Source organism: Shinella sp. G-2 (assembly GCF_050172695.1).
GTDB lineage: Bacteria > Pseudomonadota > Alphaproteobacteria > Rhizobiales > Rhizobiaceae > Shinella.
Window position 1 is genome coordinate 1 of sequence record NZ_JBBEYH010000028.1, and the last position, 57,353, is coordinate 57,353.

52 protein-coding genes (1 of these 52 running past the window's edge) are annotated in these 57,353 nt (G+C 65.0%); 33 read left to right on the plus strand and 19 right to left on the minus strand.

The annotated features are described in order from the left end of the window. Positions 1–45: 45 nt before the first annotated feature. From speB to V8U06_RS25380, 3 genes are all read right to left on the minus strand, one after another. The gene (gene speB, locus V8U06_RS25370; RefSeq protein WP_226922424.1) at positions 46–999 is read right to left on the minus strand and encodes an agmatinase; all 954 of its coding nucleotides are present in this window, start codon (positions 997–999) and stop codon (positions 46–48) included. 97 nt (positions 1,000–1,096) lie between these two features. Beyond that, positions 1,097–1,969, minus strand: a complete 873-nt coding sequence (locus tag V8U06_RS25375) for a universal stress protein (RefSeq protein ID WP_427143045.1) — start codon at positions 1,967–1,969, stop codon at positions 1,097–1,099. Further along, entirely contained in the window at positions 1,966–3,459 is a 1,494-nt protein-coding gene (locus V8U06_RS25380) for an APC family permease (RefSeq protein WP_226922422.1), read from the minus strand. Before V8U06_RS25380 ends, V8U06_RS25375 begins: the two co-directional genes overlap by 4 nt. 278 nt (positions 3,460–3,737) lie before the next feature. On the opposite strand from V8U06_RS25380, the gene V8U06_RS25385 reads away from it, so the two are divergent. Next, on the plus strand, positions 3,738–4,280 hold the full coding sequence (locus V8U06_RS25385; protein ID WP_226922421.1) for an Lrp/AsnC family transcriptional regulator: 543 nt from the start codon (positions 3,738–3,740) through the stop codon (positions 4,278–4,280). 20 nt (positions 4,281–4,300) lie between these two features. Continuing rightward, complete coding sequence (locus tag V8U06_RS25390) at positions 4,301–5,212, plus strand: carbon-nitrogen hydrolase family protein (protein ID WP_427143046.1); 912 nt, start codon at positions 4,301–4,303, stop codon at positions 5,210–5,212. A 15-nt stretch (positions 5,213–5,227) separates the two neighbouring features. Here the strand turns inward: V8U06_RS25390 and V8U06_RS25395 are convergent, their stop codons facing one another. From V8U06_RS25395 to V8U06_RS25415, 5 genes are read right to left on the minus strand one after another with little or no spacing between them, the layout of a single operon-like run. Next, positions 5,228–6,160, minus strand: a complete 933-nt coding sequence (locus V8U06_RS25395) for a phosphatidate cytidylyltransferase (RefSeq protein WP_427143047.1) — start codon at positions 6,158–6,160, stop codon at positions 5,228–5,230. Further along, on the minus strand, positions 6,157–6,813 hold the full coding sequence (locus tag V8U06_RS25400) for a lysophospholipid acyltransferase family protein (protein WP_427143048.1): 657 nt from the start codon (positions 6,811–6,813) through the stop codon (positions 6,157–6,159). Before V8U06_RS25400 ends, V8U06_RS25395 begins: the two co-directional genes overlap by 4 nt. Then, positions 6,810–7,241, minus strand: coding sequence for a hypothetical protein (locus V8U06_RS25405; RefSeq protein WP_427143049.1), 432 nt, complete (start codon positions 7,239–7,241; stop codon positions 6,810–6,812). The genes V8U06_RS25400 and V8U06_RS25405 overlap by 4 nt, the downstream gene beginning before the upstream one ends. Further along, the gene (locus tag V8U06_RS25410; RefSeq protein WP_427143050.1) at positions 7,238–8,572 is read right to left on the minus strand and encodes a phosphatase PAP2/dual specificity phosphatase family protein; all 1,335 of its coding nucleotides are present in this window, start codon (positions 8,570–8,572) and stop codon (positions 7,238–7,240) included. The genes V8U06_RS25405 and V8U06_RS25410 overlap by 4 nt, the downstream gene beginning before the upstream one ends. A 7-nt stretch (positions 8,573–8,579) precedes the next feature. After that, entirely contained in the window at positions 8,580–10,316 is a 1,737-nt protein-coding gene (locus V8U06_RS25415; RefSeq protein WP_427143051.1) for a bifunctional alpha/beta hydrolase/class I SAM-dependent methyltransferase, read from the minus strand. 122 nt (positions 10,317–10,438) lie between these two features. Here V8U06_RS25415 and V8U06_RS25420 point away from each other — a divergent pair, with 122 nt between their 5' ends. After that, a complete protein-coding gene (locus tag V8U06_RS25420) occupies positions 10,439–11,035 on the plus strand; it encodes a CDP-alcohol phosphatidyltransferase family protein (RefSeq protein WP_427143052.1) in 597 nt (198 codons plus the stop codon). On the opposite strand, the gene V8U06_RS25425 is transcribed toward V8U06_RS25420, so the two are convergent. The 8 genes from V8U06_RS25425 to V8U06_RS25460 form a co-directional block, all read right to left on the minus strand. Then, the gene (locus V8U06_RS25425) at positions 11,036–12,349 is read right to left on the minus strand and encodes a replication-associated recombination protein A (protein WP_427143053.1); all 1,314 of its coding nucleotides are present in this window, start codon (positions 12,347–12,349) and stop codon (positions 11,036–11,038) included. Positions 12,350–12,462: 113 nt separating this feature from the next. Next, a complete protein-coding gene (locus V8U06_RS25430; RefSeq protein ID WP_226922412.1) occupies positions 12,463–13,233 on the minus strand; it encodes an ABC transporter ATP-binding protein in 771 nt (256 codons plus the stop codon). Positions 13,234–13,241: 8 nt separating this feature from the next. Continuing rightward, positions 13,242–14,216, minus strand: a complete 975-nt coding sequence (locus tag V8U06_RS25435) for an ABC transporter substrate-binding protein (RefSeq protein WP_427143054.1) — start codon at positions 14,214–14,216, stop codon at positions 13,242–13,244. 32 nt (positions 14,217–14,248) lie between these two features. Then, on the minus strand, positions 14,249–15,100 hold the full coding sequence (locus V8U06_RS25440; protein ID WP_427143055.1) for an ABC transporter permease: 852 nt from the start codon (positions 15,098–15,100) through the stop codon (positions 14,249–14,251). A gap of 9 nt (positions 15,101–15,109) precedes the next feature. After that, the gene (locus V8U06_RS25445; RefSeq protein WP_226922409.1) at positions 15,110–16,462 is read right to left on the minus strand and encodes an LLM class flavin-dependent oxidoreductase; all 1,353 of its coding nucleotides are present in this window, start codon (positions 16,460–16,462) and stop codon (positions 15,110–15,112) included. A gap of 100 nt (positions 16,463–16,562) precedes the next feature. Further along, positions 16,563–17,102, minus strand: a complete 540-nt coding sequence (locus V8U06_RS25450; protein ID WP_226922408.1) for a flavin reductase family protein — start codon at positions 17,100–17,102, stop codon at positions 16,563–16,565. A gap of 159 nt (positions 17,103–17,261) precedes the next feature. Beyond that, the gene (locus V8U06_RS25455) at positions 17,262–17,651 is read right to left on the minus strand and encodes a RidA family protein (protein WP_427143056.1); all 390 of its coding nucleotides are present in this window, start codon (positions 17,649–17,651) and stop codon (positions 17,262–17,264) included. 62 nt (positions 17,652–17,713) lie between these two features. Beyond that, on the minus strand, positions 17,714–18,802 hold the full coding sequence (locus tag V8U06_RS25460) for a D-TA family PLP-dependent enzyme (protein WP_427143057.1): 1,089 nt from the start codon (positions 18,800–18,802) through the stop codon (positions 17,714–17,716). A gap of 98 nt (positions 18,803–18,900) precedes the next feature. Here V8U06_RS25460 and V8U06_RS25465 point away from each other — a divergent pair, with 98 nt between their 5' ends. The 5 genes from V8U06_RS25465 to V8U06_RS25485 all read left to right on the plus strand — a co-directional run bounded on the left by V8U06_RS25465 (position 18,901) and on the right by V8U06_RS25485 (position 23,832). After that, positions 18,901–19,527 (plus strand): hypothetical protein, encoded by a 627-nt coding sequence (locus tag V8U06_RS25465; RefSeq protein WP_427143058.1) that lies wholly within the window; start codon positions 18,901–18,903, stop codon positions 19,525–19,527. A gap of 219 nt (positions 19,528–19,746) precedes the next feature. Further along, positions 19,747–20,949 carry a plasmid partitioning protein RepA gene (gene repA / locus V8U06_RS25470; RefSeq protein WP_427143097.1) on the plus strand — a complete coding sequence of 401 codons (1,203 nt, stop codon included), beginning with the start codon at positions 19,747–19,749 and terminating at the stop codon, positions 20,947–20,949. Positions 20,950–20,951: 2 nt separating this feature from the next. Beyond that, complete coding sequence (gene repB / locus V8U06_RS25475; RefSeq protein ID WP_427143059.1) at positions 20,952–21,974, plus strand: plasmid partitioning protein RepB; 1,023 nt, start codon at positions 20,952–20,954, stop codon at positions 21,972–21,974. A gap of 156 nt (positions 21,975–22,130) precedes the next feature. After that, positions 22,131–23,453: a plasmid replication protein RepC gene (gene repC / locus V8U06_RS25480; protein ID WP_427143060.1), complete on the plus strand. Its 1,323-nt coding sequence runs from the start codon at positions 22,131–22,133 to the stop codon at positions 23,451–23,453. Positions 23,454–23,490: 37 nt separating this feature from the next. Beyond that, on the plus strand, positions 23,491–23,832 hold the full coding sequence (locus tag V8U06_RS25485) for a DUF6074 family protein (RefSeq protein WP_427143061.1): 342 nt from the start codon (positions 23,491–23,493) through the stop codon (positions 23,830–23,832). Between the two features lie 3 nt (positions 23,833–23,835). Here the strand turns inward: V8U06_RS25485 and V8U06_RS25490 are convergent, their stop codons facing one another. Continuing rightward, entirely contained in the window at positions 23,836–24,417 is a 582-nt protein-coding gene (locus V8U06_RS25490) for a LysE family translocator (protein WP_427143062.1), read from the minus strand. A gap of 135 nt (positions 24,418–24,552) precedes the next feature. Here V8U06_RS25490 and V8U06_RS25495 point away from each other — a divergent pair, with 135 nt between their 5' ends. The 6 genes from V8U06_RS25495 to V8U06_RS25520 all read left to right on the plus strand — a co-directional run bounded on the left by V8U06_RS25495 (position 24,553) and on the right by V8U06_RS25520 (position 31,560). After that, positions 24,553–25,053, plus strand: a complete 501-nt coding sequence (locus tag V8U06_RS25495) for a heme-degrading domain-containing protein (RefSeq protein ID WP_226922399.1) — start codon at positions 24,553–24,555, stop codon at positions 25,051–25,053. Between the two features lie 86 nt (positions 25,054–25,139). After that, positions 25,140–26,963 (plus strand): sensor histidine kinase, encoded by a 1,824-nt coding sequence (locus V8U06_RS25500; protein WP_427143063.1) that lies wholly within the window; start codon positions 25,140–25,142, stop codon positions 26,961–26,963. Beyond that, positions 26,960–28,315 (plus strand): sigma-54-dependent transcriptional regulator, encoded by a 1,356-nt coding sequence (locus tag V8U06_RS25505; RefSeq protein ID WP_427143064.1) that lies wholly within the window; start codon positions 26,960–26,962, stop codon positions 28,313–28,315. Before V8U06_RS25500 ends, V8U06_RS25505 begins: the two co-directional genes overlap by 4 nt. A gap of 195 nt (positions 28,316–28,510) precedes the next feature. Continuing rightward, entirely contained in the window at positions 28,511–29,494 is a 984-nt protein-coding gene (locus V8U06_RS25510) for a tripartite tricarboxylate transporter substrate-binding protein (protein WP_427143065.1), read from the plus strand. A gap of 89 nt (positions 29,495–29,583) precedes the next feature. Beyond that, positions 29,584–30,045, plus strand: a complete 462-nt coding sequence (locus tag V8U06_RS25515; protein WP_427143066.1) for a tripartite tricarboxylate transporter TctB family protein — start codon at positions 29,584–29,586, stop codon at positions 30,043–30,045. A 9-nt stretch (positions 30,046–30,054) separates the two neighbouring features. Beyond that, a complete protein-coding gene (locus tag V8U06_RS25520) occupies positions 30,055–31,560 on the plus strand; it encodes a tripartite tricarboxylate transporter permease (protein WP_427143067.1) in 1,506 nt (501 codons plus the stop codon). Between the two features lie 58 nt (positions 31,561–31,618). Here the strand turns inward: V8U06_RS25520 and V8U06_RS25525 are convergent, their stop codons facing one another. Continuing rightward, positions 31,619–32,380, minus strand: coding sequence for a DeoR/GlpR family DNA-binding transcription regulator (locus V8U06_RS25525; protein WP_427143068.1), 762 nt, complete (start codon positions 32,378–32,380; stop codon positions 31,619–31,621). A gap of 200 nt (positions 32,381–32,580) precedes the next feature. Here V8U06_RS25525 and V8U06_RS25530 point away from each other — a divergent pair, with 200 nt between their 5' ends. The 14 genes from V8U06_RS25530 (at position 32,581) to V8U06_RS25595 (ending at position 51,377) form a co-directional block, all read left to right on the plus strand. Further along, the gene (locus tag V8U06_RS25530; RefSeq protein WP_427143069.1) at positions 32,581–33,492 is read left to right on the plus strand and encodes a phosphotransferase; all 912 of its coding nucleotides are present in this window, start codon (positions 32,581–32,583) and stop codon (positions 33,490–33,492) included. Continuing rightward, on the plus strand, positions 33,489–35,930 hold the full coding sequence (locus V8U06_RS25535) for a GcvT family protein (RefSeq protein ID WP_427143070.1): 2,442 nt from the start codon (positions 33,489–33,491) through the stop codon (positions 35,928–35,930). The genes V8U06_RS25530 and V8U06_RS25535 overlap by 4 nt, the downstream gene beginning before the upstream one ends. Before the next feature lie 131 nt (positions 35,931–36,061). Next, positions 36,062–36,334, plus strand: coding sequence for a metal/formaldehyde-sensitive transcriptional repressor (locus tag V8U06_RS25540; protein WP_427143071.1), 273 nt, complete (start codon positions 36,062–36,064; stop codon positions 36,332–36,334). Positions 36,335–36,353: 19 nt separating this feature from the next. Beyond that, on the plus strand, positions 36,354–37,295 hold the full coding sequence (gene dmeF, locus V8U06_RS25545) for a CDF family Co(II)/Ni(II) efflux transporter DmeF (protein ID WP_427143072.1): 942 nt from the start codon (positions 36,354–36,356) through the stop codon (positions 37,293–37,295). A 256-nt stretch (positions 37,296–37,551) separates the two neighbouring features. Beyond that, positions 37,552–38,580: a substrate-binding domain-containing protein gene (locus V8U06_RS25550; protein ID WP_226922389.1), complete on the plus strand. Its 1,029-nt coding sequence runs from the start codon at positions 37,552–37,554 to the stop codon at positions 38,578–38,580. Positions 38,581–38,644: 64 nt separating this feature from the next. Continuing rightward, positions 38,645–40,171 carry a sugar ABC transporter ATP-binding protein gene (locus V8U06_RS25555; RefSeq protein ID WP_427143098.1) on the plus strand — a complete coding sequence of 509 codons (1,527 nt, stop codon included), beginning with the start codon at positions 38,645–38,647 and terminating at the stop codon, positions 40,169–40,171. Between the two features lie 22 nt (positions 40,172–40,193). Then, positions 40,194–41,183 carry an ABC transporter permease gene (locus V8U06_RS25560; RefSeq protein ID WP_226922388.1) on the plus strand — a complete coding sequence of 330 codons (990 nt, stop codon included), beginning with the start codon at positions 40,194–40,196 and terminating at the stop codon, positions 41,181–41,183. 1 nt (position 41,184) lies between these two features. Beyond that, the gene (locus tag V8U06_RS25565) at positions 41,185–42,192 is read left to right on the plus strand and encodes a sugar-binding transcriptional regulator (RefSeq protein WP_427143073.1); all 1,008 of its coding nucleotides are present in this window, start codon (positions 41,185–41,187) and stop codon (positions 42,190–42,192) included. Further along, positions 42,189–43,184, plus strand: coding sequence for an aldo/keto reductase (locus tag V8U06_RS25570; RefSeq protein WP_427143074.1), 996 nt, complete (start codon positions 42,189–42,191; stop codon positions 43,182–43,184). Before V8U06_RS25565 ends, V8U06_RS25570 begins: the two co-directional genes overlap by 4 nt. Before the next feature lie 12 nt (positions 43,185–43,196). Then, positions 43,197–44,945: a glycerol-3-phosphate dehydrogenase/oxidase gene (locus tag V8U06_RS25575; protein WP_427143075.1), complete on the plus strand. Its 1,749-nt coding sequence runs from the start codon at positions 43,197–43,199 to the stop codon at positions 44,943–44,945. Then, complete coding sequence (locus tag V8U06_RS25580; protein ID WP_226922384.1) at positions 44,918–45,760, plus strand: class I fructose-bisphosphate aldolase; 843 nt, start codon at positions 44,918–44,920, stop codon at positions 45,758–45,760. The genes V8U06_RS25575 and V8U06_RS25580 overlap by 28 nt, the downstream gene beginning before the upstream one ends. Positions 45,761–45,838: 78 nt before the next feature. Then, on the plus strand, positions 45,839–47,368 hold the full coding sequence (locus V8U06_RS25585; protein WP_427143076.1) for an FGGY-family carbohydrate kinase: 1,530 nt from the start codon (positions 45,839–45,841) through the stop codon (positions 47,366–47,368). Continuing rightward, entirely contained in the window at positions 47,365–48,990 is a 1,626-nt protein-coding gene (locus tag V8U06_RS25590; protein WP_427143077.1) for a GMC family oxidoreductase, read from the plus strand. Before V8U06_RS25585 ends, V8U06_RS25590 begins: the two co-directional genes overlap by 4 nt. Positions 48,991–49,364: 374 nt before the next feature. After that, complete coding sequence (locus V8U06_RS25595) at positions 49,365–51,377, plus strand: putative bifunctional diguanylate cyclase/phosphodiesterase (protein WP_427143078.1); 2,013 nt, start codon at positions 49,365–49,367, stop codon at positions 51,375–51,377. Between the two features lie 105 nt (positions 51,378–51,482). Here V8U06_RS25595 and V8U06_RS25600 read toward each other — a convergent pair whose 3' ends face one another. After that, complete coding sequence (locus V8U06_RS25600; protein WP_427143079.1) at positions 51,483–52,145, minus strand: GntR family transcriptional regulator; 663 nt, start codon at positions 52,143–52,145, stop codon at positions 51,483–51,485. A gap of 243 nt (positions 52,146–52,388) precedes the next feature. On the opposite strand from V8U06_RS25600, the gene V8U06_RS25605 reads away from it, so the two are divergent. The 5 genes in view from V8U06_RS25605 to V8U06_RS25625 are tightly spaced (at most 18 nt apart) and all read left to right on the plus strand, a layout consistent with a single transcriptional unit that may run on beyond the window. After that, positions 52,389–53,654 (plus strand): NRAMP family divalent metal transporter, encoded by a 1,266-nt coding sequence (locus V8U06_RS25605; protein WP_427143080.1) that lies wholly within the window; start codon positions 52,389–52,391, stop codon positions 53,652–53,654. Positions 53,655–53,672: 18 nt separating this feature from the next. Then, positions 53,673–54,440, plus strand: coding sequence for a LamB/YcsF family protein (locus tag V8U06_RS25610; protein WP_226922378.1), 768 nt, complete (start codon positions 53,673–53,675; stop codon positions 54,438–54,440). 9 nt (positions 54,441–54,449) lie between these two features. After that, entirely contained in the window at positions 54,450–55,259 is an 810-nt protein-coding gene (locus V8U06_RS25615; RefSeq protein WP_427143081.1) for a putative hydro-lyase, read from the plus strand. Between the two features lie 7 nt (positions 55,260–55,266). After that, positions 55,267–56,859: a 5-oxoprolinase/urea amidolyase family protein gene (locus V8U06_RS25620; RefSeq protein ID WP_427143082.1), complete on the plus strand. Its 1,593-nt coding sequence runs from the start codon at positions 55,267–55,269 to the stop codon at positions 56,857–56,859. A 10-nt stretch (positions 56,860–56,869) separates the two neighbouring features. Continuing rightward, a protein-coding gene (locus V8U06_RS25625; protein ID WP_427143083.1) for an acetyl/propionyl/methylcrotonyl-CoA carboxylase subunit alpha crosses the window boundary here: on the plus strand, positions 56,870–57,353 show its 5' end (the start). It continues 1,241 nt past the right edge of the window; the window shows 484 of its 1,725 coding nt (coding positions 1–484); its start codon is at positions 56,870–56,872; its stop codon lies beyond the right edge, outside the window.

Genomic DNA, 57,353 nt, shown 5'->3' on the forward strand with positions numbered 1-57,353 from the left:
TCGGACGAGATATTCGCCGGTCGTAAGACGGGTGTCTGCCATGTTTTATCGCCTTTGTACGCCCGGAAGGACGCAAAGCATTTCGAAGAGAAGGTTCGCCGCCGTGATCGCCGTGTTACCGGACGGATCGTAGGGCGGGGAGACTTCGACGAGGTCGCAGCCGACGAGGTTGAGGCCCCAGCAGCCGCGGATGATTTCCAGCGCCTGGATCGTGTTGAGGCCGGCGATCTCGGGTGTGCCGGTGCCGGGCGCGATCGACGGGTCGAGGCTGTCGATGTCGAAGGAGAGGTAGACCGGACGGTCGCCCATCTGCGCGCGGACCTCTTCCATCAGCGGCGTCAGCGACTTGTGCCAGCACTCTTCCACCTGCACGACGCGGAAGCCCTGCTCGCGCGGCCAGTCGAAATCGTCGGCGGCATAGCCGGTGCCGCGCACGCCGATCTGGATGCAGCGGTTGGTGTCGAGCACACCGGCCTCCACAGCGCGGCGGAAGGGCGTGCCGTGGGCGATCGGCTCACCAAACATGTGCTCGTTGATATCGGCATGGGCGTCGACATGGATCAGGCCGACGGGGCCGTACTTTTCGGCCATGGCGCGCAGGATCGGGTAGGACAGCGTGTGGTCGCCGCCGAGCGTCAGCGGCTTGCAGCCGTTCTTGATGATGTCGCGATAGGCGTCGGTGATGATATCGACGCATTTCGGCAGGTTGAACGTGTCGATGGCGACGTCGCCGATATCGGCCACCTGCATGCTGTCGAAAGGGGCTGCCCGGGTCGCCATATTATAAGGGCGGATCATGCAGCTTTCGGTGCGAATCTGGCGCGGCCCGAAGCGCGTGCCCGGCCGGTTCGAGGTGCCGATATCCATGGGAATGCCGACAAAGCAGGCATCGAGCCCGTCCGTGGTCGGCTGCGTCGGCAGGCGCATCATGGTGGCCGGGCCGCCGAAGCGGGGCATTTCGTTACCGCCGAGCGGCTGATTGAAGGTTCTGGTCGTCATCTGTTTTCCTCCGGCGGGGCGCTGTTTCACGTCTTTTGCCCCATCCTGAATGACACTCTAAGAGACTTGCCCGAGCGGCTGGAATACCCCTTTTCGATTATTCTTCCGCACGGGGCAGGATGAGGCAGGGGACCGGCGCGTTGTGCACGATCTTGCGGGCATTCGAGCCGAGAAAGACGCGCATCAGCGGCCCGAGCTTGCTGGAGCCGAGCACGAGGATCTCCCCTTCTTCCCACGCGAGCGACTCGAAGGCAGCTTTCCAGGTCGGTCCGTCGGCGATCTCGGCGGAGAGCCCTGCCTGTCCCGCAAGCAGGGTCGACTGCGCATCGCGCGCCTGCTCGCGCAGCACGTTGGAAACGAACTGCTCGGCGTCGTAGCCGGCGCCCGTCGGATACATCTGCTTGTCGCGCACCACGAAGGTCACGAGCCGCAGCGGCACCGAATATTCCGTCGCGAGGGCCGCGCTGCGAGCAACGATGCCGGGGGCGGAGGACGAACCGGAATAGGCGGCGCTGAGCCGGCGCACCCGGGTCTCGGGGCCGGGCGCATAGCCGTGCGGCGCCACGACGATGGGCAGATGCGCCGAGCGCAGCAGTTCCGTCGTCACGCCGCCCTCGCCGAAGCGACCGAGCGGAGCTTCGCGCGCCGAGCCGAGCACGAGGCAATCGGCGCCGAGATCGGAGGCGGCCTTGATCAGGCCCTCGCGGGCGGAAGATGCGGAGATGGCCAGGAATTCGGCCGTCACGTCGGCAGGCAGCAGGGCTTTCGCTTCGGCCTGCGCGGCGGCGGTGTGGCGGGCAAGGAAGCTGCCATATTCGCCGTCGACGCGCGCCGGCGAGGGGTGGCCCCAGGTATCGGGCGTCACCGTGCAGGCGACGAGCGAGGCCTTGCAGGAGCGGGCGAGCACGGCGCCGAGCGCCAGTGCCTCCTGCCCGCCCTGGTCGGCGGAAAGTCCGACCAGGATCTTCATTCTGCCGCCTCGCCAAGGCCGGCCGGCTTTTCAAGCCGCGAGTTGCGCGCGGAGTAGCCGAAGTAGACGAGCGCGGCGATAGCGACCCAGACGCCGGTGATGGCATAGACCATCCAGCTTAGCTTGAAGATGAGATAGAGGCAGGCGGTGATGGACAGCACCGGCAGGACCGGGCCGAAGGGAACGCGGTAGCCGCGCGGCATGTCGGGCTGGGTATAGCGCAGGATCAGCACGCCGGCCGAAACGACGCTGAAGGCGGTGAGCGTGCCCATGCTCGTCAGGTCCCAGAGCAGGCCCGAAGGCACGAAGGCGGCGATCAGCGAGACGAAGATCGCGACGATGATCGTGCAGGCGACCGGCGTCATGCTGCGCGGATCGACCTTGTGGAAGATCGACGGCAAGAGGCCGTCGCGCGAGACGGCGAAGAGGATGCGCGACTGGCCGTAGAGCACGATCAGCGTGACCGAGAAGATGGAGATGACGGCGCCGCCGGCGAGCAGGTTTGCCGGCCAGGCCGCGCCCGTCAGGTTCTGCAGGATGGTGGCAAGGCCCGCTTCCTGTCCGTCGAATGCGCTCGCCGGCTGCACGCCGAGCGCCGCAAGCGCGACCAGCACGTAGAAGCCGGTGACGATGACGAGGGCGGAGATGATGGCGAGCGGCAGGTTGCGGCGCGGATTGATCACTTCTTCGCCCGCCGTCGAGACGGCGTCGAGACCGACGAAGGTGAAGAAGATCGAGGCCGCTGCGGCCTGCACGCCGCCAAAGCCGCTTTCGTTGAAGAAGGGCGTGAAATTGGCGCTGTTGAAGGCGCTGCCGGCGATGACGATGAAGAGCGTCAACACAGCGAGCTTGATCATCACCATGATGGCATTGGCGCGGGCCGATTCCTTCGCGCCGCGCAGGAGCAGGATGCAGCAGAGCGCGACGAGGATGACGGCCGGCAGGTTGATAAGGCCCGAGCCCTCCTGGAAGAAGGCCATGGCGAAGGGATGGTCGCCGTCGACGATGGTGATCGGTCCCTTGATCATCCAGCCCGGCAGCACGATGCCCGTAATGTTGAAGAGCAGCTTTTCGACATATTCGGCCCAGCCGACGGCGACGGCCGCGGCCGATATGCCGTATTCCAGCACGAGGCAGGCGGCGACGAAGAAGGCGATGCCCTCGCCGAGCGTCGCATAGGCATAGGAATAGGAGGAGCCGGAAACCGGGATCATCGAGCTCATCTCGGCATAGCAGAGGGCCGAGAGCCCCGCCGCCACCGCGGCGATGACGAAGGATATGACCACGGCAGGCCCTGCGACGGGCACCTGTTCGCTCAGCACGAAGAAGATACCCGTGCCGATGGTCGCACCGACGCCGAACATGATCAACTGGAACAGTGTGATCGAGCGGCCGAGATGGCCGTGTCCGTCGCCAGCGCCGGACGTGTCCGCCACGAGCGACGCGACAGGCTTCTTGCGCATGATCTGTTCGAGAATAGATGACGCCATCGTTCCCCCTCCGATGTCTCCTCACATGGATGAACTGTAGCGCCGGGCGCGGCAAAGGTGCTGCCGTATTTTCATCGTCTTCCGGCACTTGCTGCTGCCTGCGGCGTCCTTCGCGACAGTTTTTGTCGAAGGCGCCGGAGGGGTGCCGGGCTGGCGACGACCTCGCCCGAAGGTCAGCTTGACAGGCTCCGGGCAACAGTATCCATATGGATTCAGGCCGTATGGCCACCCTCATGGGGAGGACGCATGGCATGGTCCATGCAGCAGGGGGCGAATGAATGAAGGATGAAGACGGGTCGATCCGGCTCGATCAGATCGACTTGCGCATTCTGGCATGTCTTCAGGCCAATGCGCGCGTGACGAACCAGGAACTGGCCGATGCCGTGGGGCTTTCACCGAGCCCGTGCCTTCAGCGCGTGAAGCGGCTGGAAAAGGCCGGCGTTATCGACAGCTATCATGCCAGCATCGATCTTGCGAAGGTCTGCCGCCATGTCGACGTCATCGCCGCGGTGACGCTGAACAGCCATGGGCTCGAGGATTTCGATATTTTCGAGAAGATGGTCGAGGACATGCGCTACGTGGTGGAATGCACCAAGGTCAGCGGCCCGATCGACTATCTCGTGCGCTTCGTCTGCCCCGACATCGCCTCCTACCAGATGCTGTCGGACGAGCTTTTGCGGCTCGGCCCCAAGATCGGCAATCTCTCCAGCTATATCGTGCTGAAATCCAGCAAGCGCTACAGGGGCGTCGCCTTCGACGATCTGGTATCCCCGTCGCCGCGCAGCGTGCCGGCGCGATCCGCTCCCCGCGCAGGCAAATAGGTCATCGAGAATTGGAAATCATGTCAGGCCCTCTTTCCGACGCCATCTCCATGCCGGTTTCCGCCGGCCGCCGGGACAATACCCGTTTCATGATATCGGGCGTGCAGATGTCCGTGCCGATCTCCGGCCGCAACATTCCGGCCATGACGATCCAGGTCGAGAAGACCATGGCGCTCTATCCGGGCACAGACATGATCGTCTTTTCCGAGCTTGCCATGCATGGCCCGCTGCATGCCTGCGCGGCGGAAGATCCGGCCGTGGACGAGGCCGTGTTCCAGGCGCTTGCGGCCAAGCATCGTGTCTGGATCATTCCCGGCAGCTACTTCGTGCATCGGGAGGGGCGGACCTACAACCACTCCATCGTCATCAATCCGGATGGCGAGATCGTCGGCCGCTACGACAAGATGTTCCCCTTCATGCCTTTCGAGGCGGGGGTGACGGGCGGCACCGACTTCCTGATCTTCGACGTGCCCGATGTCGGGCGCTTCGGCCTCTCCATCTGCTACGACATCTGGTTCCCGGAGACGACGCGCACGCTGACCTCCGCCGGTGTCGAGGTGCTGCTGCACCCCGTCCTCACCGGCACGACGGACCGCAAGGCCGAGCTTGCCATCGTGCCGGCGACGGCGGTGATGTTCTCCTGCTACGTCATCGACGTGAACGGGCTCGATGCCGGTGGCGTCGGCCGCTCACTCGTCGCCGACCCGACCGGCAATGTCGTGCACCAGTGCGGCCAGGTCGCGGAAATCTTCCCGATCAATATCGACCTCGGCCTCGTGCGGCAGGTTCGCGCGGAAGGCGCCAATGGCCTCGGCCAGGTGCTGAAATCGTTCCGCGACCGCAACGTCGCCTTCTCGACCTATGACAATGGCGGTGCGTCGGCCTATCTCGACAGCCTCGGGCCGCTGGTGCCGATGCCGAAGCGCCGGTAGTTCGCCCGAAGCGCGTCAGGTCCAGGCGTAGCGCACGATGTGAAAGAACACGGGCGCGGCGAAGACGAGGCTGTCGGCCCGGTCGAGCATGCCGCCATGACCCTCGATCATATGGCCCCAGTCCTTCACGCCGCGGTCGCGCTTGATGGCGGAAGCGACGAGGCCGCCGAAGAAGCCCATGATGCAGGCAAGGCCCGCCAGCACGCCGGCTTCGAGCGGCGAGAACGGCGTAAGCCAGGAAAGCCCCGCTCCCATCAGCGAAGCGCTGACGATGCCGCCGATCAGGCCCTCCCAGGTCTTGGAGGGCGAAATGGTCGGCGCGACCTTGTGGCGGCCGAAAAGCTTGCCGAAGATATATTGCAGGACGTCGCTGCCCTGCACGGTGGCGATGAGGAAGGCGATGAGCAGAAGGCCCCGCCCCTCATTGCCCGGTATGGGCAGGGTCACCAGCGCTGGCACATGGCTGATGCAGTAGACCGACAGCATGATGCCCCATTGCTGCTCGCTGACCCGCTCGAGAAAACGGGACGTATCGCCCCGGATCGCCGTCAAGGCCGGCATGGCAAGGAAGCAGTAGACGGGGATGAAGATCGAGTAGAGCCCGTACCAGTCGATCCAGATCAGGTAATACTGCACCGGGATGATGATCAGGAACATGCCGAGCAGCGTCCAGCGGTCGGCACGGCGCGTGTTGGTGAGCGTTACATATTCGCGCAGCGCTGCGAAGGAGACGAAGGCGAACAGCAGGATGACGCCGCCCTTGCCGAAGAGGAAGGCGAGGCTGATGCCCGCGACCATGATCCACCACGCCTTGATGCGGGCATTGAGGTTTTCCAGCGTCGCCGGCAGCGGTTTGGCGCTGCGCCAGGACAGCACGCCGGCAACGAGGCTTGCCGTGACGAGCACGGCGACGAGGCCGAGAAAGAGACGGGTCGTATCGTCGCTCATCCGGAGATTCCATCCTTTTGGGGCGCAAGCGAGAGAAGGGCGTTTCGGGCGCGGTCGAGAAAGACCTTGCGGTCCTCCCCCTCGCCGAGCGTGACGGGCGCGCCGAACACGACGCGGCAGAGCAGCGGCACGGGCAGAACCGCGCCCTTGGGCAACACGCGCGACATGTTTTCGATCCAGCAGGGCACGAGCTCCACGTCCGGCCGGGCGGCGGCGAGATTGTAGAGGCCGGAGCGGAAGCGTAGCAGCGGCTCCTCCGTCATGTTGCGCGTGCCCTCGGGAAAGAAGATCAGCGATTGGCGGGCATCGAGCGCGGCGAGCATGATCTGCAGGGGATCGGCGGTGCGCTCCACCCAGTTGCGCTCGACCAGCACGGTGCGCAGCAGGGTCCCGGCAATGAAACGGCGAACGGGGCCGGCATTCCAGTAGTCCGCCCCCGCGACGGCGGCCGTGCGACCGCGCTCGGTGGGGTGCAGGCAGGTCGAGACGAGGATGAAATCGCCATGGCTGGCATGGTTGGCGAAGTAGATGCGCTGCCGGCCGTTGGGCGCCGTGCCGGCCCAGATCGGCCGGACGCCGGTGACGGCGCGGGCAAGGCCGGCGAGAACGGCGCCGGATGTCGCCTGCAGCAGGGATTTTCCGACCCCCGTCATACACCGCCCCCATTGGCCGCGTCGAGCAGCAGAATGGCGTAGAGCGCGATGCCGATCACAAGCGAAAACCGCTGCAGGCGGAGAAGACGGCGGCATCCGGCGAGACGTTCCGCCAGGGGAGCGGTCCGCCCGTCGCGCGTGCGAAGGCCCATGCGGGCAAGCACGTCGTCGATGGCGGCAAGGCCTGCTTCTTCCGTGTCATGCGAGGCCGCGAGCCGGAACAGCGCGGCGTCGAACAGCAGATGCACCGAGAAAGCGAGCGGCAGGAGGCAGAAGGAAAGCAGCAGCCACCAGGCGAGCGGTCCGGTAAAGCCATGTGCGCCGGCCGTGGGCGGCGCGGCGGCGAGGATGGCGAGCGCGATGCCGCCACCGATGAGACTGTTTCGCCGCAGGCTGCGGGCGGCGTTGTCCGCGGAGAGACCCGTCATCGCGCGGCCTCCTCGATCGCGGCATAGGCCTCGAAGGGCAGATGCACCGACCGCCCGGCTGCCTTGATCTGGGCTTCGGCGGCGACCGCATTTTCGGCGAACCCCGCCCGCATCAGATAGCTGGCCGCGACGAGGGCGCTGCGCTGGAATCCGAGCGCGCAGCAGATCAGCACCGGCCCGTGGCGGCGGGCCTCTTCCACTGCATGAACGGCTTCCCGAAGACGCGGGGCCGGCACAGGGAGCAGGTCCATGGACGGAAAGGCGCGCCAGGCGAGCCCCGGCACGGCGAGCCCCGGCAGTTCCGCGCTCATGTCGATGATGGCGGCGTAGGTCGCAAGCTCGCCCGGCGACGGCATGCGGCCGAGGAAGACACCGTCCGCGATCTCCGCCGCTGCCGGCAGCCGGCGCGTCCACCAGCGCAGGTTCGCGCGCGCGCCGAGGCGATAGGGCAGCAGCAGCCAGCGGCTTGCCAGACTGATGCGGCCGTCCGTCCTCTTCTGGAAGACGCCGGGCCCCGCCCCTGCATAGCCGAGCGCGACGATGGCGAGCGCAAGCGCCGGCCAGAGGAGGGTGAGGCCCGCGCCGGAGGCGCGCGTCTCCAGGATGCAGAGGACGAGGAGGCCGCCTGCACCTGCCGCATAATAGGCGGCCAGTCGTCGTGCCCGCGCGTCATTCGTCAGGCGGAAACCGGCGAGCGGCACGACGCCGCTTGCCGGAAACAGCCAGAGGGCAAAAAAGCCCAGCAGAGCACCGGTCGGGATGTCGATGGCGTGGTGCTGCCAGGTCGTCAGCACCGAGAGGCCGATCAGCAGGCTCCAGCCATGCCAGAGCATGCGTGTCTTTCCGGCCAGCCGGCCGCGCCAGTGGTCCCAGATGATCACGAGGAGGGCGATGTGCAGCGAGGGCGCCTGGTTGAACGGCTTGTCGAAACCGCCGAGCACGTCGAACAGGAAGCCCGGCAGGCCGTCCGTGTCCGGCCGCAGGAAAATCGCCTGAAGGGGGAAGGCGATGAAGCAGGCGACGGCAATGATCTGCGCCGTGAGGTAGCGTCGCGCCAGGCGGCCGACGGCCGCGGGCGTCTCGTTGACGAAGAGCGAGAGCGCATAGAAGGCATTGATCGACCAATAGGGCACGATCGTCCAGGCAAGGAAAGGGATGTGCCTCTCCCAGCCGAAGGCAAGGTTCGGCACGTTGCTGCGCAGCGATGCCAGCCAGTTGGCCGTGCCGTAGGTAAGGTAGAAGAACGGTGCCAGCACGGCGAGCCAGAGCGCCGCCGCACGAAGAGCGGCGCGGCGGTCGGTTGCCAGAACCGGTGCAATCCCCTCCCCCATGGTTTCCTCAGATGCGCTCGGCCAGCGACACGGTGAAAATCCCCCATTTGTCGATGCGTTGCTCGATCTTGCGGAAGCCTGCGGCCGCGACGAGCTGGTCCATTTCCTGTTGGGTGCGCCGGCGCATGATCCAGGCTTCGCCGCCCCGGTGCGAGGTGAGCGCCCGGGCGATCATTTCGAGTTGCGGGTGCCAGGGCTGTCCGGTGTAGAGAAGCAGGGACCCGGGTTCCAGCGCCTGTGCAAGGCCGGCGAGCGAAGCCTCGATCTGGGCATTGTCAGGGAAAAGCTCGTAGAGGCCGGAGACGATGGCGAGGGTCGGCTTCGGATCCGTCGCCGCCAGCCCCGCCGTATCGAAGGCGTCGGCCCGATGGAAGGAAGCACTCTCCTGAAGGCCCCGCTCGGCGATCAGCGCGGTGCCCTTCTCCACGTTGATCGGCGAATAGTCCTGCAGACGGATGCTCTCGGGTTTCGCTTCCGACGCCGTCACTGCGTCGAGCACGTAGCGCCCGTGTCCGGCGGCGATGTCGAGGACGCGCAGCGGCTTGCCCTCCTCCTTGAGACGGGACAGCGCCTTGCCGATCAACTCTTCCAGATGGACCTTGCGCTGGCGAATGCCGCGCCAGCCGATGGCTTCGAGAAACTGCCGGTCGATCAGCCGTCCGCCCGGTCCAAGGCCACGGGGCTCGTTCTCATAGACATAATCGAGTGTCGAGCCGGAATCGAAGCCGGTCCGGACACCCGTCCTGATGCCCTCGGAAAACAGTCCGCCGAAGCGGATCGAGGCGCGCGTCAAGGCCCAGTAGAGGCCGCGCGGGGACAGGAGCGGCAGCGGGCTTGCCAGCCTGTCGGCCTCGTCGCGCGTGTAGCCGGACCGATGGGCCTGGCGCACGTCCGCCGCCACCGGCGGTTCGGCGAAACGCGCAAGGAGGAAGGTGCGCACCTTCTCCAGCGCCTTTGCCCGGTCCCGCTCGCCGAGCGTATCGTGGTAGAAGCCGGGCAGGACATGCCGCTCCTTGATCGTGCTGCCGAGGTTTTCGAAGAAGCGGTGCTGCGGGGCATGGCGCACGACGAAGTCGCTGCCGGAAACAAGCAGCTGTGTCGGAACGGTCATGGCGCGGGCGTCCGCCACCACCCGGTCGGCGGCCTCGTAGAGTTCCAGCAGGATGTTCGAGGCGATGGGCCGGGTGATCAGCGGATCGGCCTCGAAAGAGGCGATGCGCGCAGGATCATGCGTCAGGAAGCGCGCCTTGACGTAGGAGTTGACGAAGAACGTACCTTTCAGTTTCTGCCAGAGTGCGATGCCCTCCTTGGCGAAGGGCACGTAGAGCTTGACGTCGAAGGCCGGAGAGGCGAGCACCAGCGCACGGATATCCGGCGCATAGTCATGCACCCAGGTCGCGGCCAGCACGGCCCCGACGCTCTGGGCGACAACGGCGACCTGGCTCATCTCGAAGCCGCCGGTCTCGCGGATATGGCGCACGAAGCAGTCAAGATCGCGTACCGTATGGGCAAAAGATGGCGAATGGCCGCGTTCGCCCGGCGAGCGGCCATGGCCGCGCGCATCCCAGGCATAGAAGGCGAAATCGTCGAGGCCCAGTTCTTCGGCGATATGGGCGACGCGGCCGCTATGCTCGTGGCCGCGGTGCAGCAGCACGACGGCCCCCTTCGCAACGCCCGACCGGGCAGGCCAGTAGCGGTAGAACAAGTCCACGCCGTCATGGCTCGCGAATGCCTTTTCCATCATGCCGTCATTCCTTCCCGCAAACATCGTTCTCCCCTATACGGATGAGACCGTGCATTCGCAGTTGATTTCCCGTCGATTGCGCTTTCATTTCAATCAGAGCAATCGAGCGGATTCGCGCTTCCATGTCGATCTACAAACTGAAATCTTCCTTCCAGACCCTGTTGCGCCCTCTGGTGGAGCGGCTTGCGCGCATGGGGCTCACGGCCAATCAGGTCACGATGGTTGCTGCCATCGTATCGGTCGGCATCGGCGCTCTTCTGGTCGCCCGCCCGGAGCCTGCGCTCTTTGCGCTGGTGCCGGTCTGGATGTTCCTGCGCATGGCGTTCAATGCGGTCGACGGCATGCTTGCCCGCGAACACGGGCAGAAAAGCGCGCTCGGCGGCTATCTCAACGAAATCACCGATGTCGTTTCCGACGCGGCACTCTATGTGCCCTTCGCGCTCATCGCGCCGTTCAATCTGCCCTGGCTTGCCGCCATCGTGTTTCTCGCCACGCTGACGGAGTTTGCCGGCGTGCTTGGCGCCGTCCACGGCAACGGCCGGAACTACGAGGGGCCGATGGGCAAGAGCGACCGGGCGCTGCTCTTCGGTGCGCTCGGCGCGCTGGTCGCCGGCTTCGGCACGCTGCCCGCCTGGACCTGGCATATCCAGCCGATGGCCTGCGTGCTGCTCGCCTGGACCGTCGTCAACCGCATCCGGGCGGGCCTTGCCGCAGCCTGATCAGCGTTTTCCGAAACGTTGCGGCGTTCGCCGGCCCGTCACCTGTTCCCAATGTTCGTCCGCGCGCCGCTCGAAGGTGGCAGCCTCGCGGGCGTCGCTCTGGTAGAAGGCGCCGCGCGGAACGTCCGGTGCATAGACCTGATCGCTCCAGCCGCGTCCGTCGTCGTGCGGAAAGGCATAGCCGACATGGCCCAGCGCGGCCGCGCCTTTGTAATGCGCATCGCGCAGATGCATCGGCACGGCGGAAGGCGCTTCGCTGGCCACATGGGCGAGCGCCAGCGAGATGCCGCGGCAGGCCGCGTTGGATTTCGGGGCGCGGGCGACATGCAGGGCGGCGTGGGCAAGCACGATCTGCGCTTCGGGATAACCGATCTTCTCCACCGCATGCAGCGCCGCGACGGCCGTCTGCAATGCGGTGTTGTCGGCAAGGCCGACATCCTCCGAGGCATGGATCATGATGCGGCGGGCGATGTAGCGCGGGTCTTCTCCGCCATGGACGAGCCGCGCCAGCCAGTAGAGCGTCGCGTCGGGATCGGAGCCACGCATGGACTTCACGAAGGCGGAGACCACGTCGTAATGCGCATCGCCCGACCGGTCGTGGTTGACGGGCGCGGCGGCATAGGCCTCCTCGACCATCGCCTCGGTGATGGTGACGGTCTTGCCCGGCGCATGGCCGACGGCAAGGCTTTCCAGCACGGTCAGGGCGCGGCGCGCGTCGCCGCCGGACCGGCCGGCAATGCGGCGAAGCTGCTCCGGTTCCAGCCGCACCGCGATGCCCTGCGCCGCAAGATGGGCAAGGCCGCGCCGCACCACTTCCTCCATCTCCTCCAGTGTCAGCGGTTCCAGCTTGAGGATCGTCGAGCGCGAGATGAGAGCAGGCGTCAGCGTGTGATAGGGATTGCCCGTCGTCGCGCCGATGAAGTCGGCGACGCCCTCCTCGCAGAGCGCCAGCAGGTGGTCCTGCTGCGTGGCGCTGAAGCGGTGTACCTCGTCGGCGAAAAGCAGGGTCGGGCGCATGCGCGCCTCGTCGGCGATCTTCCTGATATCGGCGACATTGTTGTGCGCGGCGTGCAGCGGGCGGAAGTTCTTGCCGAGCATGTTGCCGATGGCGCGGGCGATCGACGTCTTGCCGAGGCCCGGTGGGCCATAGAGGATGATGCTGCCGAGCCGGCCGGCGGCGATGCGCCGGCGCAGCATCGTGCCTTCGCCGATCACCTTCTCCTGACCGATCACGTCGTCCAGCGTCGCCGGGCGCAGTTCCGCCGCCAACGGCATCGAGCCGGTGCGCGGCGCGGCGTCGAAAAGATCGCTCATGGGGACCCCCGTCGAAAGGCTTTTCCATTTCGTCCGGGCAAAAGAACCCGCCTGCCCGGCCGGATGACGTTCGTCTACCGGCCGAAGCGGGGCGGGTCAAAGGCAATCTCGCCTCAGTGCAGGCCGAAGAGCTTCAAAAGCTCCTCGCGATGACGCACGAAATCGGGTGAACTGCGATCGCGCGGACGTGGCAGATCGATGTCGATCAGCCGCGGCGCGGCGGTCTTTTCGCGCGGCAGGATGAGGATGCGGTCGGCAAGGTAGATCGCCTCCTCCAGATCATGGGTGACGAGGATTGTGGTCACGTCCTCGTCGCGCCAGATGCGCGTCAGTTCCTGCTGCATGCCGATCTTCGTCATGGCGTCGAGCGCGCCGAGCGGTTCGTCCAGCAGAAGGATTTCCGGCTGGACGGCGAGCGCCCGGGCGATGCCGACGCGCTGGGCCATGCCGCCCGAGAGCTGGCGCGGATAGGCGTTCTCGAAAGCCTGCAGGCCGACGAGCTGCACGTAGCGGCGCGCGCGGTTGCGTGCTTCCGCGCGGCTGACGCCGCGGGTGTCGAGGCCGAAGGCGACATTGTCGATCACGGTCAGCCAGGGCAGGAGGCGCGGTTCCTGGAAGATGACGGCGCGTTCGGTGCCGACGCCCTCGACCGTCTTGCCGTCGATGAGCACCTCGCCGCCATCGGCATTTTCCAGCCCGGCGAGAATGCGCAGCAGCGTCGTCTTGCCCGAGCCGCTCGCGCCGACGATGGCGAGGCTCTCGCCGGAGCGGATCGTGAGGTTGATGTCCTTCAGCACCGGCAGCGGCCGGCCATTGAGGGGAAAGGATTTGGAGAGGTGACGAACCGTCACCTCTCCGCGCGGCGTTTCGGGGGAAAGGCTCATAGCGGACCTCAGTTCGTCGCGGTTTCAGGCGAGTAGAGCACGTCCTTGGCGGCGAGCTGGCCTTCCTTCAGCTTGCCCTCGCGCACCAGGACGTCGATCCAGAACTGCACGTCCCGTTCGACCGGCAGACCGCCGGCACGAACGCCGTAGCCTCGGAAATACTGGGCGATGTCGGGATTTTCCCCTCGCTCCTTCAGGGCTTTGGCGAAGATCTCGCGGGTTTCCGCCGGATGCTCGCGAGCATAGTCGAGCGCGCGGGCGGACTGTTCCACGAAGGTCTTGGCCGCGTCCGGATGCGCCTTCACGAAGTCGCGGCGCAGCACCACGAAGCCGCCGGCGATTTCACCGAGCACCTCGGTATCGCCGAAGATGGCGCGCAGGCCACCGTTCTTCTTCGCAGCACCCTCGAAGGTCGTCTGCCAATAGCCGAACGCCGAGATGTCGACCTGGCCGGAGCGCAGGACCTGCTCGAGCTGCGGACCCGGCACGACGACCTGATTGGCCGCGTCTGTCGGCAGGCCGGCGGCGTGCAGCGCCTCGCGGATCGTATAGTCGAGATGGGCGCCGAGCGTGTTCACCGCAATGCTCTTGCCGGCGATGTCCTTGATATTCTTGATCGGACTGTCTTCCAGCACGTAGAAGATCGACTGCACCTCCTTGTTGATGCCGTTCGACGGATAGGCGGCGACGAAGTCGTTGCCGCTGACGATGGAGTTGAGCACGGCGGCCGTCGCCGCGCTGCCGAGTTCCACGTCGCCGGAGGCGAGCGCGATCAGCGACGCCGGTCCGCCGCCGGCGTAACCGACGTTTTCGATGCTGATGCCGGTTCCCTCGAAGTAGCCGAGTTCGGCGGCCAGTTCATGGGCCGAAAGGCCGCCCTGGCTGGCGAGGTAGCGGAACGTGACGTCTTCCGCTGCCGCGGTGCCGGCAAGGCCGAGGAAGAGGGTGGCGGAGAGAAGAAGTTTTCTGGAATGGAAGGTCATGACAGGGATCCTTTGAGAAAGAGGGGCAGGCGTCAGGCGTTCGGCTGCGACCAGCGGCAGAGTTTGCGCTGAAGAAGGACGAGCACGGCATTGGCGGCAAGGCCGAGCAGCGCCAGCAGCAGAATTGCCGCGAACATCAGCGGGATCTGGAAGTTGTACTGGGCATTCATCACCTGGAAGCCGACGCCCTTGTTCGCGCCGATCATCTCCGCCGCGATCAGCAACAGGAGGGCGGTCGTGGCGGAAAGGCGCAGGCCCACGAAGATGGCGGGCACCGCTGCCGGCAGCACCACGCGGCGGAAGACCGTGAGGCGGCTCGCGCCGTAGGTGCGCGCCATCTCGATCAGCTTCGTATCCACTTCCTTCACGCCGCCGATTGTGGCGAGCAGGATGGGGAAGAGCGTCGCCCAGAAGATGACGAAGACCTTGGATGTTTCGCCCAGTCCGAGCAGCAGGATGAAGACCGGATAGAGCGCGAGTGCGGAGGTCTGGCGGAAGAACTGCAGCAGCGGATCGAGCGCCTGCTCGACGATGCGTGCCTGTCCCATGACGAGGCCAAGAGGAATGCCGATGGCGACGGCGGCCAGGAAGGCGATGCCGGAGCGCTGCAGGCTGATCGCGATGTCGTCGACCAGCGCGCCGCTGGACAGGCTGTCCCAGAGCGCGGCGACGATCACGTCGAGCGGCGGAAAGACGGCAGGATTGACCCAGCCTCGCGTGCTCGAAATCTGCCAGAGGGCGAGGAAGGCCAGAACCAGGCCGTAGCGGGCAAAGAAGGGCGAGAGAAAGGCACTCACCTGCCCGAGGGCAGAGGGTGCGGCCCGCTGACGCGTGGCAAGGCGGAAGTCCGCGCCGAGCGTGGAGTTCAGGTTTTCAAGCGACATTCCAGCCTCCTATTCTGCGGCCTGAGACGTGGCACGCGCGCCAGCCCAGCGGTTGATCGGGAAAGGCAGGCCAAGGTTTTCGCGCAGCGTGGTGCCCTCATAGGCGGTGCGGAACAGGCCCCGGCGCTGAAGTTCGGGAATGACAAGGTCGACGAAATCGTCGAGCGCGGTCGGCAGCCACGGCGGCAGGATGTTGAAGCCGTCGGCGGCCTCGTTCTCGAACCACTCCTGCAGGGTATCGACGATCGTTTCCGGCGTGCCGACGATGGTGAAGTGGCCACGGGCCGTCGCCACCCACTGGTAGAGCTGGCGGATCGAGAAATTGTTCTCGTCGGCGATCTGGCGGATCAGCGCCTGGCGGCTCTTCATGCCTTCGGTCGGCGGCGCGGGCGGCAGCGGGCCGTCGATATCGTACCCCTTGAGATCCAGCGTGCCACCGGTAAGGCCGTTGAGCAGGCCGACGCCGTCTTCCTCCAGGATGAGCGCGGTAAGGCGCTCGTATTTCTCCTGCGCTTCCGCCTGCGTACGGCCGACGAAGGGGGCGACGCCCGGCATGACGAGGATATGGTCCGGGTTTCGACCAAGGCCCCGGGCGCGCGCCTTGATGTCGCGATAGAATTCCTGGGCGGTATCGAGGTGTTGATGGGCTGTGAAGATCACCTCGGCCGTGGCCGCGGCGAGCCCGCGCCCGTCATCCGACTGGCCAGCCTGCACGATGACCGGGTGGCCCTGCGGGGAACGGGGCACGTTGAGCGGTCCGCGCACCTGGAAATGTTCGCCGCGATGCTCGCTCTCGTGCAGCTTTGCCGGATCGTAGAAGGTGCCGCTTTCCTTGTCGCGGAGGAACGCGTCGTCCTCGAAGCTGTCCCACAGCGCCTTGACCACCTCGACATGCTCGGCGGCGCGGCGATAGCGCGCTGCGTGGGGCAGTTGTGTGTCGCGGTTGAAGTTCTGCGCGGTCGGATCGCCCGTGGTGGTGACGACGTTCCAGCCAGCGCGCCCGCCCGAGAGAAGGTCCAGCGAAGCGAACTTGCGCGCCGTGTTGTAGGGCTCCTCGTAGGTCGTGGAGGCAGTGGCGATGAAGCCGAGATTCTTGGTGAAAGGCGCGAGCGCGGAGAAGAGCGTCACCGGCTCGAAACCCGCCACGCGGGCATTGCCGCCTTCCCGCGCGCCACCGAAGCCGACGGCGAGATTGTCCGCGAGGAAATAGGCATCGAAGAGGCCGCGTTCGGCGGTCTGGGCGAGTTGCCTGTGGAAGTCGAAGCTGGTCGCGCCGTCCACCGGCTGGTCCGGGTGGCGCCATGCGGCGATATGCTGGCCGCCGCCGGGAAGGAATGCGCCAAGCCTGATCTTGCGTGTCATGTCGGTTCCTTTTGGTTCATGGGAGGGCCTTGTCGAAAGCCGCAGTTTTCCGATCCCGCGCGCGGCGGGTTGTGGTTTTGCAATGCGCTGATGGGCTAGGTCAGCCGACGGTGTGGTAGCGGCCGTCCTGATAGAGCAGCGAGCGGCCGGCGCCGATGCGGATCGCCAATACCTTGCCGATGACGATCACGTGGCTGTGCCGCTCGATGGCTTCCTCGACGGTACAATCGATGGCGGCGGCGGCATCGACCAACAAAGGCGCGCCGGTGACGGCCGTGGTCCATTCTGCGCCGCGATAACGATCCGGCCCGCGCAGGCCGCCGCGCCCGGCGAACTGGTTGGCAAGCGTCTCATGTCCGGGGCCGGCGATGTTGACGGCGAAGTGCCCGAAGCGCTCGACGACCGGCCATGTGGAGGATGTGCGGTTGAGGGCGACGAGCATGCGTGCCGGCTCGACGGATAGCGCCGTTGCCGAGGTGACGGTGGCGCCGGTGCGGGTCTCCCCCTCCCCCGCCGTGATGATGCTGACCCCGCCGCCGAGCGTGCGCAGTGCCGCCTTCAGGCTGTCGGCATCGGCCGGGTGATCGAAGAGCGCCGTGTTGTGGCGATTGAAATGGGTGTTTTCGACATGGGCATTCATCGTTTCCGCTCCGCTGGAAACCCCTGATGCTCATAGGGATAACAAGCAAAATCCGGCGGCGGCAGGCACGACTTTCTTAAATTGACTATTTTTATAGAAAATATGAATATCGGTCCTGTGGAGGAAGGGAACGCCGCGGAAACCGCGGCGTTCTTAAGCTCAGACGGCTTTGCGCCGGGCCGCCATGGCGGTCACTTCCACCTTCATGCCGGGATCGGCAAGAGCCGCGACCCCGACGGCGCAGCGCACCGGATAGGGCTTCTTGAAGTAGGCGCAATAGATCTCGTTGAAGACCGGGCGCTCGGCCATGTCGGTGAGGTAGATCGTCAGATGGATCACGTCGGCAAGGCTGCTGCCGGCCTTTTCCAGCGACGTCTTTAGGCTTTCCAGCGTCGCGATGCTTTGCGTGCGGATGTCGCCGGTCTCCAGCGAGCCGTCGGCCTTGAGCGGGATATGCGTCGTCATCAGAAGATTGCCGAGGCCGGCGACGTCGGAGGAAATCTCGCTCTCGTCCGTGTCCTCGATGAAAAAGGGTGCGTTGTCAGCCATCGCCGATTCTCCGTGGGGTATTGCCGGCCGCATGGCCGGTTTTGCGTTTCGCCTTCAAGCCTTCACCAGACCGTGCCGCGCGCGGCGACGTCCTCGACGCGGGTAACGAGGCCGTTGCGGTGGAAGACCATGCGGTCGAAGAGGTTGCTGACGACGCAGGTATGGTTCGGCACGATCCGCACCACGCTGCCGATCGACGGAAAGGCGTCCCGGCAGGCCGCGATGTCGACCACGGCATGCTCCTCCGAGAGCGATATGATGCGGGCGCCCTCGAAGCCTTCGATCTCGCCGAAATCGCTGAAGCCGAGCAGGTCCGAGGTCAGCGCCTTGGAGCCGGCGTCGAGCACGGCGCGATCCGCCGACGGGCGCGAGACAACCGTGGCGAGGACATGCATGGCAAGGTCCGCGTGCGTGCATTCGCCGGCGCGCACCATGCTGCGGTCGTTATAGACATAGGTGCCGGCACGGTGTTCCGTGGCCGAGGGCACGAGATGCGCCTTGTAGAGATCCGGCGAGCCGCCGCTGGAGCGCACCGGGCAATCGATGCCCTTGGCCGAAAGCAGCGCCATGGTTTTCGCCAGGAAAGCCTCGACCGCTTCCGCGCCGCCCACGGCCGGATAGGTCAGGACGCCGCCGAAGCGCAGGCTGGGCGCGGCCGCGATGCGCTCGGCAAGCGCTGCGGCCGCTTCCGGCGTCTGCACGCCGCAGCGCTTTCCGCCTGTGTCGCACTCGACCAGCACCGTCAGCGGATGCGCGGCGTCGAAGGCGCCGGCCAGCCCGTCGACCGTCACGTCGCTGTCGGCGACGACGCTGAGACGCGGCACGCGTTCATGCAGGGCGCGGAGCCAGGCAAGCTTTGCGGCGCCGAGAATGTTGTAGGTGATCAGGATGTCCTCGAATCCGGCATCGGCGAAGACTGCGGCTTCGCTGATCTTCTGGCAGTTGATGCCGATGGCCCCGGCTTCCTGTTGCGCCCTCGCGACGGCGACGATCTTGTGCGTCTTGATATGCGGGCGAAATGCCTTGCCATGCCCGGCGACATAGGCCTGTGCGCGATGGATATTGGCGGCAAGCCGGTCCTCGTCGATGACGGGCATGGGGGTCGCGACCTGATCGAGCGGCGTGCCGGGTGCGGGCCAGGGAGATTGCATGGGTACCTTCGGATGTCTCGGCGCTCGAAGCGCCCGTTGATGATGCGGGCCACTATGGTACGAAAGGCAACAAGAGGAAATCGCTTTCCGGGTGTTCCATGTCTTTGCAGAACCGCGTGACCCCCTTCGGCGAGATCGTCGCCATTGCCCAGCGCGGCCTTTTCACCGGCAATCGCGGCATCATCCATGACCCCGCGACAAAAGAGCTTTTGAGGAAACGGTGGGCAAGCAAGGCCTGGATCACCTGCGCCTGCGACTTTCGCGGCGTTCGGCGTGACGTGATGGGCGGGCGGAGCTGGACGGAACTCTTTTTTCTCGATGAAGCCGTGGCGCTTGCCGCCGGCCACCGCCCCTGCTTCTACTGCCGGCGGGACGCGGCCGAACGGTTTCGCGCCTGCTGGGCGGAAACGCCTGCAGACCGTGTCTCCGCCGTGGCCATGGATGCGGTGCTCCATGGCCAGCGCCTGGACGGCCGTGCCAAACGCCTTCATCCCATCGACGGCCCGCTGGCGGCCCTGCCCGACGGGGTTGTCGTTGCCCTCGAAGCCGCGGCGTTCACGTTGCGCGGCGGCCTCGCCTATCGCTGGACGGAGGCGGGTTATGCCGCTCCCCAGCGCCTCGATCGCGCGGACTGGCTCCTGACGCCACCGGCGACGGTGCGGGCGCTCCGTGCGGGATATGCCCCTGTTTTCCACCCTTCGAGCGAATCACAAGACGGTGGATAAAGTCGCAACCGGCCTGTTCGGTGGGCCTTTCCCGCGATAATTTTCCTGGCAGCAATGGATGCGGACGGCGTGGCGAGGCGGATGAAAGCCGGCGCCAGCGCTCGCATGGCGAAGGTTCGTTAACCATTAATGCCTTGCTGAATCACCAGAATCAGATCTAAATGCGATTTAATCCATCAAATGGACTTCAAATCGCATTTTGAGATTCGCGGCATGAATATGGCAGCAACATTCGGACAGGCTATTTCCGAGGTCGATCAGTTGATCATCGGCCAGGCGCACGAACTGTCGGACAAGTTGAAGCAGCACCGGCTGGAAATGTTTCCGCCGGTCGCGCAAAAGAATCTGCGCCAGTTCCAACTGAGCGAGGCCGCGCATTTCCTCGGCGTGACGAGCGGGTATCTGCGCAATCTTTCGCTGGAATCGAAGGGACCGTTGCCGCAGGTCACGCCCTCCGGACGCCGCTCCTATACCGCCGAGCAGTTGCAGGAGATGCGCGAGTATCTCGAGCAGAACAGCCGCGGCCAGCGCTATGTGCCGCGCCGGCGTGGCGCCGAACACCTGCAGGTCATCGCCGTGGTGAACTTCAAAGGCGGTTCCGGCAAGACGACGACGACGGCGCACCTGGCGCAACACCTCGCGCTCACCGGCCACCGCGTGCTTGCCGTCGATCTCGACCCGCAGGCGAGCCTCTCGGCCATTCATGGCTTCCAGCCGGAATTCGACGTCAACGAAAACGAGACGCTTTACGCCGCCATTCGTTATGACGACCAGCGCCGGCCGCTGAAGGATATCATTCGCAAGACGAATTTCCCCGGTCTCGACATCGTGCCGGGCAATCTCGAGCTTATGGAATTCGAACACGACACGCCGCGGGTCCTCGCGCAGGGCAACAGTGGCGACTACGGCCGTATCTTCTTTGCGCGGCTCGACGAGGCGCTTTCCTCCGTCGCCGACGATTATGACGTGGTGGTCATCGACTGCCCGCCGCAGCTCGGCTTCCTGACGATGAGCGCCATCTGCGGCGCCACCGCCGTGCTCATCACCGTGCATCCGCAGATGCTCGACGTCATGTCCATGTGCCAGTTCCTGCAGATGCTGGGCGAAGTGCTGAACACGCTGAAGAGCGCGGGCGGCAACATGAACCTCGACTGGCTGCGTTACCTCGTCACGCGCTACGACCCGGCGGATGGGCCGCAGACCCAGATGGTCGCTTTCATGCGATCGCTGTTCAAGCAGCACGTATTGACCAGCCCGATGGTACGCAGCGTCGCGATCGCCGATGCCGCGCTCACCAACCAGACGCTCTACGAGGTCGACCGCAGCCAGTTCACCCGCGCGACCTATGACCGCGCCCTCGAATCCATGGAAGCGGTCAACGCGGAGATCGTGGATCTCATTCACAAGGCATGGGGGCGTTGATCATGGCGCGCAAGAACGTTCTTTCCAATCTGATGTCAGCCTCTCCGGAGAAGTTGACGCCGGTAAACCCGGTCCAGGAAGAGCCGCGCCAGCATGTGACCTACAAGGGGATCGGCGCGCTCGGTGCCGTGACGCGCAGCATCGATGCGCTGGCCGCCAAGGCGGATGCGGCCAAGGAGATCGAGGCGAAGCTGACGGCCGGTGAGGTCGTCATCGAGCTGGAGCCCGACCAGATCGAGGAATCCTTCATTTCCGACCGCCTCGTGCATTCCGACCAGCAGTTCCAGGAACTGGTGGAAGCGATGCGCGTGCGCGGCCAGGATTCGCCCATCCTCGTGCGTCCGCATCCCACGAAGGACGGCGTTTACCAGATCGCCTTCGGCCATCGTCGCGCCAAGGCCGCGCGTCTTCTCGGCCGGCCCGTGCGGGCCGTCGTCAAGGCGCTGACCGACCGCGATCACGTCATCGCACAGGGCCAGGAGAACAGCGCGCGCGCCGATCTCTCCTTCCTTGAGCGGGCGACCTTTGCCGGCGAACTGGAAACGCGCGGCTTCGACCGTGAGACGATCATGGCGGCCTTGAGCGCCGACAAGACGACGGTCTCCAAGATGTTGTCGGTGGTGAACCGCATCCCGAAGGCCGTGCGTACCGGTATCGGCCCGGCGCTCTCCATCGGCCGCGACCGCTGGCATGAATTGGCGACCCGCTTCGATGAGCCGGCCAACGAAGACCGCGCCGTCGAATTTCTCGCGCGCGAGCGTATCAAGGTGCGCTCGCCGGAAGAGCGCTTCAATCTCGTCAGCGGCCACCTCGCCAAGAGCGAAAGCCCGACCGTTCTCCACAAGCCGACGCCTGCGACCTGGGAACGCAAGGATGTGCAGGCCAGCATCAAGGCCAATGGCCGACAATACACGATTGCACTGAAGGCCGCGGAAGCCTCCGGTTTCGGTGCTTACATCACACGAAACCTCGATCGCCTCTATGAGTCGTATCGAGCTGAAAACAAACAGAAATCAGGAGATTGATCCGCAAAAGAAAAAGGCCCCCTCAACGTTACCGTCGCGGAAGCCCTTCTCATCGTTTAGCAGCCTGAGAATCGCACTTCCCCGAATCACAGTCAAGCCTTTTCGGCGCCGGTTTTGGTGATGGGGTCTCTTTTGCCTGTTGAAAGGTGAAGAGACATGGAGACGGACGGCATAACGACGCCCTTCGGGCGGCGGGCGATGACGCTTGGCATGTTGGCAGGCCAGGTGATCGCAAGGACAGTTTCGCCCGAAGCGAGCGTCGACAAGTGGAAACTCTATCGCTGGCTCTGTGAAGCGCGGCCGAAGCTCGCCATCAGTGACCGGGCTCTTTCCGTGTTGAACGCGCTTTTGAGCTTCTATCCGAAGACGGAACTTGCCGGCAATGAAGGCCTGGTCGTGTTTCCCTCCAATGCCCAGCTGGCATTGCGCACGCATGGCATGGCGGAAACGACGCTGCGCCGGCATCTTGCCGCCCTAGTCGAAGCCGGTCTCCTGACGCGCCGCGACAGTCCGAACGGCAAGCGCTATGTTCGCCGCGACCGAGAAGGCGTGATCGGTGATGCCTTCGGCTTTTCTCTGGCCCCCCTTCTGGCGAGGGCAGGGGAGATCGAAACCCTTGCTGCGGACGTTACAGCCGAACGCCTGTTGTCCCAGCGCCTGCGTGAGCGCGTAACCCTTCTTCGTCGCGACATCGTCAAGCTGATCGAAACGGGGCTGGAAGAGGGCTTTGGCGGCGACTGGATGGGGTTTGAAGCCGAATACCGCCACGAAATTCTTGCCTTGCCGCGGGTTGCGACGCCCGAAATCCTGTCTCCAATCATTGCCGCGCTTGAAGCGCTGCACGCAAAGATCGTCAACTGCTTAGAACAGCAGTTTATTTTGAGAAATACGGCTGGCAATGCCGACCATACTGAGCGGCACAAACAGAATTCAAAACCCGACTCTACTTCTGATTCTGAACCTCGCTTCAGAGAGAAGCAGGATGGCGATGGCGATTTCCAATCGGAACCGTCAGCAGTGGAGGAAACCGTCAGTACAAAAAGGGAGGGAGCGGCCGAGAGAACAGCGGACGTTGCACCTTCGGCCACGTCTCGACACCGCAATACACCGCCGGGTGCCGGATCCGAACCGCATAAGCCCTATCCCCTCCCCCTGGTTCTGCAGGCGTGCCCGGAAATTATTCCCTTCGGCCCCGGAGGGACGATTTCGAGCTGGCGCGACCTGATGACGGCCGCGGTCGTGGTGCGATCCATGCTGGCGGTCAGCCCATCAGCCTATGAAAATGCCTGCACGGTGCTTGGTCCGGAAAATGCGGCAACGGTGATTGCCTGCATTCTCGAGCGGTCCGGCCACATCAACTCGGCCGGCGGCTATCTGCGCGATCTTACCAACAAGGCGGAGCGTGGGGAGTTCTCCATCGGGCCGATGCTGATGGCGCTGGCGCGAGCAAACGGCATGCCGGCCAAACGTGCCGGATAGAGACGAAGCTGCGTGGCGAATGTGCTTTGGAAACCGCATGTTAACCATGCAATCCCTAATCATGGGCTTGAAGAAAAGGAAGCCCGAATCAATGCCGCCATTTGCCTCGGCCCAACAGCGCCGTCGTTCCACCGCCGACGAAACCGTCGTCCCCTTCCCGGCCGAACGCCGCACCGCACATGTTCGGCAGTGCGCCGGGGAACTCGACGGATTGCAAGGTGAGGACGCGCGGCTGTACTGGATGAAGGTCTGCCGTGAGTTGGCGGATGAATTGCGCAAGCTTGGCTCGAATGAAAATCAGGCGCGCGCCGCTGTCTTCGCCTTTCAGGACGAAGTGCAGCAGGAGCTTTCCCGCCGGCATCATGCCGAAAACGCCTGAAGCTCAGACAAGGCCGGATGCACTTCCGGCAAGGCCGAGCGAAAAGACGACCAGGCAGCCGGCGGCAACCCGGTAGACCAGCCGAGGCGAGAGCACGGATGCCCGGCCGACGAGGCTGCCGAGTATGAGAAAGCCCGTTCCTGCGGCCAGAACCAGAAGGCTGAAAAAGCCGAGCGCCGGCGCGATGTCGCCAAGCGAGCCGTGTGGCATGATCACAAGCCCGATGATCGGTGCCTTTGGGTTGAGAACGGTGGTGAGAAACACCTGACCGACCGTTACCGGCGCCGAGCTGGCCTCGGATTTCTGAACGGTGGAAACGCGCCACAGCCGGATCGCGAGAAACAACACCCATCCGGCTGCTGCCAAACGCAGGGCAACCGCGAGTACGGGGCGTCCTTCGAGAAGCGATGCGGCGACGGTCGCAAGTGGAACGACCACTGCGAGATATCCGAAGAGTTCACCGAGAAGCAGCGGAAGACTGGCGCGCAGGCCACGTGTCGCCGCGCCCACCGTCAGGAGCGTGTTGGTCGGCCCCGGCGTCGACAGCAGGGCAAGAACTGCAAAAACAAAAAAGCTGTCGGGCATGATCTTTCATCGCGGTGGTTCAGGGTCCCCTACCCTAGCCTCCTCGTGCACCGCAACCTTGATCCCCGTCAAGCGGCCCCTTTTCCTGCACGACAAGTCCCGCTAGGAACGAGAGAGGATCAAAGGGAGACGAAAATGACGGAAGCGATAGTGCAGGATATCCGGCGGTTGGAGCAGCAGGAGGAAATGCTGCGCTTCGGACATTTCAGTCCCGATGATGCATGGGTTCTGGGCAACCGGGTTCGGGAAATCGCACTTGCACGGGGTGCGGGCGTGGCGATCGACGTCTCGATGCGCGACCGCACGCTTTTCCATAGCGCCCTGCCGGGCACCACGACCGACAATGTCGAGTGGATCCGGCGCAAGCGCAACACTGTTCTCCGTCTCTGGAACGCATCCTATCTCGTCGGTCGACGCCTTGCGCTTTCGGGACGGGATCAGGTAGAGGCGCGCAACCTCCCCCATAGTGATTTTTCGGTTCACGGTGGCAGCTTCCCGCTGATCGTCGGCGATCTCGGCTGCATCGGTGCGGTTACCGTTTCGGGTGTGCCGGAGCGGATCGATCATGCGATTGTGGTCGAGGCGATCGCGTCGTTCCTGAAGGTCGATCTCGGCGACAGCCGTCTGCCGGACTAGGTCCCTCCCCCCTCCCCTCCCCTCTAGGAAAGACCGAGCCCGCCCGGTAGGATGGTGGCTAGGAAACGGAGAGGAGCCGTCAATCCGTGAAGCTGCGTCATGCCCTGGCCTTCGCGATCGTGCCGGTCGTCGTCGTGCTCGCCATTCTCCAGGGCAGCGCCCTGTTGACGCGCAGCTATATGGACGAAGCGTCTCTGCAGGCTGGCTCGGCCTTGCGCCTCGCCGTTGCTGCGCTCGCCGGCCATCTCAGTCGCTATGAACCCCTGCCCGCGCTGATTGCCGACCACGCCGACATCGAAGGACTTCTGCAGGCACCCGACAGTCCGTCACTACGCAGGGTAGCAAACAAATATCTCAAGGAAATCAACGATCTGCTGGAGTCTTCCGACATCTATGTCATGACGCCGGACGGCAATACGGTCGCCGCCAGCAATTATGACCAGCCCGGTACCTTCATCGGCGAGAATTTCAGCTACCGACCCTATTTCCGGGACGCCATCGCCGGTCACCCGGCGCGGTTCTATGCCCTTGGTACGACCTCGCTGAAGCGAGGCTATTATTTCTCGTCGCCGGTGGTGGTGGCGAAGAAGATTCTCGGCGTCATCGTTTTCAAGGTCGATATCGAATCCATCGAGGCATCCTGGCGGGGCGGCGAATACAAGATTTTCGTGGCGGACCCGGAAGGGATCGTCTTCATGAGCGGCAGTCCGGAATGGCTCTATACCGGCATCCTGCCGCTCGATGCCCCTCGCCTCGCACGTACACAGGCATCGCGCCGTTATGCCGAAGCCGTGTTGAAGCCGCTGCGCGCCACCGAATCAGTTTACCACGGTCAACACCTGATGCGGATCGCCGGGGAAGGAACGGCGCGGGAATATCTACGGCTGTCGCACTACATGCCGGAGGCCGACTGGACGGTCAACGTTCTGCTCGACACCGCCTCGGTGCGCACGCAAGCCCGAACGGCGTTGATCGCCGTGCTGCTGTTCATCTGCCTTGCCGGCCTGGGTCTCGCCGTGCTTTGGCAACGCCGCGCCCGGGTCGTGGAGCGCTTGCGCCTTCAGGAGGAAGCGCGCAACGAGCTCGAACATCGGGTCGAGGAACGCACCGCCGATCTCGCGCGGGTCAATGAGCAGATCGAACTGGAGATCGCCGAGCGTCGCCTGACCGAGCAGGAGCTGCGCAAGACGCAGGCCGACCTCATCCAGGCGGGCAAGCTGGCGGGTCTCGGGCAGATGTCGGCAGCGCTTTCCCATGAATTCAATCAGCCGCTGGCGGCGGCAAAGACCTATGCAGACAGTGCTGCTCTCCTCATCGACCGCGGCCGGGCGCCGGAAGCACAGGATAATGTGCGCCGTATTTCGAGCCTTATCGATCGCATGGCGTCCATAAGCCGCCACTTACGTAACTTCGCGCGAAAGCCGAACGAGAAACTGGGGCCGGTTCCCCTCCCCGACGTCATCGCGGACACACTGGAAATCGTCGCACCTCGCCTCAAGGCGGCGGGTGCGCGGTTGACGGTGGCACTCGATGGGCAGGATCTCATTGTGAAAGCCGGTCCGGTGCGCCTTCAACAGGTTCTCGTGAACATCGTCAGCAATGCCGCGGATGCCGTGGAAGGACTGGACGACCGGGAGATCCTGCTTTCGGCCTCCCGCGTGGAGGAGCGCGTCGTCATCGAGGTTTGCGATCGCGGGCCGGGCGTGCCGGCGGCAATCACCGAACGTATCTTCGATCCCTTCTTCACCACCAAGGGCGTCGGGAAGGGGCTTGGTCTGGGTCTCTCGATTTCCTATAATATTATCAAGGACTTCGGTGGAAATCTCTCCGTCGCTGACCGAACGGATGGCGGGGCCGTCTTCCGTATCGAGCTCGACAGTGCAGCCGCCGCGCGGGAGGCTGCAGAATGACGGACACACGCATCCTGCTGATCGACGACGAAGAAGAGATGCGTCGCTCGTCAGCGCAGGCATTGGAACTTTTCGGCCTTGAGGTCGATACGTTCTCCAGCGCGGAACCGGTGCTGGAGCTGGTCGGCTATGCCTTCAATGGTGTGGTGGTCAGCGACATCCGCATGCCCGGTATGGATGGCATGACGCTGCTGCAACGGATCCGTGAGGTGGATCCGGAAGTGCCGGTCATTCTCGTCACCGGTCACGCGGATGTGCAGTTGGCGGTCAGCGCCATGCGGGCGGGCGTCTACGACTTCCTTGAGAAGCCATTCACGGTGCAGCACCTTGCCGGCATCATCCGCCGTGCGATGGACCGCCGAAGCCTCGTCCTGGAAAATCGTCGTCTCCGGGCCGTCGCCGGAAAGCGGGACGATATCGAAGCGCGGCTTCCCGGACGCACGCAGGTGATGGTGGACCTGCGCTACAAACTGCGGGCCATCGGCGCGGCGGATGCCGATACCCTGATCATCGGTGAGACGGGAGCGGGCAAGGAGGTCGTCGCGCGAGCCCTGCACGATATCAGTGCGCGCGCGAACAAGCCCTTCATCGCTATCAACTGCGCGGCCTTGCCCGAAAATCTGATCGAGAGCGAGTTGTTCGGCCACGAGGCCGGTGCCTTTCCGGGAGCGCTTCGACCCCGCTACGGCAAGTTCGAACATGGCCGTGGCGGCACGATCCTGCTGGATGAGATCGGCTCCATGCCTTTCGACTTGCAGGCCAAATTCCTGCGCGTGCTGCAGGAGCGGATCATCACCCGTCTGGGGTCGAACGAACCCGTGCCGCTCGACGTGCGCTTCATCGCCACGAGCAAGGTGGATCTTGCGGCAGAAGTGGCGGCGGGACGGTTTCGCGCCGACCTGCTCTACCGGCTGAACGTTGCGACGCTTCATGTCCCCTCGCTCAACCAGCGTCAGGCGGACGTCCCGCTCCTCTTCCTTCAGCTCGTGCGCGAAGCCGCGGCGCGCTACATGCGCAGCGATGTCGATGTGCCGCCTGAGCTGATAACGGATATTGCCGAGCGGAACTGGCCGGGCAATGTACGGGAATTGCGCAATGCCGCGGACCGCTTTGTCCTCGGTCTCCATGGAGCGGCCGGCGATGCGCCCTCGCCGCTCGAACCGCAGCGCCTTGCCGACAAGGTCGCAGCCTATGAAAAGGGCCTGATCGCAAGTGCCCTCGCCGCCCATGGCGGCAGTCTGAAGCCGGTTTACGAGCGACTCGGCGTCTCCCGCAAGACGCTCTACGAGAAAATGCAGAAGTACGGACTCGACAAGAACCCCACTTCCGAGGCTTTGCAGGACGATTTCTAAGGTCCCGATGGGTGGATTTCCACCCATCGATTGCGCCATTTGTCCCCATTTCCACCCAACGGCCCGAGTTTACCGCCGTAAACTTGCCCGTAAATCCGCCCGATCGCTTGTTCCGAACCCGCGGCGCGGCACTCTTGGCCATCCAGAACCGGCCGGGAGGAGCCGCGCCGGCTGGGATTTCATCGGGAGGATTTGATGAAGACCATGAAAGCACCCACCGGCATTTCGGCGACTTTTGCCGCATTGCTGCTCGCCACCTCCGCCTTTGGCCAGACCTATCCGGAGCGCACCATCACCATGGTCGTCCCGTTCTCGGCGGGCGGTCCGACGGACACGGTCACGCGTCTCGTCGCCGAAGCCATGTCGAAGGATCTCGGCCAGCAGATCGTGGTCGAGAATGTCGGCGGCGCCGGCGGCACGCTCGGCGCGGGCCGCGTGGCCAGCGCGGACCCGGATGGTTATACGCTGCTGCTGCATCATATCGGCATGGCGACGAGCGCGACGCTCTATCGCAAGCTGGCCTATGATACGCTGAATGCCTTTGAATATGTGGGGCTCGTTACCGACGTGCCGATGGCCATCGTCGCGCGCAAGGATCTTGAGCCGACGGACCTCAAGGGCCTGATCGACTACATGAAGGCGAACAAGGACACCGTGACGGTGGCCAATGCCGGTATCGGTGCGGCGTCCCATCTTTGCGGCATGATGCTGATGAGCGCGTTGCAGACGCAGTTCACCACCGTCCCCTACAAGGGCACAGGCCCGGCCATGACTGACCTGCTCGGTGGCCAGGTCGACGTGATGTGCGACCAGACGACCAACACGACGAAGCAGATTCAGGGCGGCACGATCAAGGCCTATGCTGTGACCTCCCCGGCCCGTCTCGGCAATCTCCCGGATATTCCGACGGCGGAAGAGGCTGGGCTGCCCGGTTTCCAGGTGGGCATCTGGCACGGCATCTACGCGCCGAAGGGGACGCCGGCGGAGGTAACGGAACGGCTTTCCAAGTCGCTGCAGCTTGCACTGAAGGATCCCAACGTCGTCGCCCGTTTTGCCGAACTCGGCACGGCGCCGTCCGGCGAGGCCGATGCGACGCCCGCAGCCCTCAAGGCAAAGCTGGAAGGCGAGATCGCCCGCTGGAAGCCGGTGATCGAGGCCGCCGGTCAATACGCCGACTGAGCGATACAGCGGGTTCGTGGCGGCGTTGACCGCCGTCACGAACCGAGCTGTCGGCGCGACCGTTCCCGGTCGTTGGGAGAGGGATATCCATGAAAAACGTTCAATTCGACAGCACCAATGCGATCTGCGGTCTGACCTTCATCGCACTCGGCGGCTTCTTTATCTATCAATGCCTTAACCTCGAACTTGGCACAGCTTTCCGCATGGGGCCGGGCTATTTTCCGCTGGTCCTGGCGGTGATCCTGGCTATCCTCGGTGTCGTCGTGCTGGTGCAGGCGACGCGGGTGCAGGGGGAGCCGATGGGGCCGCTCGCGTTGCGCGGCATGCTGTTCATCCTCCCTGCCCCGGTCTTCTTCGGGCTCACGGTGCGCGGTCTCGGCTTCGTGCCGTCGCTTTTCTTTGCCGCGCTCATCGCCGCCTTCGCCTCGACGCGCATGAAGCCGCTGATGGCGCTCGCACTGGCGGCCGCCATCACGGTCTTTTCCGTGGCCGTATTCAGTTATGCCCTCGGCCTGCCGTTCGAACGGTTCGGTCCGTGGACCCGGCTCTAGGAGGCGCCCGTGGATCTCTTTCATAACCTCGCGCTTGGTTTTGCCACCGCCGCCTCGCCCGCAAACCTTGCCTTCTGCCTCATCGGCGTCCTGCTCGGCACGCTGATCGGCGTGTTGCCCGGCATCGGCGCCACGGCGACCATTGCCATGCTTCTGCCCATCACCTTCCAGCTGGAGCCCGTCTCCTCGCTGATCATGCTCGCCGGCATCTACTACGGTGCGCAATATGGCGGTTCGACCACCGCCATCCTGATCAACATGCCGGGCGAGTCGTCCTCAGCCGTGACCGCTATCGACGGCTATCAGATGGCGCGCAAGGGCAGGGCAGGGGCCGCACTCTCCATCGCCGCGCTTGGCTCCTTCTTCGCCGGCACGGTCTCGACCTTCCTCGTGGCGATCTTCGCCATCCCGTTGACGGCCGTCGCATTGGAATTCGGCGCAGCGGAATATTTCTCCCTGATGGTCGTCGGTCTCGTCTCCTCCATCGCGCTGGCCCACGGTTCCATCGTCAAGGCGCTGGCCATGGTGGCGCTCGGCCTGTTGCTCGGCCTCGTCGGCACGGACATCTATACCGGTACGCCGCGCTTTACCCTCGGCATCCGGGAATACGCGGACGGGCTCAACTTCGTTGCAGTTGCCGTCGGCGTTTTCGGCATCGCCGAAATCCTGCGCAACCTCGAGGGCGAAAAGTCGCGCAGCGTGCTGATGGCGAAGGTCGCAGGCCTCTGGCCGACGAAGGACGATTTCAAGCGCATGGTCGGCCCGGTGTTGCGCGGTACGGCCATCGGCTCGGCGCTCGGCATCCTGCCCGGCGGCGGCGCGATCCTTGCGGCATTCGCGTCCTATACGGTGGAAAAGCGCATTTCCGATCATCCGGAGGAGTTCGGCAGGGGTGCGATCGCGGGTGTCGCGGGCCCGGAGTCGGCCAACAATGCCGGTGCTCAGACGTCCTTCATCCCCTTGTTAACGCTCGGTATTCCCGCGAACCCGGTCATGGCGCTGATGGTGGGGGCGATGATCATTCAGGGCATCGTGCCGGGGCCGAATGTGGCAGCCGAACAGCCCACGCTGTTCTGGGGCATCATCGCCTCCATGTGGATCGGCAATCTGATGCTCGTCGTCCTGAACCTGCCGCTGATCGGCCTCTGGGTGAAGCTGCTGACGGTGCCCTACTATGTGCTCTTCCCGATCATCATGGCCTTCTGCTCGATCGGCGTCTACAGCGTGAATTCCAATGTGTTCGACCTCTATGCGGTCGCGCTGTTCGGTCTCGGCGGTTATCTGCTCGTCAAGCTGCGTTGCGAACCGGCGCCCCTGCTGCTCGGTTTCGTGCTCGGCCCGCTGCTCGAAGAGAACCTGCGCCGCGCCATGATCCTCTCGCGCGGCGATCCGACGACCTTCGTCACGCGGCCGATCAGCGCCGTCCTGCTCGCCATCGCGCTGGCGGTCCTCATCGTCGTGTTCCTGCCTTCGGTGAAGGCCAAGCGCGAGCAAGTGTTCCAGGAAGAAGACTGACGGGAACACCTGCGGGGAAGGGGAGGGGCGGCTTTGGCCGCCTCTTCTCGTTTGGGTGTTACCGCGGCAGGGTGACGGTAACGCCGGCCGTCTTGAGTGCCGCGGTCAGCTCTCGCGGCGGGGCCTTGTCGGTGAAGAGATCCGTCAGCGCGTCGAAGGGGCAGACGCGCACGAGGCCCTGGCGGCCGAACTTGCTGTGGTCCGTGACGACGATGGCGCGTTTGCCGCGCGAAAGGACGGCGCGCGCGAATTCCGCTTCTTCGAGATCGTAGTCCATGATGCCGATGGCGGCATCGATGGCGCCCGTCGTTATGACGGCGTGGCCGACAGTGAAGTGGCTGATGAACTCGATGGCCGAAATGCCGAAAGCCGCGCCGTTGTCGCTGCGCAACTCGCCGCCCGCCATATAGACGCGGTTGCCGTTGACGGTGGACAGCGTGCGGGCGATGTCGGAGGAATTGGTGACGACGGTCAACCGGCGATGGCCGAGCAGCTCGCGAGCGAGATAACTTGTCGTCGTGCCCGTATCCAGCATGATAGAATCGCCATCGCGAATCGTCGACGCTACAGCGGTGGCGATGGCTTTCTTCGCCTCGCTGTTCTCGCGCATGCGCTTTTCAAAGGGCGCCTCGCCGACGACGGAAGGCAGGGCCACCGCACCGTGCATCTTCACGACGGTTCCGTTCGTCGTCAGCGGCTTGATATCCCGCCGCACGGTCTCCAGGGAGACGTCGAGCTTTTTGGCAAGATCGGCGATCGTCACCGTGCCTTCCTGCTCAAGAAGCCGGAGGATGTCGCTGTGGCGCTTGGAGTGGTTCATATCCGTCGCTCGGCAAGGGGTTGTCCCTATTTCATAATCCGTCGAAAGCCGTCTGGCAAGAAAGCCGCAAAAACGGGCGAAAAAGCAGAAAAAGCCACATATGACAATTGACAGCCGAACCTCTCCGGCGTGAGATTGGCCGTGCACGCGCTGAAAACCGCAAAAGGGAATAGCGTGCGAAGCCATTTCGGGGGGATCTCATGGAGGGGCACGGCGAACGCAGCCGGACCGTGGAAGACCGCATTCGGGCCTTGCCCTGCTGGCACGGCCGCATCGAGATTTCGCCGCTGAAGGGCGGCATCAGCAACGAAAGTTATCGCGTCGACGACGGGGCAGGGCGCCATGTGGTGCGCTTCGGCAAGGACTATCCCTTTCACCATGTCTTCCGCGAGCGGGAATTGATGACGGCGCGGGCGGCGCATGCGGCGGGCTTCGGGCCGGAGATCCGTTATGCCGAGCCCGGCGTCATGGTCAGCGCCTATCTCGGAGCCAAGACCTTCGGGCCGCAGGACGTGGTTGCTGCGCGGCGCCGCGTGGCGGAGCTGCTGCGGCGTTTCCACACCGGGATGCCCAGGGAAATCAGCGGTGCGGCCTTTCTCTTCTGGCCTTTTCATGTGGTCCGCGACTATGCCCGCACGCTGAAGGCGGGCGGCAGCCGCATGGCGGCGTATCTGCCGGACTACCTTGCGCTGGCCGACGAGCTTGAGGCGGCGCAGGTGCCGCTGCCTATCGTCTTCGGCCACAACGATCTGCTACCGGCCAACATTCTCGACGATGGCGAGCGTCTCTGGCTGATCGATTTCGAATATGCGGGCTTTTCCACCGCGATGTTCGATCTCGCCGGAGCCACCTCCAATGCCGGGCTTTCACCCGAGGCGGCGGACGACTTCCTCGAAGCCTATTTCGGCCGCGCGCCGGACCCGGCGACACACCGCGCCCATGCCGCCATGCAGTGCGCTTCGCTGCTGCGCGAGGCGATGTGGAGCATGGTGTCGGAACTGCACCTTGCCGCGCCCGGCGCCGACTATGCTGCCTATACGGCAGAGAACCTGGAGCGCCTCGACCAGGCGCTCGACCACTACAGAACGCATCACGGGAAAGACGCACAATGACCCTGCCATCCCACGCCGCAATCGTCGTCATCGGCGGCGGCATCATCGGCTGCTCCACGGCCTATCATCTGGCGCGCGACCACAAGGCGGATGTCGTGCTGCTGGAGCAGGGCACGCTGACATCGGGCTCGACCTGGCATGCGGCAGGTCTCGTTGGCCAGCTGCGGTCCTCGGCCTCGATCACCCGCGTGCTGAAATATTCCGTCGATCTCTACAAGGGCCTGGAAGCGGAAACGGGCCTTGCGACCGGCTGGAAGATGACGGGATGCCTGCGACTTGCCACCAATCAGGACCGCTGGACGGAGTTCCGGCGCCTCGCCACTACGGCGAAGAGCTTCGGCATGGACATGCATCTGCTGACCCCTGCCGAGGTGAAGGCCACGTGGCCGCTGATGGAGACGGGCGACCTCGTCGGCGCGAGCTGGCTGCCGACGGACGGGCAGGCCAGCCCCTCGGATATCACCCAGTCGCTCGCCAAGGGCGCGCGCATGCATGGGGCGAGGATCGTCGAGAACGTGCGGGTGACAGGCTTCGAGATGGACGGCGGCCGCATCACCCGCGTGCGCACCACGCTCGGGGACATCGCCTGCGAGAAGGTGGTCAATTGCGCGGGCCAGTGGGCGCGGCAGGTGGGGGCGATGGCGGGCATCAACGTACCGCTGCAGCCGGTGAAGCACCAGTATATCATCACGGAAAAGGTGCCAGGCCTCTCGACGGATGCGCCGACCATCCGCGACCCCGACCGGCGCACCTATTTCAAGGAAGAGGTCGGCGGGCTGGTGATGGGCGGCTACGAGCCGAACCCGCAGCCCTGGACGACCGGCGACGTGCCGGACGAATGGGCCTTCCGGCTCTTCGACGACGATTTCGACCATTTCGAGCAGCATATGGTGGAGGCCATCGCCCGCGTGCCGGCGCTGGAGAAGGTGGGCGTCAAGCAGATGATCAACGGCCCGGAGAGTTTTACGCCCGACGGCAACTTCATCCTGGGTGTCGCGCCGGAATGCTCCAACATGTTCGTCGGCGCCGGCTTCAACGCCTTCGGCATTGCCTCGGGGGGCGGGGCCGGCTGGGTGCTGGCGCAATGGGTGGTCGACGGCGAGGCGCCGCTCGATCTCTGGGTGGTCGATATCCGCCGCTTTGCCGGCATGCACCGCGACCGGCAATGGGTGCTCGACCGCACGCTTGAGGCTTACGGCAAACACTATACGGTCGCCTTTCCGCACGAGGAATACGAGAGCGGCCGTCCGCGCATCGTCTCGCCGCTCTATCAGCGCCTGAAGGCGCATGGCGCGGTCTTCGGTTCGAAGCTCGGCTGGGAGCGGCCGAACTGGTTCGCGCCCGCGGGAATGGAGCCGAAGGACGTCTATTCCATGGGGCGGCAGAACTGGTTTACGGCCGTCGGCGAGGAGCACCGCCATGTGCGCGAGGCGGTCGGCATCTTCGACCAGTCCTCCTTCGCCAAATACGAGATGGCGGGGCAGGATGCGCAGAAGGCGCTCGACTGGGTCTGCGCCAACGATGTCGGGAAACCGGCGGGGCGGCTGACCTATACCCAGCTTCTCAACAGCCGCGGCGGCATCGAGGCCGACCTGACGGTCGCGCGCCTTGCGGATGACCTGTTCTACATCGTCACGGGCACGGGCTTCCGCACCCACGATCTCGGCTGGATCGCCGACCACATCCCCGCCGGCCTCGATGCGACGCTTCGCGACGTGACGGAGGCCTACGGCACGCTGTCGCTGATGGGGCCGAAGGCCCGCGACGTGCTCGCGGCCGTGACCGGCGCGGATGTTTCCAATACCGCCTTCCCCTTCGGCCACGTGCGCGAAATCCCGATTGCGGGCCATGCGGTGCGGGCGTTGCGCGTCACCTATGTCGGCGAGCTCGGCTGGGAGCTGCATGTGCCGATCGACGCCATCGGAACGGTCTTCGATGCGCTCATGGCCGCCGGCGAACCCTTCGGCATTCGCCCCGTCGGCTATCGCGCGCTGGAATCGCTGCGGCTGGAAAAGGGCTACCGCGCCTGGGGTTCCGATATCACGCCGAACGACACGCCCTTCGATGCGGGTCTCGGCTGGGCGGTGAAGCTGCGCAAGGATACCGACTTCCTCGGTCGCAAGGCATTGGCGGCCGTGCAGGGCGCGCCGCGCCAGAAGGCCTTTGCCGGCTTCACGGTCGACAATCCCGATATCGTTCTGGTCGGTCGCGAGACGATCCTTCGCAATGGCGAACCCGTCGGCTATCTCACCAGCGGCGGTTACGGCTACACGCTCGGCAAGAACATCGGTTACGGCTACGTGCGCCGCGCCGATGGTATCGATGACGCCTTCCTTCTTGAGGGGCGTTACGAACTCGTCGTCGCCATGGAGCCGACGCCGGCAAGGATCCACCTCGAACCGCTCTACGACCCGACGGCTGCGCGGGTGAAGGCGTAGTCCCGGAACCGGCCCGCTCTTGCTCCCCGGTCCAGGCCGGGGAGTCTTTTCAGGCGAAACGGTTCCAGGTCTTCACCAAGGGGCGCCAATATAGTATAGGGGGGTATATTATAAATGCGACGAGAACCCGGATGAGCCATACGATTCTCCAGAAAGACAAGCTGATTGCCCGCACACGGCGCCTCAGAGGGCAGCTGGAGGGCGTGGAGCGTGCGCTGGAGGGTGAGGCGGGGTGCGCGGAGATTTTGCGTCAGCTGGCCTCTGTGCGGGGCGCATTGGCCGGCCTCACGGCGGAAGTGATGGAAGATCACCTCCGCCACCACGTTGTCGGCGCTGAAACCGAGGCTGGCCGCCGGCAGGGCGGCGAGGAACTGATCGAGGTCATCAGGACCTATCTGAAATAGCGCGGGACGGAACGAAACCATGACGACGCATTCCACGGCAGGCCTCACGCACGACCATGTCTTCCTCGGCGCCGATCACCATCGCAACGAGCGCCGCATCTGGCTCGTCATCGCGCTGACGGCGAGCATGATGGTGGCGGAAATTCTCGCCGGCACTGTCTATGGTTCGATGGCGCTGGTCGCGGATGGCTGGCACATGTCCACCCATGCCGGCGCCATGCTGATCGCCGCGCTCGCCTATTCCTACGCTCGCCGCCACGCCCGGGACCCGCGCTTCACCTTCGGCACGGGCAAGCTTGGCGACCTCGCCGGTTTCGCCAGCGCCATCGTGCTGGCGCTGATTGCGCTTCTGATCGGCTGGGAAAGCTTCGTTCGGCTCGCCAACCCGGTTGCCATCAGCTTCGAACAGGCAATCGCGGTCGCCGTTGCGGGCCTTCTGGTCAACCTGTTGAGCGCCTGGCTGCTGCGCGACGATCATGGACACCATCACCACGGGCACGCGCATTCCCATGCGCATCCGCACGACCATGATCGCCACACGCGCGACAACAATCTGCGCGCCGCCTATCTGCACGTGCTGGCGGATGCCCTGACCTCCGTGCTGGCCATTGCCGCGCTTCTGCTTGGCCGAAGCTACGGCTGGCTTTGGGCGGACCCGGCGATGGGCGTCGTCGGCGCGCTGGTGATCGTGCGCTGGTCCTGGGGTCTCATCCGCGAGACAGGCGGCGTTTTGATCGATGCCGTGCCGGAAGGGGAGGGGCTGGTGGCCGATATCCGCGCGGCGCTGGAGCGTGGCGAGGAGCGCATCACCGATCTCCATGTCTGGCAGGTCGGTCCCGGCCATCATGCGGCCATCGTCTCCATTGCCTCGCCGCAGCCCAAGGCGCCGTCCGACTACAAGGCGCGCCTCGCCCATATCGAAGCCCTCTCGCATGTGACCGTCGAAGTCCAGCCGGCGTGAACGAACAGGCAGGCGAAGTCGTGCACGTCGTCTGCTACGGTGCCTGCGTGAAAGATATTTCATCGCGCGGCCTTGATTTCAGCCCTACAATCTGAAATATATTTCATTGTTTGAATTATATTGACACGCAATGTGCTTTGCGATTAGCTGCCCATACCGGACTTCGAGGAGGAAGTTCGGTCTTCACTGAGATCAGCGGCGTTGGAAAACGACGCCCAGGGCTTTTTGGGAGGGGCTTCGGCCTCGAGGAGGACTTTTGCGCACTTTTTTCAGCACGACCGCCATGGCGGTCCTCGCAGCAACGCTTTTTGCCGGCTCCGCCGCCGCCGAGACGGAGAATCCGTTCCGCTGCAAGCCGGGCGAAAAATACGTCATGAACGTCATGGTATCGGGCGTCGAATACTGGTTCCCGGTCTATGAAATGTTCAAGCAGGCCGGCCAGCAGCTGGGCTGCGAGACGGAATATACCGGCACGCCCGAATATGACGTGAACAAGCAGATCGCCACCTTCGACCAGGCGCTGGCCCAGAACCCGGCCGGCATCCTCGTCCATCCGATGAACTCCGATCCGTTCATCGAACCGATCAACCGCGCCATCGACCAGGGCACGGCCGTCGTGACCTTCGCCGCAGACTCGCCGCTTTCCAAGCGCGTTTCCTTCATCACCTCGGACAATACCCGCGAAGGCACCTATGCGGCCGATGCGATCGCCGAGAAGATGGGCGGCAAGGGCGAATATGCGGTGCTCGAAAATCCGGGCCAGGACAACCACGACAAGCGCATCGCCGCCTTCATCGCCCGCATGGAAGAGAAGTGGCCGGACATGAAGCTCGTCGGCCGCGCCGCCTCGAACCAGGATCCGACCAAGGCCTATCAGGGGCTTTCCAGCCTCATCCAGGCCAATCCGAACCTCGGTGCGGTCTTCATGCCGGAAGCCAATTCGGCCATCGGCGCGGCGCAGGCCAACAAGGAAGCGGGCGGCAAGGTCCTCGTCATGTGCGCGGACGTCAACGCCAACATCCTCGACATGATCAAGGCCGGCGAGGTTTTCGGCTCGATCAACCCGAACCAGGGCATGCAGGGTTACATGGGCTTCATGCTGTTGTGGCTCGCCAAGCACCCGGAACTCATCGATCCGATGAACGACGCCAAGCGTTCGGGCTTCAATCCGATGAGCATTCCGGTGGTCGACAATGGCCTGTCCATCGTCACGGCTGAAAACGCCGACGACTTCTACTGGGACAAGTACCTGAAGCGCCGCGGCACCAAGGGTATCGAGGAGTAAGCTCCCAAGCGAATGCCATCCGCGCCCTCCGGCGCGGATGGCCTCGAAAGGACGGAGGATGACGATGGCGGAGCCGGTGCTCACCATTCATGGCGTGACCAAGCATTTCGGGGCGGTGAAGGCGTTGACGGATGTCGGCTTCACGCTCGAGCGCGGCGAGGTCCATGCGCTCTGCGGCGAGAACGGCGCCGGCAAGTCGACGCTGATGAACATCATCGCGGGCGTGCTGCAGCCGACCGAGGGCGAAATCCGCGTCGATGGCAAGCCGGTCCGCATCGCGTCTCCGGCCGCCGCCCAGTCGCTCGGCATCGGCCTCGTGCATCAGGAAATCGCGCTCTGCCCGGACGCGACGGTCGCCGAAAACATGTTCATGGCGGCCACCAACCGCCGCCGCTCGCCCTTCATGAACTACCGTGCGCTGGAACGCGACGCGCAGGCCGTCATGAACCGCCTTGCCGCCATCGATGTCCGCCGCAAGGTGGCGGACCTGCCGATCTCCAGCCAGCAGCTTGTCGAGATCGCCAAGGCCCTGACGCTCGATTGCCGCGTGCTGATCCTCGACGAGCCGACCGCCGCGCTGACCGAAACCGAGGCGCAGCAACTCTTCGCGATCATTCGCGACCTCAAGGCGAACGGCATCTCGATCATCTATATCAGCCACCGCATGGCCGAGATTTTCAGCCTGTGCGACCGGGTAACCGTCTTCCGCGACGGCCGCTACGTCTGCACAGACCGTATCGCCGACGTGACGCCCGACGACGTGGTGCGCCGCATGGTGGGCCGTGAGATCACGCAGCTCTATCCGGCCAAGCTCGACCCGCAGGAAGCCAGCGGCGAAACGATCCTCGATGTCGACGGTCTCGGCGACGGCGTGCGCTTCCAGAATGTCAGCCTCAGCTTACGAAAGGGCGAGATCCTGGGGATCGGCGGCCTGATCGGCTCCGGCCGCACGGAGATCGCCGAAGGCATCTGCGGCCTGCGCTCGCATGTGACGGGCACGGTGCGTCTGCATGGCGCTCCCCGGAAGATCGCGTCCTATGCCGATGCCGTGAAGGCGGGCATCGTCTATCTCTCCGAGGACCGCAAGGGGTCCGGCGTCTTCCTCGACATGTCCATCGCGCAGAACATTTCCGCGCTGGATCTCAAGGCGCTCACCAATGCCGCGGGTCTGCTCGACAGCCGCGCCGAGGCGGCGCTTGCGGAGGATTTCGCAAAACGGCTCGCCGTTCGCATGGGCGGCATCGAAGCGCCCGTCAAGTCGCTGTCCGGCGGCAACCAGCAGAAGGTGGCGATCGCCAAGCAGCTGGCGGTGAAGCCGAAGGTCATCCTGATGGACGAGCCGACGCGCGGCATCGACGTCGGCGCCAAGACGGAAATTCACCGCCTGCTGCGCGACCTGGCGCGCGCGGGCATCGGTATCGTCGTCATATCATCGGAAATGCCGGAACTGCTGGGCCTTGCCGACCGCGTGCTGGTCGTGCGGGAAGGGCAGATCGCAGGGGAACTAGGCGCGGACGAGATGTCGGAAGAAGCCGTCATCCGCCTTGCCTCGGGGCTCGGCGCGGCGCAGGCGGCCCATCATGCCGCGTGAGAAGAAAATGGGAGAGAGGGAAATGGCAATCGACACGATGGCGGCGGCTGCGCCGAAAACATCGTCCATCAAGCGCTTCGGCACGATGCGGGAAGCCGGACTGATCGCGATCATCCTCGCCATCGGCGTGATCATGACCTTCGCCTCGCCGCACTTCCTGACGCTCGGCAACTTCCGCGCCATGCTGATGAGCTTTTCGGTGGAGGGGATCGTCGTCGTCGGCATGACGATCCTGCTGATCGTCGGCGGCATCGACCTTGCGGTCGGCTCCGTCGTCTGCTTCGCCATGGTGCTGTCGGGCTCGTTGTTCCTTGCCGGTCTCGACCCCTGGACGGCCTCGCTCGCCGGCATCGCCGCCAGCAGCGCCATCGGCGGCATCATGGGCTTCTTCGTGACGGTCGTCGGCCTCAACCATTTCATCACGTCTCTGGCGGCGATGGTGATCGTGCGCGGGCTTTGCCTCATCATCACCAAGGGCACGCCGCTCTCGCTCTTCACGCTGCCGGCCGGCTTCAAGGCGGTGGGGCAGGGCACCTTCTACGGTGTTCCCTATGTCATCCTGATCTTCGTCGCCGTCGTCGTGCTGTTCGATTTCCTGCTGCGACGGGCGACCGCCTTCCGCAAGGTGTTCTATACCGGCAGCAACGAGAAGGCCGCGCTCTATTCCGGCATCAAGACCAACCAGGTGAAGTTCTGGGTGACGGTGCTGTGCTCGACGCTCGCCGGGGTCGCAGGTGTCATCTACATGTCCCGCTTCGGCGCGGCGACGCCTACCTTCGGTGTCGGCATGGAGCTGAACATCATCGCCGCGGCGGTCATCGGCGGGGCCTCGCTCAGCGGCGGCTCGGGCACGATCCTCGGGGCCATCCTCGGCATGGCGCTGCTCTCGCTCGTCACCTCGTCGCTGATCCTGCTCAACGTCTCGGTCTATTGGCAGGACATGATCAAGGGCTGCATTCTGCTCGCCGCCGTTTCCATCGACCATTTCCTGCACAAGCGGAAGGCCGCCTGACATGCCGATCGCCAAACTGAAACCCCGCACGAGCGCCCCGCGCGAAGAGATCGTCATCGCCCGCCAGATGCACCAGGCGCTCGTCCTGCACTTCCTGGAAGGCCTGACGCAGGCGCAGATCGCCGACCAGCTCGGCATCTCGCACGCCACCGTCAATCGCCTCATCAAGCGCGGTCGCCAGCTCGGCCTCGTCGAGATCAAGATCAAGTCGCCGGTCGAGCCGCTGGTGGACATGGAAGAACGGCTTCTGGCGCTCGGTGGCATCGGCCGCGCCGTGGTGGTGCCGACCGTTTCGGACAATCCGCAGACCGCCCTGCAGGCGGTCGGGGAGGCGGCTGCGCGACTGCTCATCGAAGAGATCGCCGATGGCGACACGATCTGCATCACCGGCGGCAAGGGCGTCGGCGCCGTCGTGGCGGGGCTTCAGGCGCCGCGCCGCTTCGATATCGAGGTCATCCCGGCGACGGGCTGCGTCCAGGGCAAGCACTATACGGACGTCAACCACGTCTCGACGCTGATGGCCGAACGGCTGGGCGGGCGCTCCTACCAGATCCATGCGCCACTCTTCGCCGACGATGCCGCGCAGCGCGCGATGCTGATGAACATGCGCTCCGTCGCGGATGTCTTCCAGCGGGCGCGGGAAGCCAAGGTGGCCGTCGTCGGCATCGGCTCGATCCTCAGCGCCGACTCGACCTATTACGATCTGCACCCGTCTTCCAGCACGGACCGTAACGCCATCGAGCATTCCGGTGCGAGCGCGGAACTCCTGGCCCATCTGCTCGATGGCAGGGGCCGGGTCTGCGAGTACAGTCTCAACCGTGCTCTCGTCTCGCTGACCCTTGAGGAATTCGCCTCGATCCCGACCAAGATCGGCGTTGCGAGCGGGCTCAACAAGGCCGGCTCCATCCTCTCCGTCCTGCGCGGCAGCCACCTCGATACGCTCGTCACCGACGAGGCGACCGGCGCGCGCATCCTTGAACTGGCATCCGAAGAAGGACTTACCGCATGAGCGGCGAACAGTTGATCCGCGACATCGGGCGCTCCGGCGTCAGCGCCTCGGCCGTCGGCCTCGGCACCTGGGCCATCGGCGGCTGGATGTGGGGCGGCACGGACGAGGCGCAATCCATTGCCGCAATCCATGCCTCGCTCGATGCCGGCGTGACGCTCATCGACACCGCGCCGGCCTATGGTCTTGGCCGTTCGGAAGAGATCGTCGGCAAGGCCATTGCCGGCCGCCGCGACAAGGCCGTGATCGCCACGAAATGCGGCCTCGTCTGGCACACGCAGAAGGGCAGGCACTTCTTCGATCAGGACGGCAAGCCGGTTCATCGCTATCTCGGCCGGGATTCGATCGTGCATGAGGTCGAAGAGAGCCTGCGCCGGCTCGGCACGGATTACATCGACCTCTACATCACCCACTGGCAGGACCCGACGACCCCCATCGAGGAGACCGTCGCGGCGCTGGAGGATCTGAAACAGGCCGGAAAGATCCGCGCCATCGGCGCGAGCAACGTCAACCGGACGGAGCTCGAAACCTATATCCAGACCGGATCGCTCGACGCGATCCAGGAGCGGTTCAGCATGATCGATCGCGAGATCGAGGCGGACCTGCTGCCGCTCACTGTTCCGAACGGCGTGGCGACGCTCAGCTATTCCTCGCTGGCGCTCGGCCTCCTGTCGGGCACCATCGGACCGGTGCGCGTCTTTTCCGGCGACGACCAGCGCAAGGACAATCCGCGCTTTTCGGTCGCCAACCGGCAAAAGACGACGGATTTTGCGCAAGCGATCCGCCCTGTCGCGGAGCGGCACGGCGCGAGCATCGCGCAGGCCGTGATCGCCTGGACGCTGGCGCAACCGGGCGTGACCTTTGCTCTGTGCGGTGCGCGAAACCCGGCGCAGGCGCTCGACAATGCCCGCGCCGGCACGCTCCGGCTCGGGGCCGATGACCTTGCGGCCATCGACGCTGCGATAGCGGCGACGCTGGCCAACATGGACGGATAACGGACTGCCATCATGAACCGGACAGAGACTTTGCACGGGCTCCGCCAGAGCCCGAAGGTGGACGTATGCGTCCTCGGCGGCGGCATCAACGGGCTCAGCGTCTTCCGCGAGCTGGCGTTGCAGGGCGTCAATGTGCTGCTGGTCGAAAAGGCCGATTACTGCTCCGGCGCGAGCGCGGCGCTGTCGCGCATGGTTCATGGCGGCTTGCGCTATCTCGAAAACGGCGAGTTCAGCCTCGTCAAGGAATCCCTCGTCGAACGCGACCGGTTGCTGCGCAATGCACCGCATTATGTCGCGCCGCTGCCGACGACGGTGCCGATCTTCGACACGTTTTCCGGCCTTGCCAACGGCATCGTGCGGTTCCTCGGCCTCACCCGCCGCCCCAGCCGGCGCGGCGCCGTCGCCATCAAGGCCGGTCTCGGCATCTACGATTTCCTGACGCGCAAGCGCGCGCTGATGCCGAAGCATCAGTTCCGCGGCCGCAAGGCGACGCTCGGCAAATGGCCGGCGCTCAATCCGGCGGTTCGCAATTCCGCGACCTACTACGACGCCTGGGTCAGCCATCCCGAGCGCATCGGCATCGAGCTTCTGCAGGACGGCCTCTCCGCCGGGCCGACGGCGAAAGCCCTCAACTATGCCACGGTCGAAGAGGACGGGCAGGGCGGTTTTAATCTGCGGGACGGGCTTTGCGGTGAAACGCTCCCTCTCCGCCCGAGACTGATCGTCAATGCGACGGGCGGCTGGATCGATATCGCCAACGGGACGCTGCTTCCACCGGAAAGCCGGCCCGCGCCGCTGATGGGCGGCACCAAAGGCTCGCATCTCATCGTCGACAATGCGGTCCTGCGCGACATGCTCGACGGTCACATGATCTATTACGAGAACGAGGACGGGCGCATCTGCATCCTCTTTCCCTATCTCGGCAAGGTGCTGGTCGGCTCGACGGATATCCGCGTCGACGATCCCGGCACGGTTCGCTGCGAGGCGGAGGAGCGGGACTATATCCTGCAATCCCTCGCCTTCGTTCTGCCGGGCATCGAGATCCGCCCGGAAGAGATCGTCTTCCAGTTCGCCGGCGTGCGTCCCCTGCCGGCCAGCAACGACAGCTTCACGGGCCGCATCCCGCGCGATCATTTCTGCACCGTGCTGGAAAACGGCAAGAGCGGCCCGCCCGTGCTCTGCATGATCGGCGGCAAATGGACGACCTTCCGCTCCTTCGGCGAACTTGCCGCCGACATGGCGCTGGAACGCCTCGGCCTCACGCGGAAGGTGGAAACGGCGGACCGCATGATTGGCGGGGGGAGGGCATTTCCGGCCGATCCTGTGGCCTGGATACGCGACCTCGCCGTGACCGCCGGTCTTTCCGTCGAGCGGGCGACCGTGCTCTTCCAGCGCTATGGCACGGATTCAAGATCCGTTGCCGCCTTCATCGCCGCGGGCCCGGATCATGCCTTGCCGCATGCCGGCTACAGCACGCGCGAGCTGCTGTTCCTGATCCGCACCGAAGCGCTCGAGCATCTCGATGACCTGTTGCTGCGCCGCACGGCACTGGCGATTTCCGGCGAGCTTTCCCTCGCCATGGCCGAGGCTGCGCTCGATCTGCTCGCTGCCGAAAAAGGCTGGTCCGCGATGCGGACGGCCGAGGAGCGCGGCCGCTTCCTCACCCTCATGCAGGAACGCCACGGCGTTTCGGAAAAGACCCTTTCCGTACGGAACGAACACAGGAGTGAAATATGCGAGACAACCGCAAGGTCCGGATGAACCGGCTGTTCGGCAACGGCCGTTGCCTGGACGTGGCGATCGATCATGGCGTGTGCAACGAGCCGTCCTTCCTCGACGGGCTGGAGAACATGCCCGCCGTCGTGAAGGCGCTGGTGGACGCCAAGCCCGATGCGATCCAGATGAACTACGGCCAGGCGGATCTTCTTCAGGACATGCCCGGCAAGGACAAGCCGGCGCTCGTCATGCGCATCGACATGGGCAACCCCTATAACCGCATTCGCCATCGCGACATGTGGGCGGTTCTCCAGAACGATGCCGAGCCGCTGGTCGGCGCGCTTCAGATGGATGCGGCCTGCGTGGTGGTGAATCTCTTCATGCTGCCGGACGAGCCGGATCTCTTCCGCCAATGCGTGCAGAACATTTCCCGCGTCCGGGCGGATTGCGAGAAATACGGCATGCCGCTGATGATCGAACCGCTCGTCATGCAGCCGGTCACGGAGCGCGGCGGCTACATGGTCGATGGCGATGCGGAGAAGATCGTCACGCTGACGCGGCTCGCCCGCGAAATGGGCGCCGACATCGTCAAGGCCGATCCGACGACCAATGCGGAGGATTTCCACCGGGTCGTAGAGGCGGCGCGCTGCCCGGTTCTGGTACGTGGCGGCGGCAAGGAAGACCTTCGCGCCGTCTTCGACAAATCCGCCGCCTTGATGCGGCAGGGCGCAATGGGCATGGTCTATGGACGCAACATCTACCAGCACGCCAATCCGAGCGCGGTGGTGCGCGGGCTGATGGCGATCATCCATGCGGATGCCAGCGGCGAGGCCGCGTTCGCGGTCTACCAGCAGGGATGAGCGTCGGGCAAATCCGGGAAGCGTGCACAGCGGTTCCCGGGATTGCGGAGATGAAATGAACCTTGGGAGGGGTTCGGAATGCAAAACTATCTGTTGGGGCTCGACGCCGGCAACACGGTCATCAAGGCGGTGATCTTCGATCTCACCGGCCGGGAACTGGCGCAGGCCGGGGAGGAGGGGCATAGCCGCATGCCGTCTCCCGGCCATGTGGAGCGCGATCTGAACGAGCTCTGGTCCAATGCGAAGCGGGTCATCCGCACCTGCCTCGACAAGGCCGGCATCGCGGCGGAGGAGATTGCCGCCATCGGCTGCGCCGGCCACGGCAACGGGCTCTATGCGCTCGACAGGGACGGCGCGCCGCTGATCGGCATCCAGTCGCTCGACACCCGGGCGACCGGTCTCGTGGAGGAGTGGGCGGCATCCGGCGTTGGCGAACGAACCTATCCCATCGCCCGTCAGCGCCCGTGGCCTTCCCAGACCCCGACGCTGCTCGCCTGGCTGAAACGTCATCGGCCGGAGCTGTTCCGGCGCATTGGAACGGTGTTCTTCTCCAAGGATTTCGTCGTCAACCGACTGACGGGTGAGCGTCTCAGCGAGGTGTCCGACATGTCCGGCGCCGGCCTGCTCGATCTCGCCGCACGGCGTTACGACAAGACGCTGATGGAGGCCTATGGGCTTGGCGACTGCATGAACCTCTTGCCGCCCCTCATCGAAAGCGCCGATATCGCCGGGCGGGTGACGGAGGACGTGGCGCGGGAGACGGGGCTTGCTGCCGGCACGCCCGTGGTCGGCGGTCTCTTCGACGTGGTGGCATCGGCGCTCGGTTCGGGCGTTTCGCGCACGGGCAGCGCCTCGATCATCGCGGGCACCTGGAGTATCAACCAGGTGGTCATCGACGGTCCCGATCTCGGCGCACCCGTCTTCATGTCCTCGACCTTCGACCACACCCGATACATGGCGATGGAAAACAGTGCCACCTCGGCGGCCAATCTCGAATGGCTGGTGCGGGAGTTCTTCGAGGGCGACCATCACGGCGAGGTCTCGCCCTTCGATGCCTGCTGTGCGCTGGCGGAGGCGATCGTGCCCGCAGCGGACGATCCGCTTTACCACCCCTATCTCTACGGCGCCCAGCAGGATGGCCATGCCCGCGCCGGCTTCTACGGCATGGCCGGCTGGCACACCAAGGGGCACCTCGTTCGCGCCCTCCTGGAAGGCGTCGCCTTCGGCCATCGCCAGCATGTGGAGACGATCCGCAAGGCCGGTGCGGTCTTCGAGACGGCCGTGCTTTCCGGCGGCGGCTCGCGCAGCCGGTTCTGGCCGCAGATCTTCGCGGATGTGCTCGGCGTGCCCGTCTCCGTCGCCACCTCGCGGGAAACCGGGGCGCTCGGCGCGGCGATCGCGGCGGGAACGGGTGTCGGCCTCTTTGCCGATTTCACGCAAGGGGCAGAGGCGATGGTGCGCACGGACCGGCACTATCGGCCGAACGGCGCGCTTGCCGCCCATTACACCAGGCGCTACGCGCTTTACATGGATATTGCCGAAGCCATGGCGCCGCTCTGGCGGCGGCTGTCGGTCCCGGAAAACAGGACAGCGGGAGTTGCGGCGTGAACAGGCATGACGATGAGAAGCCGGTCGACGAAGGAACCTACGATTTCATCGTCGTCGGTGCCGGCTCGGCGGGCTGCGTTCTGGCAAACCGCCTCTCGGCCGATCCGAAGAACCGGGTGCTGCTGCTGGAAGCCGGCGGATCGGACCGTTATCACTGGGTCCATGTGCCGATCGGCTATCTCTACTGCATGGGCAACCCGCGCACCGACTGGATGATGAAGACGGCGGCGGAGGCCGGCCTCAACGGCCGCGCCCTCAACTATCCGCGCGGAAAGGTGCTCGGCGGCTGCTCGTCGATCAACGGCATGATCTACATGCGCGGCCAGGCGGCCGACTATGACGGCTGGCGGCAGGCGGGCAATGCCGGCTGGGGCTGGGACGACGTGCTGCCCTATTTCGTCAAATCGGAGGACAACTATCGCGGCAAGTCCGCCATGCACGGCGCCGGCGGCGAATGGCGCGTCGAGCGCCAGCGCCTTTCCTGGCCGATCCTCGATGCGTTCCGCGATGGGGCGGAGGAGCTCGGCGTTCGCAAGACCGACGATTTCAACGACGGCGACAATGAGGGTTCCGGTTATTTCGAGGTCAACCAGCGCGGCGGCGTGCGGTGGAACACGACGAAAGCGTTCCTGCGTCCCGCCATGAAGCGCGGGAACCTGCGTGTGGTGACCGGGGCCGAAACCGAGCGGCTGGTTTTCGACGGCAAGGTCGTGACGGGCGTGCGCTTCCGGCTCGACGGACGCCTCCGTGTGGCCCGCGCTTCCCGCGAGGTCGTGCTTTCGGCGGGCGCGATCAATTCGCCGAAGATCCTGGAACTGTCGGGTGTCGGCCGGCCGGACCTGCTCTCCACGCTCGGCATCCCGGTTCATCATGAATTGCAGGGCGTCGGCGAGAACCTGCAGGACCATTTGCAGATCCGCACGGTCTTCAGGATCGAAGGCGCGAAGACGCTGAACCAGCTCTACCACAATCTCTTCGCCCGCGCGGGCATGGGCCTGCAATATGCTCTTCGCCGTTCGGGCCCGCTTTCCATGGCGCCGAGCCAGCTTGGCATCTTCGCCAAGAGCGACCCGGCGGTCGCGACCGCCGATCTCGAATATCACGTCCAGCCGCTGAGCACCGACCGGCTCGGCGAGCCGCTGCACCGCTATCCGGCCGTCACGGTCTCCGTCTGCAACCTCAGGCCCGAAAGCCGTGGTACGGTGCATGTGACGGCGCGCGATGCCTCGCTGGCGCCGGAAATCCGGCCGAACTATCTTTCGACGGTCGGCGACCGGCTGCTCGCGGCGAAATCCATCCGCCATGCCCGCAGCCTCATGGAGACGAAGGCGATCTCCCGCTTCCGGCCGCAGGAAATGCTGCCGGGTACGCAATACCAGAGCGACGAGGACCTCATCCATCGCGCCGGCGACATCGCGACGACCATCTTCCACCCGGTCGGCACCTGCAAGATGGGCAGCGATCCGATGGCCGTCGTGGATTGCCGGCTGCGGGTGCATGGTCTTGAGCGCCTGCGCGTCGTCGATGCCTCGATCATGCCGACCATCGTCTCCGGCAACACCAATTCGCCTGTCATCATGATCGCGGAAAAGGCGGCCGAGGCGATGCTGGCACGCGCCTGAAAGCATCGCAGACACCGCGGGGAGGCCGGGCACGGCATGTTGTCTCGGGGGCCCCCATTCGCGCGGATGTCGTTCTCCGCGAGGGCGCCCCGACTGTCTCGTTTGAAAACACCCTCAAAATGCAGGGCTTTCGCGGTTTTGAAATGGTGCACATAGCCGCGTAAATCAGGGAATACGAGCAATCTTCTGGTTGTATTAGGATTTTCATCACTCTCTTGTGCTTCAATTCGATCTGCCCAAGCGACCGCGGTTTCGCCCGGTTGCCGGCGGATGAGTGGGGTAAGACGGGTGCGGCCTTTGCGCGGGACGACAGCGATCGCGAGCGGAAGAAAATGGCACGGCGCACGCCGAAGGTCGGCGAACGGATATCCGCGATGAAGACGCCACCGAAGACGACGCTTCGCCTCATCACCGTTGCCTGGCCCTTTGTCCTGATCGTCGTTCTCCAGACGGTGCTGGCGACCTTCAGCCTGCAGGTCACCTCGTCGCTGCGCGCCTTCGTGACCGGCGAAAGCCTGTGGTCTAAAGGGCAGCACGATGCCCTCTACTACCTCAACCGCTATGCCGAATCCGGCAACCGCTCCTTCATCGCGCGCTACCGCGACGCCATGGCCGTGCCGCTCGGCGACCGTGCGGCGCGCCTGGCGCTGGAAGCCGATCCGCCGGATACCGCGGCCGCCTTCAGGGGCTTTCTGAAGGGCGGCAACCATCCCGACGATATTCCGAACGTCATCTGGCTGTTCCGCTATTTCCGCTGGCTGCCGGTGATGGAGGAATGCATTCGCGACTGGCGTACGGCCGAGGGCGTGCTCTTGCAATTGCTGCCGATCGGCGCGGCGGTGGACCTGCCGCCCCAGATCCGGGACGTGGACCGGCGTGAGATCATGCGCCAGCTCGACGAGATCAACGCCCTGGTGACGCCCCTCACCAAGCGCTTCTCCGATCGTCTGGGCGAGGGCACCCGCCAGGTGCAGGATGCGTTGTTCATCGTCAACGCCGCGATGGCGCTGCTGTTCGTCGTGCTGACGGTCTGGCGGCTGAACAGCTTCCTTGCCCATCGCCGCCGGATCGAGGCGCAGCTTTCCTTCAGCGCCAACCATGACGACCTCACGGGGCTGCCTAACCGGCGGCTGTTCGAGAAGAAACTGGCGAAGTCGCTCGACGGTGCCGGTGCGCGCCACGCACTGATGTTCATCGACCTCGATCAGTTCAAGGCGGTGAACGACAATGGCGGCCATGCGGCGGGCGATGAACTGCTGCGCCGCGTGTCGCACGATCTCGGCAACGCGATCCGCCACACGGACCTGCTCGCCCGGCTGGGCGGCGATGAGTTCGGCATCGTCCTGCCCGATTGCTCGCTGGAGGATGCGCACAACATCGCGCTTCGCCTGCGCGAGGTGACCGAGGGGATCGATTTCACCTGGAACGGACACCGCTATGCCATCAGCGCCAGCATCGGCGTCGTGCATCTGGCCGGTCGGCGCTACACCCTGCAGGAGGCGCTGCGGGCGGCCGATATCGCCTGCTACATGGCCAAGGAGAAGGGCCGCAACCGCGTGCACGTCTTCGAGCCGAACGATGCGGCCCAGACCCAGTTCACGGCCAACCTCAACTGGGTGCAGCGCCTGCACCGGGCACTGGAGGAGGATCGCTTCCAGCTCTATTCCCAGGCGATCGTGCCTGTCGCCGGCGACGACGACGGGCAGGAACATTGCGAAATCCTGCTGCGGCTGGAGGAGAACGGCAAGCTCCTGACGCCGGGTGCCTTCATTCCCGGCGCCGAGCGTTTCGGCCTGATGCCGGCCATCGACCGCTGGGTCGTGCGCCACGCGCTCGATGTCATCGCCCGGCGCGAGGGCGCATCCGCCGGCACCTATTCGATCAATCTCAGTGGCCTGACGCTGAAGGACGATACCTTCCTGCCGTTCCTGCGCGACGCGCTGCGCCGAAGCCGCGTGCCCGCCGACCTGCTCTGCTTCGAGATCACCGAAACCAGCGCCATCGAGAATCTCGATGAGGCCGTCGCCTTCATGAACGCGATGCGCGCCATGGGCTGCCGCTTCGCGCTCGACGATTTCGGGGTCGGCATGTCGTCCCTGACCTATCTGAAACGCCTGCCGGTCGACTATGTGAAGATCGACGGCAGCTTCGTGCGCGACATGCTGACGGACAAGACGGACTGGATGACGGTCGAGATGATCAACCAGATTTCGCACCTTGCAGGGCGCAAGACCATCGCCGAATTCGTCGAGAATGCGGAAATCCTTGCCGCGCTCGCCACCATCGGCGTGGATTACGCGCAGGGTTACGCGATCGGCCATCCGGTGCCGTTCCGCCCGGAGACGGCCGCTCCCACGCTATCGCCCCGCCATGCCGACGTCGCATAGGGCGTTTCCAGCCGAAGCGGCATCGCCTGCGCACTGGATCACGCCACAAGAACAAGAGGCGAGACCAATTCCTCTGGGCCGGTCTTCCCCGGATTGCCCTGGCGGTTAGGCAAGCTCCGAGGCCCGCTCCAGCGCCTTCAGCATGGTGCGTTCCGCGAGGTTCAGATAGGTCTCCATCTGCGTCGCCGCTTCCAGCGGCCTGTTGTCCTCGAGCAGCGTGACGATGGCGTCGTTCATGTCGACGAAGGGCGCGTGCAGGTGTTCGGGGTCGTTGAGCAGCCCGAAGCAGAGGCGCAGTTCCGCCGATATGCGTTCGTAGAATTCGTTCAGGCGGACGCTGTCCGACAGGTCGATGATGGCGGTGTGGAAGACCATGTTGGCGCTGCCGACGCCGACCCAGTCGCCTTCGCCGCGCCGTTGCTGCGCCATGCTCACCGCCTCGCGCATCACCCGGATCGCCGGGTGCTGCTGCCAGGCCTGGCGCAGCGCGCCGCATTCCAGCATGCGCCGCACCCGGTAGATGTCGATGATCGAGGCCATGGTGGGCACGGCGACGAAGACGCCGCGGTTGGCCTCGTGGCGCAGGAGGCCGTCCTTGGTGAGCAGGCGGAAGGCTTCGCGCAGCGAATTGCGCGAGACGTCGAACCGTTCGGAGAAGGCGGCTTCGGAGAGGCGCTGGCCGGGCGAAAGCTCGCCCGAGATCAGCAGCGTGCGAATGCGTCGCGCCAATCGATCCGCAAGCGGCAGCCCATCCCCGTCATCCGTCATGCTACCCTCCGTCCCGGTTTTCCGACCGGGCAAGCCCCTCTGTTCCGGCTGGCCTTAGCACGAATGCGGGGACAATGGGGATGAAAACTGAGGCCAATCCCGACCTATGTGCTTGGTAAAAAGGCAGAAATAAGGAACGATATGGAAATATTGTTGAACAATCTTGACATTTTTGTGTGGCAGTTCATCATTCCGTCATTCTAGCACCCGCGAGGGGCGGGTGCGTGAGAGCGGAGAAATCTCATGGAACAGAGCAGAGCAGCTCCGGCCGGCAGCAGCGTCGCTGCGCAGGCCCTCGACACCGTCAAGTCCCGTCGCTCGGCGCTGATCGCCGCGATCTTCCTGATGGCGACCAGCGCCATCGGTCCTGGCTTCATCACCCAGACGGCGACCTTCACCACCAAGCTCGGTGCGGCCTTCGCATTCGGCATCCTCGCCTCGATCCTCATCGACTTCGTCGTGCAACTCAACATCTGGCGCATCGTGACGTTGACGCGCATGCGCGCCTCCGATGTCGCCAACGCCGCCATTCCCGGCTCCGGCTATCTGCTTGCCATCCTCGTCATCGTCGGTGGCCTGTTCTTCAACATCGGCAATATCGGCGGCACGGGCCTTGGCCTCAACGCCGTCTTCGGCCTCGACCCGAAGATCGGCGGGGCGATCAGCGCCGTCTTCTCCATCGGCATCTTCCTGTCCAAGCGCGCCGGCCTTGCCGTCGACCGCTTCATCATCTTCGCCGGTATCCTGATGATCGTGCTGACGCTCTACGTCGCCTTCGTCTCCGGCCCGCCGGTCGGCGAGGCGCTGTTCCAGACGGTTCTGCCCGACACGGTCGATTTCGCGACGATCACCACCATTGTCGGCGGCACGGTCGGCGGCTACATCACCTATTCCGGCGCGCACCGTCTGCTTGATCGCGGCATGGTCGGCGAGCAGCATCTGCCGGCCGTCACCCGCGCCGCGCTGACCGGCATCGCCGTCACCGGCCTGATGCGTTACGTGCTCTTCCTCGCCATTCTCGGCGTCGTTGCCAGCGGTGTCGTCATCGACACGGCAAGCCAGGCCGCAAACCCGGCCGCGCAGGCCTTCCAGGCTGCGGCGGGCGACGTTGGCCTTCGTCTCTTCGGCATCATCTTCTGGGCCGCCGCCATTACCAGCGTCATCGGCGCGGCCTATACGTCGGTCTCCTTCATCACTGTCTTCAAGCAGGATATCAGCGAGCATGCCCGCAACATGGCGACGGTCGTCTTCATCGCCTTCTCGCTGGTCTGCTATCTGCTGATGACCACGCCGCCGGCCGCCATGCTGGTCTTCGTCGGTGGTCTCAACGGTCTCATCCTGCCGATCGGCCTTTCCATCTTCCTCTTCGCCGCCTGGAAGCGCGAGGACCTGATGGGTGGCTATCACTATCCGCGCTGGCTGCTGGTCCTTGGCGTCCTGGTCTGCGCGCTCACGTGGTATATGGGCTACAAGTCGGCCGGCACGATCTTCGGCCTGCTGGGTCTCTAAGAGAAGGAGGGAGGAACCATGGCAGCGATCGATCTCAACAGCGACCTCGGTGAAAGCTACGGCGCATGGCGCATGGGCGATGACGCGGCGATGCTCGCCGTCGTCTCCTCCGCCAACATCGCCTGCGGTTTCCATGCCGGCGATCCGGCGGGCATCTACCGCACGGTGAAGGCGGCCGCGGCGAACGGCGTCGTCATCGGCGCCCACGTCTCCTATCCGGACCGCGTCGGCTTCGGCCGGCGCGACCTCGACGCCACCTCGGAAGAGTTGATCGCCGACGTGATCTACCAGATCGGCGCGATCAAGGGCGTCGCCGCCGCCGCCGGAACCACCGTGCGCTACGTCAAGCCGCATGGCGCGCTCTACAACCGCATCGCCTATGACGCCAGGCAGGGCCAGGCGGTCATCGACGGCATCAAGGCCGTCGATCCCTCGCTGATCCTGATGGGCCTTGCCAATGCGCCGATCCTCGATCTCGCGCGCCGCGCCGGGCTTGCCGTCGTCGCCGAGGCCTTCGCGGACCGCGCCTATACGCCGAAGGGCGAGCTCGTCTCGCGCCGCGAGGCGGGCTCCGTGCTGCATGATGAAAAGAAGATCGCCGATCGCATGGTGCAGCTTGCCCGAGAAGGCACGCTGGAGGCCATCGACGGCAGCACGATCCGCGTCGAGGCACAGTCGATCTGCGTGCATGGCGATAGCCCCGGCGCCGTCGCGATCGCGCAGGAAATTCGCCGTCGCTTCGAGGCGGAAGGCATTGCCATTCGCTCATTCGCCGACAAGGCCTGAGGTGCGGCCATGACGCTTCCGACCGCTTATCTCGACCATGCGGATGCTTCGCCGGCCCGCGCAGCGCGCGCGGCCTATCGCGGTGGCCGCGTCGAGCCGACCTCGGGCATCGCGCCGGGCTTCACGCAGGCCAACATGATCGTGCTGCCGCACGACTGGGCTTTCGATTTCCTGCTTTATGCGCAGCGCAATCCCAAGCCCTGCCCGGTGCTCGACGTTTCCGATCCCGGCGTGCCGACGACGCTGCTCGCGCCCGGCGCGGACCTTCGCACCGACCTGCCGCTCTATCGCATCTGGCGCGACGGCAAGCTGGCCGAGGAAACCTCCGACGCGACGGCCGCCTGGGCGGAACGCGACGACCTCGTCGCCTTCCTGATCGGCTGCTCCTTCACCTTCGAAACGCCGATGGTGGAGGCGGGCATCGAGATCCGCCACATGACGGACAAGAGCAACGTGCCGATGTACCTCACCAACCGGGCCTGCCGGCCCGCCGGCCGGCTGAAGGGCAACATGGTCGTCTCCATGCGGCCGATCCCGGCCGCGCGCGTTGCGGATGCCGCCACCATTTCCGGCCGGTTCCCGGCGGTGCACGGCGCGCCCGTCCATGTCGGTGCGCCGGAAGGACTGGGCATAGCCGATCTCGCCCGGCCGGATTTCGGCGACGCGGTGCGGATCGAGCCGGGCGAAGTGCCGGTCTTCTGGGCCTGCGGCGTCACCCCGCAGGCAGCCGTCATGGCCTCGGGCGTGCCCTTCGCCATAACCCATGCACCCGGCTACATGTTCATCACCGACATTCCCGATTCCGCCTATCACGCGTGAGGGCCCGATGCGTTTTCTTCCCGTCAGCCTGACCACGATCCTTGTCGAACTCGCCGATCTCGACGAGACGCTTGCCCTCTTCGCCTCGCTCGAGGCGGATCCCATCGACGGCATCGAGGAGACGGTGCCGGCCGCCCGTACCCTGATGATCCGCTTCCGCCCCGAAAAGGTGACGCCGGCGGCGCTCGCCGCACGGATCGCCACCCGCGACCTCTCGGCGAAAATCGCGCCCTCGGAGCATCTGGTGGAAATCCCGGTTCGCTATGACGGCGAGGACCTTGCCGACGTCGCCGATCTCACGGGCCTTTCCGTGGCGGAGGTCATCCGTCGCCATACGGAGAGCGAATTCACCGTCGCCTTCTGCGGCTTCGCGCCGGGCTTCGGTTATCTCGTCGGCGGCGATCCGGCGCTGCAGGTGCCGCGCCGCAAGAGCCCGCGCACCCGCATTCCCGCCGGTTCCGTCGCGCTCGCCGGCGCCTTCAGCGGCGTCTACCCGCAGGCAAGCCCCGGCGGCTGGCAGATCATCGGCACGACGCCGGTCAAGATGTGGGACATCGACCGCGATCCCGGCGCGCTGTTCCAGCCCGGCTATCGCGTCCGCTTCTTCGACATGGATACTTCAGGCCGGACGGTCAGCCTTCCCGAACCCGCCATACGCCCGGAACGGACGGTTGCAGCGGAAGCGCCGCAGTTCAAGGTTCTCGCCGCGCCCATGCCGGCCGTGTTCCAGGATCTCGGTCGTTTCGGCCAGACGGGGCAGGGGGTCTCGGCCTCCGGCGCGCTCGATCGCGGCGCCTTCAACGCCGCCAACCGCATCGTCGGCAATCCGGCCAATACGCCCGGTCTCGAACTCACCCTCGGCGGCTTTTCCTTCGAGAGCAACAGCCGTGCGGTGATCGGCCTTGCCGGTGCGCCCTGTCCGGTGACGGTGCGCGATGCGGCGGGCCGCGACCAGCATTTTCCGGCCTACCGGCCTGTCGCGCTGGAACCGGGCGACGTCGTGACCATCGGCCAGCCGAAGAAGGGCATGCGTGCCTATCTCGCCGTTCGTGGCGGCTTCGATATCGCGCCGGTGCTCGGCAGCGCGGCGACCGACACGCTGGCCATCGTTGGCCCCGAGCCGGTGGCGGCCGGAGCCGTGCTTGCTCTGAAGGGCGACGACAAGGGACTGGCAAGCGTTTCCGCGAACGAGATCGCCGCCTTCGACCCGCCGTCGGCGGGCGACGTGGTGACGCTCGACGTGGTGCTCGGCCCGCGTACGGACTGGTTCACGCAGAAGGGCATCGAGACGCTGACAAGCCAGCTCTGGCAGGTGACGCCGCAATCGAGCCGCGTCGGCATCCGCCTTGCCGGCGAGGTGCCGCTGGAGCGCAGGGACAGCGCGGAGCTGCCGAGCGAGGGCACGGCGACAGGCGCGATCCAGGTGCCGCATAGCGGCCAGCCGGTGCTCTTCCTCGCCGACCATCCGCTCACCGGCGGCTACCCCGTCATCGGCGCGGTCGCCGAATACCATCTCGACCTTGCCGGTCAGATCCCCATCAACGCCAAGATCCGCTTCCGCCCGATCGGCTCCTTCGCCGACATCGCCGCGACCCGCTAGGAGAAATGCCATGAAGAAAGTGCTGATTGCCAATCGTGGCGAGATCGCCGTGCGCATCCTGCGCGCCTGCCGCGACCATGGGCTCCAGTCCGTCGCCGTCTATGCCGATCCCGATGCGGACGCGCTCTTCGTCCGTCTCGCCGACGAGGCCTACGGGCTCGACGGCGTGCGGCCGGCAGAAACCTATCTCGATATCGACAAGCTGATCGCTATCGCCCGGCGCTCCGGCGCCGATGCGGTGCATCCGGGCTACGGTTTCCTCTCCGAGCGGGCGGAATTCGCTCAGGCCGTGCTCGATGCCGGCCTTACCTGGATCGGCCCCGACCCGAAGGTGATCACGGCGCTCGGCGACAAGGTCGAGGCGCGGCGCATCGCCCAGAGCGTCGGCGCGCCGCTCGTCGCCGGCAGCGACGGCCCGGTTTCCTCCGCCGCCGAGGTCATCGCCTTTGCCGAGCAGCACGGCCTGCCGGTCGCCATCAAGGCGGCGCATGGCG

Coding starts and splice junctions, on each gene's coding strand:
- V8U06_RS25440 (WP_427143055.1), bottom strand. CDS start 15,100: ATGTCGCTTGAAAACCTGAACTCCACGCTCGGCGCGGACTTCCGCCTT.
- V8U06_RS25535 (WP_427143070.1), top strand. CDS start 33,489: ATGACCCTGCCATCCCACGCCGCAATCGTCGTCATCGGCGGCGGCATC.
- speB (WP_226922424.1), bottom strand. CDS start 999: ATGACGACCAGAACCTTCAATCAGCCGCTCGGCGGTAACGAAATGCCC.
- V8U06_RS25430 (WP_226922412.1), bottom strand. CDS start 13,233: ATGAGCCTTTCCCCCGAAACGCCGCGCGGAGAGGTGACGGTTCGTCAC.
- V8U06_RS25395 (WP_427143047.1), bottom strand. CDS start 6,160: ATGAGCGACGATACGACCCGTCTCTTTCTCGGCCTCGTCGCCGTGCTC.
- V8U06_RS25400 (WP_427143048.1), bottom strand. CDS start 6,813: ATGACGGGGGTCGGAAAATCCCTGCTGCAGGCGACATCCGGCGCCGTT.
- V8U06_RS25375 (WP_427143045.1), bottom strand. CDS start 1,969: ATGAAGATCCTGGTCGGACTTTCCGCCGACCAGGGCGGGCAGGAGGCA.
- V8U06_RS25420 (WP_427143052.1), top strand. CDS start 10,439: ATGTCGATCTACAAACTGAAATCTTCCTTCCAGACCCTGTTGCGCCCT.
- V8U06_RS25600 (WP_427143079.1), bottom strand. CDS start 52,145: ATGACGGATGACGGGGATGGGCTGCCGCTTGCGGATCGATTGGCGCGA.
- V8U06_RS25570 (WP_427143074.1), top strand. CDS start 42,189: ATGAGCGGCGAACAGTTGATCCGCGACATCGGGCGCTCCGGCGTCAGC.
- V8U06_RS25415 (WP_427143051.1), bottom strand. CDS start 10,316: ATGATGGAAAAGGCATTCGCGAGCCATGACGGCGTGGACTTGTTCTAC.
- V8U06_RS25465 (WP_427143058.1), top strand. CDS start 18,901: ATGTCTTTGCAGAACCGCGTGACCCCCTTCGGCGAGATCGTCGCCATT.
- V8U06_RS25605 (WP_427143080.1), top strand. CDS start 52,389: ATGGAACAGAGCAGAGCAGCTCCGGCCGGCAGCAGCGTCGCTGCGCAG.
- V8U06_RS25435 (WP_427143054.1), bottom strand. CDS start 14,216: ATGACCTTCCATTCCAGAAAACTTCTTCTCTCCGCCACCCTCTTCCTC.
- V8U06_RS25410 (WP_427143050.1), bottom strand. CDS start 8,572: ATGGGGGAGGGGATTGCACCGGTTCTGGCAACCGACCGCCGCGCCGCT.
- V8U06_RS25505 (WP_427143064.1), top strand. CDS start 26,960: ATGACGGACACACGCATCCTGCTGATCGACGACGAAGAAGAGATGCGT.
- V8U06_RS25540 (WP_427143071.1), top strand. CDS start 36,062: ATGAGCCATACGATTCTCCAGAAAGACAAGCTGATTGCCCGCACACGG.
- V8U06_RS25390 (WP_427143046.1), top strand. CDS start 4,301: ATGTCAGGCCCTCTTTCCGACGCCATCTCCATGCCGGTTTCCGCCGGC.
- repC (WP_427143060.1), top strand. CDS start 22,131: ATGGAGACGGACGGCATAACGACGCCCTTCGGGCGGCGGGCGATGACG.
- V8U06_RS25580 (WP_226922384.1), top strand. CDS start 44,918: ATGCGAGACAACCGCAAGGTCCGGATGAACCGGCTGTTCGGCAACGGC.
- V8U06_RS25450 (WP_226922408.1), bottom strand. CDS start 17,102: ATGAATGCCCATGTCGAAAACACCCATTTCAATCGCCACAACACGGCG.
- V8U06_RS25460 (WP_427143057.1), bottom strand. CDS start 18,802: ATGCAATCTCCCTGGCCCGCACCCGGCACGCCGCTCGATCAGGTCGCG.
- V8U06_RS25485 (WP_427143061.1), top strand. CDS start 23,491: ATGTTAACCATGCAATCCCTAATCATGGGCTTGAAGAAAAGGAAGCCC.
- V8U06_RS25445 (WP_226922409.1), bottom strand. CDS start 16,462: ATGACACGCAAGATCAGGCTTGGCGCATTCCTTCCCGGCGGCGGCCAG.
- dmeF (WP_427143072.1), top strand. CDS start 36,354: ATGACGACGCATTCCACGGCAGGCCTCACGCACGACCATGTCTTCCTC.
- repB (WP_427143059.1), top strand. CDS start 20,952: ATGGCGCGCAAGAACGTTCTTTCCAATCTGATGTCAGCCTCTCCGGAG.
- V8U06_RS25615 (WP_427143081.1), top strand. CDS start 54,450: ATGACGCTTCCGACCGCTTATCTCGACCATGCGGATGCTTCGCCGGCC.
- V8U06_RS25565 (WP_427143073.1), top strand. CDS start 41,185: ATGCCGATCGCCAAACTGAAACCCCGCACGAGCGCCCCGCGCGAAGAG.
- V8U06_RS25455 (WP_427143056.1), bottom strand. CDS start 17,651: ATGGCTGACAACGCACCCTTTTTCATCGAGGACACGGACGAGAGCGAG.
- V8U06_RS25575 (WP_427143075.1), top strand. CDS start 43,197: ATGAACCGGACAGAGACTTTGCACGGGCTCCGCCAGAGCCCGAAGGTG.
- repA (WP_427143097.1), top strand. CDS start 19,747: ATGGCAGCAACATTCGGACAGGCTATTTCCGAGGTCGATCAGTTGATC.
- V8U06_RS25510 (WP_427143065.1), top strand. CDS start 28,511: ATGAAGACCATGAAAGCACCCACCGGCATTTCGGCGACTTTTGCCGCA.
- V8U06_RS25515 (WP_427143066.1), top strand. CDS start 29,584: ATGAAAAACGTTCAATTCGACAGCACCAATGCGATCTGCGGTCTGACC.
- V8U06_RS25560 (WP_226922388.1), top strand. CDS start 40,194: ATGGCAATCGACACGATGGCGGCGGCTGCGCCGAAAACATCGTCCATC.
- V8U06_RS25425 (WP_427143053.1), bottom strand. CDS start 12,349: ATGAGCGATCTTTTCGACGCCGCGCCGCGCACCGGCTCGATGCCGTTG.
- V8U06_RS25555 (WP_427143098.1), top strand. CDS start 38,645: ATGGCGGAGCCGGTGCTCACCATTCATGGCGTGACCAAGCATTTCGGG.
- V8U06_RS25405 (WP_427143049.1), bottom strand. CDS start 7,241: ATGACGGGTCTCTCCGCGGACAACGCCGCCCGCAGCCTGCGGCGAAAC.
- V8U06_RS25495 (WP_226922399.1), top strand. CDS start 24,553: ATGACGGAAGCGATAGTGCAGGATATCCGGCGGTTGGAGCAGCAGGAG.
- V8U06_RS25620 (WP_427143082.1), top strand. CDS start 55,267: ATGCGTTTTCTTCCCGTCAGCCTGACCACGATCCTTGTCGAACTCGCC.
- V8U06_RS25490 (WP_427143062.1), bottom strand. CDS start 24,417: ATGCCCGACAGCTTTTTTGTTTTTGCAGTTCTTGCCCTGCTGTCGACG.
- V8U06_RS25595 (WP_427143078.1), top strand. CDS start 49,365: ATGAAGACGCCACCGAAGACGACGCTTCGCCTCATCACCGTTGCCTGG.
- V8U06_RS25380 (WP_226922422.1), bottom strand. CDS start 3,459: ATGGCGTCATCTATTCTCGAACAGATCATGCGCAAGAAGCCTGTCGCG.
- V8U06_RS25385 (WP_226922421.1), top strand. CDS start 3,738: ATGAAGGATGAAGACGGGTCGATCCGGCTCGATCAGATCGACTTGCGC.
- V8U06_RS25530 (WP_427143069.1), top strand. CDS start 32,581: ATGGAGGGGCACGGCGAACGCAGCCGGACCGTGGAAGACCGCATTCGG.
- V8U06_RS25610 (WP_226922378.1), top strand. CDS start 53,673: ATGGCAGCGATCGATCTCAACAGCGACCTCGGTGAAAGCTACGGCGCA.
- V8U06_RS25585 (WP_427143076.1), top strand. CDS start 45,839: ATGCAAAACTATCTGTTGGGGCTCGACGCCGGCAACACGGTCATCAAG.
- V8U06_RS25525 (WP_427143068.1), bottom strand. CDS start 32,380: ATGAACCACTCCAAGCGCCACAGCGACATCCTCCGGCTTCTTGAGCAG.